The following is a 57,671-nucleotide window of genomic DNA, read 5'->3' on the forward strand; positions in this document are numbered from 1 at the left end:
ATTTCTGTGATTTCCAAGAAGCAGTCACTCGTTTATCCAATTGAAATTGGGCCGCGAACGTACCGTTTAGCGCTCATCGACAATTTGTATCAAGCCTTTTTAGATAAACAAAATCGTAAAAAGCATTTGGGGCATGCGGCATATATTTATCAAATGTGGAAGTGGGAATTTCCAGAGGACATGGAACATGTAAGACGGTCTGATGTGATGGAAGGAACAGCACGATATGTAGACACGATGGCAGATGCTTATGGGAAGCTTGGGATGAAGGCGAGTCAATCACAAGTGCATGCATATTTGGCAAGACGGTTTAACGAGACGAAGAGAGAAGATGTTGGAACGATTACGCAGGAAAGCTATGAAATTAGCAAGCTTGCCGGACTGCTTGCAGATGAAGCGGGATTACGTTGGAAAAAACAAGCCGAGCAAGGTGTGACACCTCTCGAGGTACTGCTAAGCCAAGTTACTCCACTTAAACTGGAGAAATGGGCAGATATCATGGATAACTATCATAAGCAAGCTGACGAACATGAGACGAAGCTTAACCAATCAGTAAATGGTTTTCTTCATAATTATGATAATAAGACGATGCCGTTGTTAATTATTCCAGGAAACGCGGGAAACATGAAATTGCGAACGGACGGTCAGTACCATAATGATGCAGTTCCAATTGAAATTTTGCCCAATTCAAATGGTATTCTGAATGAGGTTCATTTGCAGGTGATCCAAAAGACGATTGGTGTTCAATATTTGGAAGGAAAGAAGATTAATTATGTCATCCCGATCAAAGATACGGAGATTCAAATCAGCAACAATCATGCAATACTTAATACGACAGAGTTAAAGGGAGAATTTGATGTACAGATGAGTGAGGATCAAGGGGGACGCAAGATTTATCAGGTGTCTGATTTTCATAGATAGTTCAAACTTGGAAGAGGATTAGGATATTCGCTTGTGATATAATGTACTATGGCATACAATCCGGGCGAAGAAGGAAGTGAGACACATGCATATAGTTGTTGTCGGCTTAAACCATCGTACTGCTCCTGTAGAGGTGCGAGAGAAGTTCACCTTTGCAAATGACGATTTGCCTCAAGCACTTCAGGAACTGAAAAATACAAAGAGTGTGCTTGAATGTGTCGTTGTAGCCACATGCAATCGTACAGAAATTTACGCGGTCGTAGATAAGCTTCCTCGATATGCGCATTATATCAGAGGTTTTATTGAAAAATGGTTTGGTGTTCCCCGTGAACAATTTCGGGAATTTTTATATAGCTATGAAGAAGAACAAGCGACTCGTCATCTATTTAGAGTGACTGCGGGTCTTAATTCGATGATCATTGGTGAGACGCAGATTTTGGGACAAGTGAAAGATGCATTCCTTCTTGCACAGCAAAATCAGGCAACAGGCACGATGTTTAATGCCCTGTTCAAGCAAGCGATCACATTGGCGAAACGTGCTCATTATGAAACATCAATTGGTGAAAATCCTGTGTCCGTTTCTTATGCGGCAGTAGAGCTTGGGAAGCGAATTTTCGGTTCTTATGCGAATAAAAAGGTACTCATTGTGGGTGCTGGTAAAATGGGCGAGCTCACACTTAAGCATTTGCATGCTAGCGGGCTCAAACAGCTCTATGTGATTAATAGGACATACAGTAAGGCCGTTGAGCTTGCTGAATCGTCAGGAGGCACAGCGTGTAAATTTGAGCGTCTAGCTGAGCTGTTGGTCGAAGTGGATATTGTAATCACATCAACTGGGGCGACGGAATTTGTATTAACACATCATATGCTGCAAGGCGTAGTTACGAAGCGCAAGTCACGTCCGCTTTTCATGATGGATATCGCAGTGCCACGTGATGCAGATCCGAAGATCGGTGAGCTACCGAATATATTTTTGTATGACATTGATGATCTGGAGGCTTTAGTAGAAAGCAACCTGGAAGAACGTCAAAAAGAAGCAGCAAAGATTGAAATGATGATCGATAAGGAAATTGCTGCATTTGAAATATGGACGCGCACACTTGGCGTATCTCCACTTATTCAAGCCCTACAGCAAAAAGCTGGAAACGTGCATGAGGAGACGATGGACAGCTTGCTGAAAAAGCTGCCTGAGCTCGATGAACGTCAGATTAAAGTCATTCGGAAGTTGACGAAAAGCATTGTCAATCAAATGCTTCGTGATCCAATTCTACGAATTAAGGAAATGTCTGCTCAGCGTAATAGTGACGAGGCTTTAGATTATTTTACACAAATATTCGCTTTAGAAGAGATTCTCGTACAAAATGAGTTGGAATCGCAAGACCGGCAGCTAGATCAAAGTGAAGAAGAGAAGCCAGCAACTACGATGCAAGGATGGCAGCGTGAGCTTTCGACGCTCGCTCTCTCGTAAAGGGAATTATGGTTACTCAAAGTGTGTTTTATGATGCAATTCTTTATATTTATGCCCTAAGCCTTCTGTTTTATTTCTCCGATTTTGCCCGGGCAAACCGGAGTGCAAAGCGGATGGGTGCGGGGCTACTTTTGTTTGTGTGGGTGTTGCAGACGATTTATTTAGGACTTTCGGCGCTTAAACACTTGAACAATGCGTCGATGTTCGAAACCTTATTGTTGTTCTCATGGCTCATTATTACAATTTCATTTATCGTTAGCCGATTTGTACGGATTGATTTATTTGTTTTTCTTGTGAATGTTATTGGATTTGGTATATTAGCGGTTAACTTTTTTAGTAATCCTGCAGTAAAACCGTCGCTTCCGCAATGGAAAATCAGTGATGAATTGTTGTTTATTCATATCACACTATCAATTGCTAGTTACGCGGCATTTACAGTCGGAGCTGTCTTCTCTGGCATGTATATATTTGTCCATCGGAAGTTGAAGACCAAAGAATGGTCATCGACGATGAAAAGGATGCCAGCTTTGTATAATGCAGAAAAGTTCATGCATGGCAGTGTTATCATTGGTTTCCCGTTATTATTACTAGCACTTTCGCTTGGGATTGCATGGATTACGATTGAAGGAAATGGTACGCTGTTCTATGATGTAAAAGTAATTCATTCCTTCTCGGTACTGCTTGCTTATGGGGGTTACTTATTCTTGAATTACGGCATTAAGCTGCCAGGTAACCGTCTTGCAAAATGGAACTTAGCAGCGTTTGTTATTGTTCTATTGAATTTTGTTGTAACAAACGATATTTCAACCTTTCATGGCTGGAAGTGATGGGACATGGGTTATCAATATCCGGTAATGATGAATCTAGCAAATAAGATTTGTTTAGTTATTGGCGGAGGCCGCATCGCAGAGCGGAAAGTTCGAGGTCTACTCGAAGCGGGAGCTGTCATTCATCTTATGACTCCCGCTGTGACAGATGGATTAAAGCAGCTTATAGACGCGGGTGCTTTACTTTGGATAAATGGCAGGTATACACAGAAAATTTTCCAGGGGAATCGGTATCTACTTGTATTCACAGCAACTTCGGATCAAGCAGTGAATGAGCAAGCTGCAATGGATGCAGGTGATCATGGCGCACTTGTTTGCCGTGTGGATCATTATGAGCAGGGGGATTTTATAGTACCGGCCGCAGTAAAACGGGGCGACCTTCACATCACGGTATCCACAGGCGGTGGCAGTCCAGCTTTGGCAGCGATGTTAAAGCGTCAATTGGAGCAATCATATGGGCAAGAGTATGAGGCATATCTGGATTTTTTGCAGGAGCTTCGAGTGAAGCTAAAGGAATGGGTTGAAGATAGGGCGCTGCGGCAGGAAATGCTCAGGCTTGTACTAGATTTTGATTTATTACCGTTGATTCGCCGAGGGGAACAATATTGGCTGCCACTGCGAGAACGTATATGGATAGAAATCGAGCAGCAGCCAAGCGTAGTAACCATGACGAGATTGAATAACTGGATACAGATATGGGAGGAGAGATTCGATGCGCAAGATAGTTGTGGGAACTAGGCAGAGTGCTCTAGCGCTAACACAAACGGGGCAAGTTGTGGATCAACTGAAACGGTTATGCGCGGAGCATGACATCGCTTGTGAGTTTGAAATCAAGAAGATTGTAACCAAAGGTGACCGCATTCTGGATGTGACATTATCAAAAGTTGGCGGTAAAGGATTGTTTGTAAAGGAAATCGAGCAAGCCCTACTTGATGGAGAGATTGATATGGCTGTTCATTCCATGAAAGACATGCCATTTGAACTGCCGGATGGTTTAGTGATCGGGGCTATTCCGCTGCGTGAAGATGCAAGGGATTGCCTCATCTCTGGAAAAGGCTTTTCGCTAGACGAGCTGCCTGAAGGGGCGCTCGTTGGAACAAGCTCACTGCGCCGCGCAAGCCAGCTGCAGCATAGACGACCGGATCTGCGCATCGCATCGATCCGGGGCAACATTGATTCGAGGCTGCGTAAGCTCGAATCGGAAGGCTTTGATGCGATCGTGCTGGCATCCGCCGGCTTGCGGCGGATGGGCTGGGGAGATCGCATCGAGCATTTACTGCCGCCGGAGCACTGCGTCCCTGCCGTGGGGCAGGGCGCGCTGTGCATCGAATGCCGCGGCGGCGATGGCTTTGTGCTGGAACTGCTGAGCAAGTTCCAGCATGAGCCTACCGCGCTCGCTGTACGAGCCGAGCGCGCGTTCCTTGGCAGCCTCAATGGCGGCTGCCAAGTGCCTTTGGGCGCCCACGCTGTGGTGGCGCCTGAGGTTGACGGCAGCGGTGTGGAGCCGCTGCTGCATATCGTAGCCATCGTTGGGACACCCGATGGCCAGACGCTCTTGCGCGAGGAGCTCTCCGGGACTAATCCGGAAGAGCTGGGACTTGCAGTCGCGCAGAAGCTGAAAGCTCGTGGCGCAGATTGTATTCTTGCTGAGGTGAGGGAGGAAGTTCAGTGAATCATGGGAAAGTGTATCTCGTAGGGGCTGGCCCCGGAGATCCCAAACTCATCACGATTCGTGGACTTGAAGCGATTCAAAAGGCGGATGTCATCGTCTATGATCGATTAGCTTCTCCGCGCTTACTTAAGCATCGCAAAGCGGGATCCAACCTTATATTTGTCGGTAAATTACCCAACAAACATATGATGAAACAAAATGAAATTAATCAGCTATTAGTTGATTTAGCGATAGAAGGTCATGTGGTTACACGTCTTAAAGGCGGTGATCCTACTGTATTTGGTCGAGTTGGAGAAGAAGCGGAAACACTTGCTGATAATGGGATTGAATTTGAAATTATTCCTGGCGTCACATCTGCCATAGCAGTGCCTGCTTATGCAGGCATTCCGGTCACTTATCGAGATATGACCTCTTCCTTTGCTGTCGTAACGGGGCATGAATATCCTAATAAGACATATTCTAGGCTGGAATGGGAACATTTAGCTAAAGCGGTTGGAACGATGGTTTTTTTAATGGGTGTTGCCAACTTGGAGCAGATCTGTACCAGACTGATCGAAGCTGGGAAACCAACTGATATGCCAGTAGCGATTATTCGTTGGGGTACATGGATGGAGCAAAGAACGTTAGTAGGCACACTGGCGAACATCGTAGAAAAAGTTCGCGAGGCGGATTTCCAGTCACCGGCAGTCATCATTATTGGGGATGTGGTTAGTCTTCGGGAGAAGCTTGCATGGTTTGAGAAAAAGCCGTTATTCGGGCAGCGGGTACTTGTTACACGTGCTAGAAGTCAAGCAAGTGAGCTAGCAGAAGCGATTGATGAGCTTGGCGGAGAAGCGATCGAGTTTCCCGTCATTTCCATTCAGGCACCGACGAATTCTGAAGCGGTGACGAAATTGGATTCAGCACTTCGTGACCTACCGGCGTATGACTGGGTATTTTTCACAAGTGCAAATGGAGTAGAGTTCTTTTTCCGTCGTTTACGTGAAATAGGAATCGATATTCGCGTGCTCTCTGGGGCAAAAATTGCAGCTGTAGGTCCAAAGACAGCAGAAGCACTTCGTGAACGAGGCATCGTAGCTGACGTTCAGCCTGCGAAGTACCAAGCGGAGGATTTACTAGATTCTGTTCTTACTCAGCTTGAGTCAGGGCAGAAGGTTTTGCTTCCTACGAATCGGCTTGCACGTGACTTTTTACCTGAACAATTGCTTCAATTAGGTATTGAAGCGACAAAAGTCGAAGTCTATGAGAATGTACCTTGCACAGAAGATAGTGAGGAAGTCGTACGGCTTCTCCAAGAACGAGCAATTGGTGTTGTCACCTTTACAAGCTCTTCGACTGTGCGGAATTTGTTTGCAGCGCTTGCTGCTCAGGGATTCGAGCAACCGTTTCAGCTGTTGGAAGGCGTAACAGTGGCATGTATCGGTCCCAAAACAGCGGAAACGGCAAAGGAATATGGCCTTAATGTGACCGTACTTGCCGAAGAGGCTACGATTCAAGGGCTCTTAAATGCTCTTATCGCATCACGAAGGAACTAGATTAAGAGGGGAGATAAATACAATGGCATTTCCTATTGTACGTCATCGTCGCTTGCGCAGCTCAGCTGCTATGCGTAACTTGGTAAGAGAGACGACTCTTACGATCCATGACTTGATTCAACCTTTATTTGTAACTTTTGGGTTAAATAAGAAAGAAGAAATTCCATCGATGCCGGGTGTGTATCATTTTTCATTGGATCGAATGGATGAAGAAGTTCATCAAATTGCAGAACTCGGTATTCAAGGTATTTTGTTATTCGGTGTACCGGATCATAAGGATGAAATAGGTACTTCTGCTTATGACGATCAAGGGATTGTCCAACAGGCAACTAAACGCATCAAAGCGTTATATCCAGACATGCTAGTCATAGCGGACACTTGCTTGTGCCAGTTCACGAATACAGGGCATTGCGGTGTCATTCACCACGATCCAACTACAGGACGTGCAGATGTGACGAATGATGAATCCCTAGCATTGCTTACACGCACAGCGGTTTCTCAGGCTCGTGCAGGTGCTGACATTATTGCACCTTCTAACATGATGGATGGATTCGTAGCCGCGATTCGTGAAGGTTTAGACGAAGCAGGTTTCTCCCATATTCCAATTATGTCCTACTCCGTAAAATACGCTTCTGCTTTCTACGGACCGTTTCGTGATGCCGCACATTCGGCACCACAATTCGGAGATCGCAAAACGTATCAAATGGACCCTGCGAATGCAAACGAAGCGCTTCGTGAGGCAGAGAGTGATGTAATTGAAGGTGCTGATTTCCTCATGGTGAAACCTGCCCTTGCTTACATGGATGTTATTCGCAGACTAAAGGAGAACTTTGATCTGCCGGTTGTAGCTTATAATGTATCGGCTGAGTATTCGATGGTTAAAGCAGCAGCAGCAAATGGCTGGATCGATGAGCGTGCGATTGTACTGGAGACTTTGACCGGTTTCAAACGTGCAGGTGCAGATATTATCCTGACTTATTTTGCAAAAGATGCTGCAGCTTGGCTGCGTGAAAACTAACATTTTATTAATCATAAATCATTATCCATATGTTGTGCCTGGAACCATGTTTCTCTAAAAGGAGCATGGTTCTTTGTCATATATTTGTCGGAATATCTGGCAGCATCTTGGTTGTGACACAGTAGGGTTTAGGGCATAATGAAGAAAGAAGTGAAAAAAGTTTCAAAGAGTAAAGAGTCTGTCTAGAAGAAGGTGCCTGATGACTTACAACGATAATTTTATACGTGCTTGCAGGAAACAAGAGATTGATACACTACCTGTGTGGTATATGAGACAAGCTGGAAGGTATGACCCTGATTATCGAAAAATCAAAGAGAAATATTCTTTGCTTGAAATATGTGCCCAACCTGAATTAGCTGCTGAGGTATCTTTGATGCCTGTTCAAAAGCTTGGGGTTGATGCTGCTATTTTATATTCGGATATTATGAATCCGGTTGCTTCACTAGGTGTGAAATTTGATATTGTTGCGAATGTCGGCCCTGTTATAGACAATCCAATTCGCAGTAAAGAGGATGTAGAACGTCTTCGACCGATTGATGTGGAGGGTGATTTAGGTCATGTCCTTGAAACAATTCGCATCTTAGATCGGGAACTTTCAGTGCCTTTGATTACCTTCGCTGGTGCACCGTTTACGATTGCATCTTATTTAATCGAAGGTCGTCCGTCTAAGAGTTATATTCGTACGAAAGAAATGATGTATGGAAATCCAACTGTATGGTTTGCTCTAATGGATAAACTTGGCGAAATGGTGATCACATACTTACGCGCACAAATTGCAAACGGCGCAAAAGCAATACAATTATTTGACTCTTGGGTGGGTGCATTAAGACCTGCTGATTTTGAAAAATATGTGTTACCAACGATTACGAAAATTTTTGAGGGCATTGCAGATTTGCCGCAGCCAAAAATTTATTTCCCAGGCGTGGCATCTGGTGAATTGCTCCCTTGTTTACATCATATAAAAGCAGACGTTATTGGACTTGATTGGCGTGTTTCGATCCATGAAGGACGTCAAAGATTAGATAACCGATTTGCTGTTCAAGGCAACTTGGATCCTTATGTGTTAACTGCTCCAATGTCGGTCATTGAAGAGCATGCTAAACAAATTATCGATGAGGGTCTGAAGAAGCCAGGGTTTATTTTTAATCTAGGGCATGGTCTATTCCCTGAAGCATCGCTGGAAAAACTTCGTGAATTAACAAGCTATATTCATACGTATTCACGTTCTTGTATAGCTAAATCATGATCCAGATGGGCAATCTTCAAACTAGAAGGAAGTGAGAATAAATGGAAAAAGAACATATTGGCGTACTTGTGATGTCCTATGGTACACCTGAAAGCATGGATCATATTGAGCAGTATTACACGCATATTCGCAGGGGTCATGCACCAACTGCAGAGCAGCTTGCGGAGCTCACTGAGCGATATGAAGCTATTGTTGGCGGTGTATTCCCACTGCGTGAACATACGAACCAACAAGTTGCGGCGCTAGAGGAAATGTTGAATCTCGAACATCCAGACAAGCGTTTTACATGCTACCAAGGGCTTAAACATGCGTCACCTTTTATTGAAGATGGTATCGAGCAGATGGTGAAAGATGGGGTATCACGTGGAATTGGTGTTATCTTAGCTCCTCATTATTCGACAATGAGTGTTGGTGCTTATATCAAGCGTGCGCAGGAGAAGGCTGATGAACAGGGGCTATCGATGTCTTTTGTTGAAAGTTATCATTTGCATCCCAAGCTTCTACAAGCGTTAACGGAACGTGTACGTACGAATCTAGCGTCTTTTGCAGATGAGCATGTACGTGTGTTATTCACCGCGCATAGCCTACCAGAGAAAATCGTGGAGATGGGCGATCCGTACCCGAATCAGCTGCTTGAGACAGCTCGTGCTGTTGCGGATGCTGCGGGAGTTGCAGATTGGCAGTTTGCTTGGCAAAGTGCTGGACGTACTTCAGTCCCTTGGCTTGGCCCGGATATTCAAGATGTTCTGCATACGATTTCCCAAGAAGAACAAATTCGTAATGTACTTGTTTGTCCAATCGGATTTGTATCGGATCATCTGGAAGTGTTATATGACCTTGATATTGAAAGCAAGCAAACAGCTGCTAGTCTAGGTATGAAACTTGAGCGTACGGCTTCTTTGAACTCGGACCCGCTCTATATGCAAACTTTAAGTGATGTTGTATACGCGAAGCTTAGCGAATAAGATTGCTCAGAAAGGTAAGATCCCTATGGAACTTCAAACAAAGAAAATTGCAGTAATAGGTGGTGGCATTACCGGTTTAAGTGCAGCCTTTTATTTGCATAAACAGCTAGAAGAACAGGGGTTGGAAGCAGCAATCCAAGTGTATGAGGCATCGCCTCATTTTGGCGGTAAAATTCATACGCGCGAGCGTGAAGGTATTATTTTTGAAAAGGGACCTGATTCATTTTTATCTCGTAAGCTGCCAATCATAGAATTAACGAAGGATCTTGGCTTAGAGGGTGAATTGACGGGAACAAATCCAGATGCCAAGAAGACGTATATCTTACATCGCGGACGGTTACATCCGATGCCTGCTGGACTCGTACTCGGTATTCCGTCGAAAATATCTCCTTTTATAAGAACATCATTAATTTCACCACTTGGTAAGCTTCGTGCATTGATGGATCTTATGCTTCCACGAAAAGAAGATTTAGCGGATGAATCACTAGGTGATTTTCTAGAACGGCGTCTTGGCAAGGAAGTGTTGGATCGGATTGCAGAACCGCTGCTTGCAGGCATATATGCAGGAGACACACATGAGCTTTCTTTACAAGCGACATTCCCGCAATTTGCAAGTATGGAGCTTAAATATCGGAGTTTAATTCTAGGTACCATGCGAGCTGGCTCATCACCTCAGCCTAATTTGCCAGGTTTGCCTCCTGCAGCAGGTAAATCGATCTTTATGACCTACCGTAAAGGTTTAAAGACGTTAGTAGATGGTCTGTTGTCTGCTTTAAAAGATCGTGCTGAATTAATGAATAACATCGCGGTGGATCGTATAGTAAAGCAAGTTGGACACGATAGTTATGAGCTGATGCTATCTGATGGCACAAAGGAACTCGTGCACTATGTCATTATCGCACTTCCTGCTTATCAAACTGCAAAGCTGCTTGCTGATATTGCGAGTGCAGATGTGCTTGAGAAATTAGAATATGTGTCTGTTGCGAATGTTGTTCTTGCTTTCAAACGGGAAGAGCTCAATTATCATTTTGACGGCTCTGGATTTGTAATTCCGCGCAGTGAACGACGATTTATTACTGCATGTACGTTTACATCGGAAAAGTGGCTGCATACAGCACCGAAGGATAAAGTGTTGATTCGTTGTTATGTAGGGCGTTCCGGTGAGCAGGAATGGACGCAAATGACGGAGGAACAAATTGTAGCCCGTGTACGTCAAGATTTACAGGAAATTATGGGAATTGAAACGGAGCCATTATTTCATGAGGTCACGCCACTTCATCGTTCCATGCCGCAATATGGCGTTGGGCATTTAGACCGTATTGAAACGCTTCGAAATGACCTAAAACAAGTGATGCCTCATGTCTGGGCGACAGGCGCTTGCTTCCACGGTGTGGGCTTACCCGATTGTGTAAGACAGGGTAGGGAAGCTGCTGCCTATATCGTTGGACATATGAAAGAGACAATGAAATAGGATGGGGGTTCGTTAAGTGACGAATACAACTAGAAAAGATACACGTTCTGCTGCAGCCTTTGCGGAAGCTAAACAATATATACCCGGAGGTGTTAACTCTCCTGTTCGGGCGTTTCGTTCTGTAGGCCTAACACCGGTGTATATGGATCGCGGTCAAGGCTCCCGTGTGTACGACATTGACGGCAATACTTTCATTGATTATGTGTGCTCATGGGGTCCATTAATTATGGGTCATGCACATCCTGAGGTTATTGCTGCAGTTACAGAAACTGCTGCAAAAGGGACGAGCTTTGGAGCGCCGACACTTATTGAAACTGAAATGGCGAAGCGGGTTACAGAGCGTATTCCATCCATGGATATTGTGCGTATGGTCAATTCGGGAACAGAAGCTACGATGAGTGCAATTCGACTTGCTCGTGGTTATACGAAACGCAGCAAAATCTTGAAGTTCGAAGGTAGTTATCATGGTCATGCAGATGCCCTTCTCATTAAAGCTGGCTCTGGTGTTGCTACACTTGGATTACCGGATTCACCAGGTGTTCCTGAAAGTGTCGCTAGCAATACGATTACCGTACCTTATAATGATATTGCGTCAGTGGAGCTTGTATTTGAGCGCTTTGGCGAGGATATTGCTGCTGTCATTGTTGAACCAATCGCGGGTAACATGGGAGTGGTTCCTCCATTACTAGGTTTCTTGGAAGGATTACGTAATGTAACGAAAAAATTCGGCGCATTACTTATTTTCGATGAAGTCATGACTGGATTCCGTGTTGGTTTACATTCCGCACAAGGACTATTCGGAATTGAACCTGACATCACTTGTTTAGGTAAAGTTATTGGTGGTGGCTTGCCTGTAGGGGCATATGGTGGTAAGCGTGAAATTATCGAGCAGATTGCACCAAGCGGCCCTATATATCAAGCCGGTACTTTATCAGGAAATCCATTGGCAATGGCTGCTGGTTACACAACACTTAAGTTGCTTGGTGAGCCAGGTGTTTATGAAGAATTGGAACGTAAGGGAGCTCGTCTTGAAGAAGGCTTTATACGCAATGCACAAGACCTTGGAATCCCATGTACGGTTAACCGTGTTGGTTCGATGGTATGTCCATTCTTTACGGATCAGCAAGTGATTAACTATGACACAGCAAAACAATCCAATTTGGAAATGTTCAAAGCTTACTTTTCGAACATGCTAAACCTCGGTATTTCAATCGCTCCTTCGCAGTTCGAGGGAATGTTCGTATCTGCTGCTCATACAGATGAAGATATTGAAATTACGATTACTGCCCAGCGACGTGCTTTGGAACAGCTTGCACGCTGATAAATGCTATAAAAGTAAAGTAATAAATAAGAGCACGAATGGAGTTGGGATTGCCCTCACTCATTCGCGCTCTTATTTAGATATGTATGATTATTGCGACTATTGTGATGACTTGGAATTTCCTATTTCGGAATTTCAGCCAGTTGGTGCTTGTGTCTCCGTAGAAGTTGGTGTTTCAGGATTCTTTGTAGGAGTCACATTTTTCGATGGTGGACTTGAAGCAGGTGTTTCATTGGATGAATCGGTATTATTACCAGAGGGATCAGATCCCTCTGGCTTTTTAGTTGGGCTATTTGCTTTATTTGGACTTGGGTTAGTTGGATTTGGGTTAGTTGGGTTTTTCTTTGCTTTTTCTTGTTGTTCTTTAATGTAATCGGGGTGATCATAGCTACCGCCTGGATCGATGTGTGTTAATCCATCCCAGACGCTATCTACTTTAATAGAGTCAGGATTATCGAACACCAAGAATCCAGATGGTAATCTGCGCTCACCATAACGGGAAGAAGGTTTCGTAATCAGCTCCCCTTTATATACAAGCTCAGAGGAAGCACCGCCATCTAAGAAACCAGCGTTAATGCAACCATCTTCTAGCAATAAATCTTGTACCTCACGAAGAGTTGCGCCTACGCTATGTGATTGACGTCCATCAATGACAATAAAGATGACTGTTCCATCTGCTCGTTGCCCGATAGCAGTACGAGGAGCACGTCCCCAGCCGCCATCCCCTTTAGTAATCAACGGATTACCGTTAGCAATGACACGCGGATAGAAGGATACGGCTTCTGTCACTCCTAATTTGCGTAATTCATTTGCGGAATATTTACCGATAATAAGTGTACCTTCTTTGGTAAATCCTACGATATGTTGACCGACATCATCACCCGTATCAGTAAACAATAATTTACCACCAGACATGATCGCTCCAATTGCAGCAAATCCATTACCTAGACCTTCGGGATCATCGAATCCGCCGCCGTTGACACCGGCAATGGCCCCAGTACGTTGTACCATCGAAGTAATACGTTCACCTTCTCCTTGCTTATGTGGGACAACCACGCGAATGGCGTGTGGGTCATAGACGTACATTTTTTTACCAACCCAATTATCGCCTTTAATGTCCACTACCTCTGCAAGTTTACCTTGGTGATTCTTACGTGTAATTGCGGTTAAATCTTGTTTCTCTTCAGCGTTGTCATCGCTCATTCGTTGCATAGCAGCAACCATTGCATCACGTTTCTCACTGCCTACAAAGATCCATGCCCAATCACGGTGCTGGGTTGTAATTACGGTTTCGGCAAGAAACATACGAATTTTGCTACCTGGTGCAGTAAAATATAAGAATGATGACGAGAAAAATATAGCTAATGTAAACAGCAGCAATGATCTTTTGAACATGCTCCAGTTCCCAATGCCTCTTAATAAAGTACTTCTATTCAAATGTGCTCACACTCCCAAGATCCTCGCAGGATCTTTTTTATTTATTTAATTAAACATATAATATAATAATCGATGATGAGACATGTCGTATTTTGTAAAAAAACCAGACAAAAGCCCTTCCTATTCTATCACAGAAAAGGATGATAATATAATGGTAATTGTTAAAGTTTATAATCATGTTTTGGAAATTAGGTGACAATATGTTCAGTAAACGATATTTTTTCTTCGGCTTTCCGTTTGAGTTGATTGTGTTATGTTTTGGTTTTGCATTGTTGTTCTTAGGCATTTTACTTTATATGTACATGGGGCGCAAGCGATGAGGGGCTTAATACGTAAAGGTGAATGGTTATCCATACAACATCCAGCGGAGGATACCCCTACCTATGAGGGAGTCGTACGCTTACTCCCAATGACTCTTAAATATTGGAATCGACTGCAAAGTCGTGGGGATATTAAGGTTCAAGGTCAGCGACTTTTGTTAAGAGTTTTTCCAGAAGAAACGGGGCCATTTGTCTCACAATGGGGTGAAGTGGATATCATTTATGAAGATGATTGGTGCTTAGTTGTGAATAAACCAGCTGGTATCCCGGTTCATCCTGCTTCTCATGAGCAAATAGACACCTTGGGTAATCAACTTGCATCCTATTATGAGATGACTGGACAAGCATGTCGTGTCCGTCATATTCATAGGCTGGATGCAGACACGACTGGTCTGGTTTTATATGCTAAAAATGAACTAGCGCAGATTCTTCTCGATGAAGCAATGCGCAACAAGGCGATTCGACGAACTTATTTAGCGATTGCAGAGGGGTATTTTAAAGAAACCAAAGGCTCTATTCATGCTCCTATTGGAAAAGATCGTCATCATTCAGGAAAACGTCGGATATCCCCGAATGGTGATCCGGCTCTGACACACTATCAAGTGGTGAAACAGATGAAGGAAGCTGCACTTGTTGAGGTGGAACTGGAGACAGGTCGTACCCATCAGATTCGAGTTCATCTTCAGTCTCTAGGTCATCCTCTAGTTGGTGATCATTTATACGGGGGCAGTAATCGCTTTTTAACAAGACAAGCTTTACATGGATTTAAGCTAATCTTTGACCACCCGATAACGGCAGAGAAGATCGAATTGGAATGTCCTTTACCAGAAGATATGAAGCAGCTAAATGAAAGGTTAAGTACATCTGGAAAAATATAGGCATGCTCGGCTCCCTCCCACAATATAATCTAGAGACGATGGATATCGGTTGATTGGGAAGGGAGGACGATTATTATGGCTGAAAAAGGAAAAGGCCTTCGATTCGATATTTATGAGCGTGTTCATCTAGCAGATGAATCGATAGGCATTCACGAATTAAACGAAGTGGAGCTTATTCCGCATATTCAAGTCGTTGTTCAGCAGGAGCAAGCGATTCTAAAAGGGAATTTATTGTTAACTGGGCAATATGTTGGCGAAGATCAAAATGACAAGCGATCACTAGAGCATCTCATTCCAGTAGAAATTACACTACCGATGAGTCGTATTCAGAAGATCGAGGACATCATGGTGGAAATTGAGAACTTTGATGTTGAGCTGCTTTCTACACGTAATTTAAATGTGACAGGTGTACTATCCCTACACGGTGTTGAAGTAACATCTAATCAACCCGTGGAGCCAGCTTGGCTGAAAGAAGAAATGTCGTTCAAACATGAGGTGAGTGCTCCACGGTGGGATCAAGAGGCAGAGGAAGTGTTACATACGGCCTCGACTTCACTTGACGAACCTTGGACTCCATCTGATCCTATTCCATCTTATCAGCCTTGGCAATCGCCATCCGATTATCGGGATTCTGGAGTAAGGGATGCATGGACTGCACCGACAGTAATGGATCAAGCTGACCAAGTGGAATCTAGTGTGGATGCCGATACTGCATTGAATGATCTAGCGCTGCAAGCTTCTTACATACCGACATCCGAACAGTTGGATTTGCGTTCAGATACGCAGCAGCAGGAGTATGAGCCGCAGATCGAAGCATATCCCAACATCCACGAGGCATTCGATCAAGAAGCGCAGTTCCATCATGCTGCTCATGATGCAGTTGTAAGCTATGATGCTGTTGCAAGCTATGATGCACCTAATTCGAGTTCTTTTGCGGATGATGAGCCAAAGGAGCTTAAAGTGGCTTTTGCGAGTAAAAAAGTTGAGGAGAACACGGATAATGAGTTTCAAGCCCAGCCACAATCACAAAGTAAAACTTTTGGGATTCAAAATCTAATTAAGCCATCATCACAAATAGAGGCAAGAGCGGACAATGCTGCTCCAGCTGCTGTTGAAACTGATCATTCACGTTTAAATGGGCTCGAATGGCGCCGTTTGTTCCTTCGGGAAGATTCGGAAAATCCGCAGTTCTCACGCGTAAGAATGTACATTGTTCAAAAGGATGATAGTATTGAAGACATCGCCCGTAAATACAGTGTGAATCAGCGGGAGCTGCTTCAATACAATTCGAAAGGCTTGGAAGACGTGCAGGCAGGTCAAATCTTGTATATTCCTCGTTAATAAAATGAATGTGAGTAAAACCTTCTATTCCTCGGAATGGAAGGTTTTTTTGCATCTTTTATAGGAAAGGCGGAGAAACGCTTATCGCCGTACAAAGGACGACAATCGTCGGTTCCTCCTAATTGTGTAACTAATTTGTAACTCCATCATTGTTTACTGATATAAAAGGATACAAGGTGGGTGGAGACCAACATGAAAGAGATCGTTATTGCTAGTGCTGTGCGTACTCCAATTGGTTCATTTTTGGGTGGACTGCAGGATGTATCAGCTGTCGATATGGGTGGAGCTGTGATTCAAGAAGCATTGAGGCGGGGGAATGTAGCCGCAGAATTTGTTGAAGAAGTCGTCATGGGGAATGTGCTTCAAGCTGGACTTGGACAAAACACAGCTAGACAGGCTCAGATGAAGGCAGGTATTCCTTATCATTCGACTGCTACAACGATTAACATGGTGTGTGGTTCTGGACTTAAAGCGGTTATGCAAGCAGCTCTTGCTATTCGTAGTGGAGAGAGGGAGCTTATGGTAGCAGGTGGTATGGAGAACATGAGCCAAGCCCCCTATTTACTCAAGAAAGCTCGTTCAGGTTACCGAATGGGCGAAGGACAGTTAGTCGATTCGCTCATGAATGATGGTCTGACTTGCGCTATTCTGGATGCCGGTATGGGCATAACAGCCGAAGCGATAGCAGCTAAATATGGCATTACGCGCGTGGAACAGGATGCTTTTGCATTACAAAGTCAACAAAAAGCAGAGCAGGCAGGATTGGATTTGCTATTTCAAGATGAACTAACGCCTGTATCTTATCTAGATAAAAAGGGAAAGTCAGTCTCATTCGAGAAGGATGAGCACCCGCGTGCAGGTATGACAATGGAACTACTTGCAAAATTAAAACCTTCTTTTCAAAAAGAGGGAACTGTAACCGCAGGCAATAGCTCAGGAATTAATGACGGAGCCGCGGCAGTCGTTGTTTGCTCGAAGGAGCGGGCATTGGAACTTGGTTTACAGCCAATGGCTCGGATCCGTTCTTTTGCATCAGCAGGAGTAGATCCGGCTTATATGGGACTTGGACCTATTCCGGCAACTCGAATGGCTCTTGAGTCCGCTGGGCTCACAATAAAAGATATCGGCTTAGTTGAATTAAATGAAGCTTTTGCTGTTCAATCTCTAGCCGTAATGCGTGATTTAGAATTGGACCCTGCTATTGTAAATGTTTATGGGGGTGCAATTGCACTCGGACATCCGATTGGCGCGAGCGGTGCAAGAGTATTAACAACATTGCTGCATGCGATGAAGAGAAGGTCAGTGGAACTTGGACTTGTTTCATTATGTGTGGGTGGTGGGCAAGGCGTTGCTATGATCGTAGAACAGATGTAAGTGAAGCGAATTAAAGGAGTGTCGAATGTGCTTCTGGAGGTTGAAACAGCAATGAATCCTGTGATCAATTGGATGGAGAATAGATGTCTACTCTCACCTGAGCATCGGGCTGTGATAGACAGTGAAACGGGCGAGTCTTGGACGTACAGTCAATTGTGGCAGAGCGTTAACAACATGGCTCAGTATTTGCAAAAATCGGGCATTCAAAAAGGAGATCGAGTTGTACTGTTAGCCCCGAATCATCGCGTGTATTTTGATTTATTATTTGCTTGCGGAAGGATTGGAGCGATTCTCGTACCTCTCAATTGGAAGCTAGCCGCGCAAGAAATGACATACATTTTAAACGATTGTACGCCTAAGCTTATTGTCGTTCACCCTGATTTAGTATGCGCAGTATCTGAATTAAGCTCGATCATAATGGAATGCAAAATCTTATATATGAATAGTGAAAAGTACCAATCAATTTTAAAGAAACAACTGCCGGGTGAACAATGCATCGCTCAAATACCTGTTGATCTAACCGATCCACTCGCTATTATTTATACCGGTGGAACTACAGGCGATCCTAAAGGGGTTGTACTGAGTCATCAGTCGATTTTCTGGAATGCGGCGAATACGATTGCAAGCTGGAATCTTACCGAGCTTGACGTCACGCCAACGTATTTACCGATGTTTCATACAGGCGGGCTAAATGCATTATCTGTTCCAGTATTGATGGCAGGGGGAACGGTTATTATTGCTCGTCAATTTGAACCTGTTCAGTCCATGGAGCTGCTCATTCAATCCAAATGTACGATTGTATTGATGGTTCCGACGATGTATCACATGCTTATACAGACTTCAGAATTCCATAGACTTCAGTTTCCAAAGGAATTAACTTTTTTATCGGGTGGGGCGCCTTGCCCACTGACGATTTATGAAGCTTTTGCATTAAAAGATCTAGCGTTTAAAGAAGGTTATGGCGGTACAGAAACAGGACCTAATAATTTCAGTGTTCAGCCTGAGTATGCAAGACGCAAACCGGGAACGGTAGGGAAATCGATGCTGTTTGGAGATGTAAAAATCGTCGATGAACACGGTGCAGAGGTGCAAATGGGTGAAGTTGGAGAGCTTGTGCTCAAAGGCGGACATTTATTTGAAGCTTATTGGAATCAGCCCGAACTAACCAAAAAGGTGAAGCGCGATGGATGGTTTTATACAGGGGATTTAAGTAGGCAAGATAATGACGGTGATTATTTCATAGTCGGACGTAAAAAGGACATGATTATCACAGGCGGTGAAAATGTGTACCCGCTTGAGGTTGAGCAGCTTTTGTATAAGAATCCTGCTGTTGAGGATGCTGCGGTCGTTGGGGTCCCGGATGAGAAATGGGGAGAAATTGTTGCGGCTGTTGTCGTGTTAAAACAAGGATTCGATATGTCAGAGGAAGAATTACGCAATTATTGTTCCCTAGCGATTGCCAAATATAAAGTACCGAAGAAAATTCGTATTCTCGAAGAATTGCCGAAGACGACCGTCGGTAAGTTGGATAAAAAACGGATTGCACAGAGCTTTCGATAATACTTGGTACCCACCAAGTATTTTTCTGTTGTAGAATAGATATAAATATCTGAAAATTTTACCATTTTCCAGCTAGGGGGTTGGAAGTGAAGACAGAGAACATGATCTTAATGACGAAGCTAGCTGCTCCTCAATTGAAAAAACATATGCTCAGACGTTCAATCCTTACGAAGAAATTAAAGCGAATTGTAGATTACCCACTAACTCTTGTTCATTCAGGGCCGGGTTATGGTAAAAGCACAGCATTGTCCGCTTTTGTTCATTCGGAATCGATTCCATTTTGTTGGTATAGCACATCTGCACAAGATGATGATTTGGTACCTTTTCTTCATTATGTCATTTATTCGATTCGAATGAACGTTCCGGAATTTGGAACAAGTTTACTTACGCGAATGAAGGTAGGCGAACACTTCACACAGGAAAAGGAAATTAATGCACTGTGCGAATCATTCATTAATCATCTCTTGGATTTGAAGCAGGAGATGGTGCTTATCATTGATGACTTTCATTTGGTCATGCATTCTGTTGCGATTGATCGATTCATGCAGATGTGGATTAATCACATGCCAAGTGGGTTTCACCTTGTGCTGTTAAGTCGTAGGCTTCCGAAATGGGATCTGCTCACAACAATGGCAGTCCGTGGTGATATGTTGGAAATTGGCGAGAAAGATCTTGCGTTTTCGGAAGAAGAAATTGAAGTTCTTTTTACGGATAACTATGAATGTACGTTGCAATCTGAGGACGTTCGTCGTATTTACCACAAGACCGAAGGTTGGGTTATTGCTATTCAGCTTATATGGCAGCGCTTGCTTCTTACCGGCGGCAATGTGTCGACTGTACTCGGAGCAAATACAGAGACAATGGAAGGTTTGTTTCGTTTTCTGGCCTTAGAAGTAACCCAGAAATTATCCCCTGAGATGAGCCAGTTCATGCTCGAGACGAGTATTTTGGAGGAATTAACAGGGGAGCTGTGCGACCGTATTTTTGATCGTAATGAATCGCATGCTTTGCTTGCTCAAATTAGTAGACAAAATTTATTTTTACTGCCGCTTGTTGATGGGCAATTTCGGTATCATGCTTTGTTTAGAGATTTTCTGCAAGAGGAGCTTCGCAAACGTAAAGATGATTATATGGAATTGCATCGTGCCGCAGCTAAATATTTTGAACGAAATGGTAAACATGATCAGGCGATTTATCATTTAGATGCAATTGGGGATGATTATGCGCTGGCACAAGTGCTTCAAACCTATGGAAGACAGATGATTGATCATGGTCAATTGGAAAGCTTGCTTCAACGCATTAAAAGCATTCCTGAGCGATTAAAAAGCCAGTTTTATATGCTATGGATATATGAAGGAGAAATTCACCGTTTTCGTTGTTCGTTCGAGCAATCGCTGGCTTGTTACATAAAAGGAGAAGAAGTTGCGGGTAAGAACAGGGATGTGTTCATTCGAAGTCTTGCATTAGAAGGTCAAGCACGTATTTATTTAGACACGATTCAGCCAGGGAAAGCGGAGGCTCTGCTAGAGAAATCAATTGAACTCTTAGAGCTAGAAGAACATCCGGATCATGAACATTTGCTTCGATTGTACGGATTAATGGCGGAGAACCTTGTGAATTCTGGACGTGCTATGCAGGCTGAAATGTGGTATGCACGCTGTCGCGAGTTAAATTCAAATTTTCAAGATGAGCAGTTGGAGGCTCGGTTGCACTTGCGGACAGGCCGATTGCAGCAGGTGAAGAAAGATTTAGAACGGATTAGCCGTCTTGAATTGCAAAAAGGCAAAAACCATTTATCACGCTCACATCGAGAGATCAATTTATTGCTTGCTCTTGTGGAAGTGATGGTCGGTCATGCCGAGCAGGCTAAACTTTTGGCTGAATCTGGAATGATGCAGGGTATTGAACTGAAAGCTCCATTTGTTGAAGCATGCGGTTGGATGCGAATGGGACATGCGGCACAGCTTATGCCCAAGTATACGTTCTCGATTGCCCATAATTGCTACAAAACAGCGTTGGATATGATGGAGCAGCTTGATATTTCTAGAGGGAAGGCTGAGCCTTTGATGGGTCTTTGCTTACTATATGGTCGCGAAGGTCTCATTGAGCAAGCGCTGCAATATGGCAAAGATGCTTTAGCGGAAACCGTTAAGGTGAAGGATGATTGGTTATCCGCATTGATACAAACATCGATAGGCGTATCGCTGTATCATGCGCGCAGATTAACGGAAGCGTTTGCAGTCTTTCAAGAATGTCAGGAGCAGTATGTGCATGTTGGAGATAGTTACGGGGTTACAGTTTCATTACTTTGGCAAGCGATGATTACGTATCAACAGGAATTGTCTGAGCAGTTTGGTAAGGTGATGGAGTCATTCTTGCGAATGATGCAAGCGGGTGGATATGACTTTTTAATTGAAAAACGCACTTTGCTAGGGCCTAGCGATATCCGTCAGATTGTTCCGTTATTAATTGAAGCACAGCGACTCGATATTCAAAGCCATTATGTTTCGTATTTGCTTAATCGGTTAGGCTTGGAACACATGACTTACCATCCAGGTTATACACTTCGGATTGATACCCTTGGCAGTTTCAGGGTGTGGCTGGGTGATCGGGAACTGCTGGAGAAAGACTGGCAGCGTGGGAAAGCGAAGGAACTATTCCAATTGCTCCTGATTAAAAGACAGAGGCTGGTGACAAAAGACGAGATTGTGGCTCGTCTATTCCCTCATATGGATGAGAAGTCAGCCATGCGTGATTTTAAAGTGGCGCTTAATGCGCTTAACACGGCACTAGAGCCGAATCGACAGGCGCGCGTGAATCCTTTTTTCATCCATCGACAGGCTTCTTCTTATGGGTTAAATATTGCTGCGGGGTTGGAACTAGATTTAGTTGACTTTGAAAACTTAATGAAGGCGGGTTTAGAAGAGCAAATTGATGAGCGTGCTGTGCGTTATTTGGAAAAAGGCCTTGAACTGTATAAAGGGGATTTCCTACCTGATCGTCGATTTGAGGATTGGTGTATCGAGGAACGGGAGCGGTTGCTTGTATTTTTCCTAAGAGGGGCAGAGCGATTGGCAAAGCTTTTTGTAAAAATAGGTCAATATGATGGCGCTATTCACTGGTGTGAGCAGATGCTTCTAAAGGACAACTGTTGGGAAGAAGCTTATCGGCTTCTCATGCAATGTCATTACCAATTAAACAATCGGCATCAGGCGATCAAATGGTATCACAAATGCTGCAATGTACTTGAAGGGGAACTAGGGATAGAGCCAATGCCTGTGACGAAACAGTTGTATCAGCTCATCATGCAGACAGATGTAACTCATTTGTAACTGATCTCTTTTATGATGTGAGCAATACAAGGTAAGGGGGATTTGTACATGTTTGTCCATACATTAGCACGTAAAGGAAGCCTACTTTTGGTTGGTGCAGCGTTATTGTTATCTGCTTGCGGAAGTAATCAGGCAAGTGGGGGGAATTCAAGCACGCCAAGCAGCAGTCCGAGTTCAGCAGTGAGCACAGGTGCTCCAGCAGCTACAGGTAAACCAATTAAGATTGGTGTTCTTGCATCGCTTACAGGTGCATTAGAAAGCTATGGTAAGCAAACTACTAAAGGGTTTGAACTTGGAATTGACTATGCGACTAAAGGCACAAAAACCATTGCAGGTCACCCGATTCAATTCATAATTGAAGACACAGAAACCAAGTCAGATGTAGCTGTGAAAAAAGCAACTAAATTGCTCGATCAAGATAAAGTTGATTTTCTTGTAGGTTCTTCCAGTTCAGGCGATACATTAGCGGTATTACCACTTGCGCAGGAATATAAAAAAGTAATGGTCGTTGAACCGGCTGTTGCAGACAGCATCACAGGTGAGTTCTGGAATAAGTATGTATTCCGTACTGCACGCAACTCTTCGCAGGATGCGGCTGCTGGAGCAGCTGCAATTGCCAAGCCGGGCATTAAGATTGCCACTTTCGCTCCAGAAAGTGCTTTTGGACGCGATGGTATTAAAGCCTTCAAAGAATCTGCACAAAAATTAGGTGCACAAATCGTATCCGAGCAGTATGCAGATGCGGCAGCAACCGATTTTACAGCAAATATTCAGAAGATCGTTAGCTCGAAGCCAGATTATCTATTCATTGTATGGGCTGGTGCGAATACACCTTGGAAACAATTGCAGGATATGAAAGTGCAGCAGCAAGGCATTAAGATTTCGACAGGTGCCCCAGATATTGCAGCTCTTAAAACGATGAACGATCTGATTGGGATGGAAGGCTTCTCTGTCTATTACAATGAACTTTCGAAGACTGATACGAATAAATGGCTTGTTGAAGAACATAAAAAACGCTTTAACGGCGAAGTGCCGGATTTATTCACGGCTGGTGGGATGAGTGCTGCGATTGCCGTCGTGGAAGCAATTAAGAAAACCAATGGCGATGTAGATGCAGAGAAACTGATTAAAGCGATGGAAGGCATGTCATTCGAGACTCCGAAAGGCACGATGACATTCCGCCCTGAAGATCACCAAGCTTTACAACCCCTATATGCGATTAAACTTGAGAAAAAAGATGGAGTTGCTTACCCAGTGCCTGTCTTGATGCGTGAACTGACGAAAGAAGAAACGACACCACCGATTCGTAATAAAAAGTAACGAGGTGCTTTCATTTGGATTCGATACTGGAAACGCGCGATTTAACCATCGCTTTTGGAGGACATACAGCAGTTAATGAAGTCAGTTTACACATTCCAAATAACCATTTTAAATCCATCATCGGACCCAATGGTGCAGGCAAAACGACATTTTTCAATCTACTTAGTGGGCAGTTAAAACCTACGAAAGGTCAAGTCATTTTCAAGGGAGCAGATGTTACACATCTGCCCCCTCCTTTACGCACGAGACTTGGTATGGGACGCTCGTTCCAGATTACAAATGTATTTCCTAATTTATCGGTATTTGAGAATGTGCGTTTAGCGGTTCAATCTACTGCGGGTGTTCGATTTAATCTATTTTCTCATTTTTCAAAATTCAAGCAATTCGAAGAAGAATCGCTCCAACTGCTTGATGCTGTATTTCTTGGTGCCAAAGCGGATGCGCTTGCGAAAAACTTAGCGCATGGCGAGAAACGTAAGCTCGAGATTGCAATGCTGCTTGCGCTAAAATCCGATTTATTACTATTAGATGAACCAACGGCTGGAATTTCACTTGAAGAAGTGCCTGCGATCTTGGACGTCATTCGCAGCATTAAAGAACGTCGTGATCGGGCGATTGTGCTGATCGAGCATAAGATGGAGATGGTCTTAGACTTATCAGACAGTGTTACCGTACTGTTTAATGGGCGTCTGCTCGCGGATGGCACACCGGAGGATATTATGCAAAATGAACTTGTGCAATCGGCTTATTTGGGAGGGTTGTACGATGACGCTTCTTAAATTGGATGCAATTGAGACGTATATCGAACAATATCATATTTTACAAGGCGTCTCTCTAGAGGTGACTCCTGGCGATATTACGGTGTTATTTGGACGTAATGGTGCGGGCAAGACAACGACCCTCAGAACGATTATGGGACTCAATCCAGCTGCCAAGGGATCGATTACCTTTAAAGGAGAAACGATTCAAGCAATGCCCACCCATATGATTTCAAGAAAAGGCATCGGTTATGTGCCCGAGGATCAAGGGATGTTCTACGATTTAACGGTTGAAGAGAATATGCAGCTTGCGATTCGAAAGTACGATGACAAGACGCTAGAGAAGCAAGAATGGGTTCTGGAGTTGTTCCCGGATCTTCGAACATTTTGGAAACGGAAAAGCGGGCTCTTAAGCGGTGGACAAAAGCAAATGCTTGCGATTGCACGCGCCTATGTGAATGATAATGAACTTCTTCTCATCGATGAACCGAGCAAAGGTCTTGCTCCAATTGTCGTAGAGAAGGTGATGCAAGCCATAGAACAAATGAAAGAGAAAACGACGGTACTGCTTGTCGAGCAGAATTTTTTTATGGCAAGTCGGATTGGCAATCGGTTTTACATTATGGATGAGGGCAGAATCGTTCATCATGGCCAGATGCAAGAACTGAGGGATGATCAAGATTCTCGCAAAAAGTACTTAGGAATTGCGTGATACAGTGAAAAGGGGAATCACCTATGGATACACTTTTAAGCCTGCTAGTCAATGGTCTAGCAACAGGTATGCTGTTGTTTTTGTTGGCATCGGGTTTAACGCTAATCTTTGGCTTAATGAGTGTACTTAATTTTAGCCATGGCGGGTTATTCGCTTGGGGTGCTTACTCTGGTGTGTGGCTCTATCAAATGACAGACAGCTTCCTGATTGCTGTGATCGGTGCGGTACTGATCGGCATGTTGCTCGGGTTCATTATAGAACGAATCGTGATACGGCCTGTATATAACAATCATGTTTCACAAATTTTAGTGACACTGGGTTTAATGCTTGTTTTGAGTGAATTGTTAAAAGTATTTTGGTCACCCAATCCGCTGAATGCGGTTGCCCCGACTTTTTTACAGGGGAGCTTTGAGCTGGGTGGCGTTATTTTTATCAAATATCGCTTATTCATTATTGCTGTTGGAATTATCGCATTGGTCGGCCTGCATTGGATGCTCAGTCGGACAAAGCTCGGGCTCATTGTTCGTGCGGGTGTGATGAACAAAGAGATGGTTCAGGCGCTGGGTATTCCGATTCAACGTGTGTTTACCTTTGTCTTCATGCTAGGTGCAGGTCTTGCTGCACTAGGAGGTGCGCTGCTTGCACCGTATTCAGGGGTTATTTTCGCTGAAATGGGCATGCAGTTTGCGATTCAATCGTTTATTGTTGTTGTCATTGGTGGGATGGGAAGCATTAAAGGCTCGGCGCTCGCATCTGTACTCGTCGGCTTGTCAGGTGCGTTCATGGCCTATTATGTACCTGATTTGTCACTAGCGGTAAATATGCTGCTGATGGTAATTGTACTGTTGGTTAAACCATCGGGATTATTCGGAGCAAAGGGGTGAGAGATGCATGTTGATGAATAAAACGTGGACGAAATCAAATCTTGTACTATTGATCATCGCAATCATGCTCGCTTGTTTTCCGTTTGTGAATGATTCTCGGATGATGATGATATTGATGACACAAATTTTTATCTTTGGCATTTATGCGATGAGCTACGATATTTTACTTGGTTATGTGGGTATTGTGTCGTTTGGGCATTGTATGTTTTTCGGAATAGGGGCATATGCCGTCGGTATTTTTATGAAAATGTTCGGTCATTCGCTCGGTATGCTGCTCCTCGCATTCGTAGCCGGTATCATTCTCGCAGCAATTCTGAGTTACGTTGTGGGCATCTTATCCCTGCGGCTCAAGAGTCATTTCTATGCGATGTTAACTTTGGCTTTATCGGGATTATTGCTCGTTGTTGCTGATAAATGGCGTTCGCTTACGAATGGTAGTGAGGGATTCGCTTTTCAAATACCGGAAGCGATTATGGACCGCAGAACCTTTTATCTGATTAGCTTAGGTGCTATGGTTGTCATTTTCTTATTGTTACGACGTTTTACAGTCTCTCCACTTGGCAAAGTGCTGCAAGCGATTCGTGAAAATGAGCAGCGAACGGAGTCGCTTGGCTATGAGACGGTTCATTATAAAGTGATCGCAAGTGTTGTTGCAGGCGTCGCTGCAGCTTGTAGTGGAGGATTGTATGTCCTGATGCTGCGTTTTGTAAGTAGTTCCGTGTTAGCTGTAGACGTTACGCTTAACGCTCTACTTATGACGATTATCGGCGGTGTAGGTACATTAATTGGTGCTGTGCTTGGCTCCGCCATTATCGAGCTTGCGCATCACTGGTTAACAGAGCTAGCTAAGATTCATCCCATATTCGAACGCTGGGTCATATTCTTCGGGTTGTTATATATATTGGTTGTTCTCGTATTTCCACGTGGAATTGTTGGCACAACGAAATTGTGGTTATCCAATCGTAGGACGAAGGCACATGGAAAGAAGGTCGATTCAACATGGCAGAGTTCCAATCCCAAGTAGTTTCGTCTTTCGTGCTGCGTTTCAGTCCGAATGAAGCAAGTAGAGAGCAGGATCGGCCGTGGCGTATTCGTGTGACACATGTGCAAAGTCAAGAAGAAGTGACAGTAGGTACACTTGATGATGCAATGAAATATATCGATGACGCGCTGAAGAAAGGAACATTTCCGATATGAAACAGTCACAATCCATTTCGATACGAGGCTTAGCCACTTATATTCCAGAGCAATACATTACTAGTCAGGAGATTGCTGATAAGTCAGGAATTCCACAGGACATTATTGAACGTAAAATGGGCATTTCGCGCAAGCCGATCCCTAATAGTGAGGAGCACAGCTGTGAGATGGGCGTTCGTGCCGCACGTAAAGCGATTTCTCAAGCGGGTATTGATCCCTTGTCCATTGATCTCGTTCTCTATATTGGGGAAGAACATAAGGAATATCCCGTCTGGACAGCAGCACTGAAGCTGCAGCAAGAGGTCGGTGCATTTAATGCATGGGGATTCGACGTTGCGCTGCGCTGCTGCACGACGATTATGGCACTTAAGGTTGCCAAAAATATGATGCTAGCCGACGAGTCGATTCGTACAGTACTTCTGGCTGGTGGCTATCGCAATTCAGATTTAGTCGATTATACGAATCCACGTACACGCTTCCTATTTAATTTATCTGCCGGTGGGGGCGCCATTATTTTGCGAAAAAATGGATCTGATGACGGAGTTGCCAGCATTGCTGAGTTACTGGAAACGCATGTGATTACAGATGGCTCTTTTTCCGAGGATGTGATTATCCCTTGTGGTGGAACGAAGCAGTTGATTACGCAGGGTGCTGTGGAGGCTGGGATTAATCCATTTATGTTCGATGTTCCAGATCCGGAGGCAATGAAAGTACGTCTGGAAGAGAGGTCAATGCATCATTTTGTAGAGGCGGTTAAGAAGTCAGTTGCAAGCAGTGGCTACTCGATCTCCGACATTGATTATCTTGCGATTCTTCACATGAAAAAGTCTGCGCACGATTATGTGTTAAAGGAACTTGGGCTTACTGTGGATCAAGCTGTCTATTTGCATGAATATGGTCATATGGGTCAGTTTGACCAAATTTTGAGTCTAGAGCTTGGACTTGAGCAAGGGAAGATAAAAAGCGGCGATTTAGTTGTGCTTGTATCGGCTGGTATTGGCTATGCTTGGGGTGCCACAACAATCAAATGGAGATGATGAAGAATGGTTCAAATCACGCTTAAATCCATTCATTTACCGAATGGAGAAACACTTGGGTATCGGGAACGTGAGGGCGGTGAGCAGGTTGTATTGCTCGTGCATGGAAACATGAATTCTTCGCAGCATTGGGATTTAGTCATGGAGCATCTGGATGATCGATTCAAAGTGTATGCCGTAGATTTACGAGGGTTTGGCATTTCAACGTATCATGAGAAAATCTCAAGTTTAGGGGATTTTACAATCGATCTAAAGATGTTCACAGATGAGCTCGGGTTGCAACGGTTTACATTAGTCGGCTGGTCAACAGGCGGAGGAGTCGTGATGCAGTTTGCAGCAGATTATCCGGATCGGGTGGAGAAGCTTATTTTGCTCGAATCGATGTCAACACGTGGATATCCTTTTTATGAAACGGATGCCAATTTTGTCTCTGATTTGAGCCAGCGTATTCAATCGCAGGAGCAGATGAACAATACGATTCGTACTCAAGTGGTGCAAGGGGCTAATGTGCGACGAGATCGTGAATTCATGCGGTTTTTGTTCAATGCCTCTCTCTATAACCATAACCAGCCAGTTCCTGAGCGATATGAAATCTATCTAGATGATATTTTGACACAACGTAATTTACCTGAGGTCTATCATGGTTTGAATATTTTTAATATTAGCGAGATAGATGGAGCTGTATCAGCGGGTTCTGGTGCGTCCAAACGCATTACTGCTCCTACACTTGTGTTGTGGGGCGAGAACGATCTCGTCATTACGGAAGCAATGACACAAGAAATTATGGAAGATCTTGCGCATGTCGCTGAGCTTGTTGTTTTAACGAATTGCGGCCATTCACCGCTTGTTGATGACATTGAACAGTTGATTCGGGAAATGACTGATTTTTTCACGAACGAGAAGAATGGAGCGTGATGGTGTGAATAAGTTAAACGGTAAAGTTGCGCTTGTAACTGGTGGGGCTAATGGAATTGGCCTAGAGACAGTCAGATTATTTTTGGAAAATGGCGCTTCTGTTGTCATGGCAGATTTTAATGCGGAAGCTGGAAATGCAGCTTGTGAGAAGCTGTGTGCTGCGGGTTATCAAGATGCGGTTACATTTATACAAGTGGACGTATCAAGTGCAGAAAGCGTCGCGTCGATGGTGGTAAGCGTTATCGAGCAATTCGGTCAGATTGATATTCTGATCAACAATGCTGGAATTACACAAGACAGTATGCTGAGCAAAATGTCCATTGAACAATGGCAGCGTGTTGTTGATGTGAACTTGAATGGGGTATTTTACTGTACGAAATTCGTCGCTCCGCATATGGTTCAGAAAGGCCAAGGCAAAATTATTAATACTTCTTCCATCGTTGGTGTGCATGGCAATATTGGCCAGACTAACTATGCAGCAACTAAGGCTGGCGTGATCGGCATGACGAAAACTTGGGCCAAGGAATTGGGCTTTAAAGGGATTAATGTGAACGCAGTCGCTCCTGGATATGTGGAAACCGGGATGGTTGCCAGCGTACCTGAGAAAGTACTTGCGCTGATGGTTGAGAAAGTCCCCTTACGCCGGCTTGGTAAGCCTTCTGATATAGCTCAAGCATACTTGTACCTTGCTTCGGATGATGCGAATTATGTGAACGGTACTGTTCTTGAAGTTAACGGAGGCCTCGTTATTTAATGTATGGGAAGATGGTCCAGTTTCTATCCACAGACGAAGCTGTACAGATCATAGAAGCGGGGCATACCGTTGCGGTTAGCGGCTTTGTCGGCTGTGCACATCCTGAAGGATTGACTGCTGCGCTCGAGAGAAGATTTTTGCAGGAAAAGATGCCACTTGATCTGACACTCATCTACGCAGCAGGCCAAGGTGACGGTAAGGATCGAGGGTTAAATCATTTAGCTCATGAAGGCTTAGTGAGGCGAGTGATTGGAGGGCACTTTGGACTTGCGCCACAATTGGGTAAGCTCATTTTGGATAATCGAATTGAAGCGTATAATTTGCCCCAAGGCGTCATTACACACTTATTTCGAGATATTGCAGCTGGTAAGCCAGGGACCATTACTTCGGTTGGCTTGCATACATTCGTAGATCCTAGATACGAAGGCGGTAAGCTGAATGCACGATCCACAGAAGATTTGGTGCAACTGATTCAAATCAATGGGGAAGAGATACTGTTCTATCCCATTTTCCCTGTGCACGTTGCATTATTACGTGGTACAACTGCTGATGAATACGGAAACATCACGATGGAAAAGGAAGCTGCAACACTTGAAATGCTGGCAATGGCGCAAGCCGTACGCAATTGTGGGGGCAAAGTTATCGTTCAAGTGGAGCGGGTTGCTAAAGGTGGATCGCTGGATCCGAAGCTGGTCGTGATCCCAAGTATACTAGTGGATGTAATCGTAGTCAGTGAACCTATGGACCATTGGCAGACGTTTGCTGAGGTGTATAACTCGGCTTATTCTGGAGAAACAATCGAAGCAGTTGATCGCATGAAACCAATGAAGTTGGATGAACGTAAAATTATTGCGCGTCGAGCAGCCCAAGAGATTGAATCGGGTCATGTTATCAATTTAGGAATCGGCTTACCGGAGGGCATTGGTTGCATTGCTGCTGAGGATGGTGTGCATGATTTTACACTATTGGTTGAATCAGGTCCGATTGGCGGGGTGCCTGCGCAAGGATTAAGCTTCGGTGCAGCGACAAATCCTTATGCCATATTGAATCAGCCTTCGCAGTTCGATTTTATTGATGGTGGCGGGATTGATGTTGCTTTTCTGGGGATGGCGGAAGCAGATCAATTCGGAGATGTGAACGTGAGTAAATATGGATCGAAATTAACGGGGTGTGGCGGATTTATTAACATTAGTCAAAATGCGAAAAAAATCGTGTTCTGCTCAACGTTTACTGCTGGCGGACTACAAATTGATGTTTCCGAGGGGAAATTGCACATTGTACAAGAAGGCAGGCATCATAAGTTTACTCAACAGGTTGAACAGATTACATTCAATGCTAAATATGCGCTTCAGCGGAGTATCCCTGTGCTATATGTGACAGAACGTGCTGTTTTTCAATTAAAGGATCATCATCTCGAATTAATTGAAATTGCCCCAGGAATGGAACTTGAGCGAGATCTCTTTCCATATATGTCGTTTCGTCCACGCCTATCTGCCCATTTAAAAATAATGGATGAACATCTATTCCGTTAGGATGTTTACATATTGACTCTCTAACCAATAATGTTTATCATATGATGTAATATATGAACATACTCTAGCGAGGATGGGGAGTAGTAGGCGTTATGCCCTTCAGAGAACGGAATTGTAATTGCTGAGAAATTCCGTAGTTAAGCAGACCGCACGAAGTCGCCCCGGAGTTGTTAACGTGAACAAGCTTGCCGCAAGAATAACATGCTATGCATGGATATAGCGGTTTCCTTTTAGCGTTGACCGGCCGCAGCCGTTATCTGCTTTGAAGTGTCATATTCCTATTAGTGCCGCTGGCTGCGTCATTTTTGAAGCTGCGGAAAGGGGTATGAAATAAAGGTGGTACCACGGAAGCTGAGCCCTTTCGTCCTTTGTGACGGAAGGGTTTTTTAGTTGTCTAGAATTTATATGGATTAGCACTTTTTCTGAATTCGCACGTGCCCGACATGTGGTCTGTGATGCAATTCGTCTTGTGTGCTGAGAAGCATACTTCAAAAAATAGGAGGTAATCTCATGTCTGAACAAAAAGAAACACAACCAACCCTTTCGATGCCAACAACCTATGATCCAAAAGGCGCAGAGAAAAAATGGTATGACTTTTGGATGAAAAATGAGTTTTTCAAAGCAGGTCAGCGTAAAGACGCAGAAACGTATACCATAGTAATCCCACCTCCAAATGTGACTGGAATGCTGCATATTGGTCATGCGCTCGATAACACTTTGCAAGATATCCTAATTCGTACCAAAAGAATGCAAGGCTATGATGCACTATGGCTGCCAGGATCCGATCATGCAGGGATTGCTACACAGACACGAGTAGAGCAAAAGCTTCGTGAAGAAGGTTTAACACGTTATGACCTTGGACGGGAAAAGTTTTTGGAGAAAGTATGGGAATGGAAAGAACATTACGCTGAAACGATCCGTGAACAATGGGCGAAAATGGGCTTCTCGCTCGACTATTCGCGCGAACGCTTTACGTTGGATGAAGGTTTGTCCAAGGCGGTTCGTGAAGTATTCGTATCTCTTTATGAAAAAGGTTTGATCTACCGCGGGAACTACATCATTAACTGGGATCCGGCAGCTCGTACAGCGCTATCGGATATCGAAGTTGAATATAAAGAAGTGCAGGGTGCGCTTTACCACCTTGAGTACAAAACCAAAGATGGTCAGCACTCCATCGTTGTGGCGACAACTCGTCCAGAGACAATGCTTGGTGATACAGCAGTTGCCGTTCATCCAGAAGATGAGCGTTACAAGCACTTGATCGGTCAAATGCTTGTTCTGCCAGTAGTTGGTCGAGAAATCCCGATTATTGCCGATGAATATGTAGAAAAAGAATTTGGTTCGGGTGCAGTTAAAATTACACCTGCTCATGATCCGAATGACTTTGAAGTAGGAAATCGTCATGATTTACCGCGCATTCTCGTGATGGATGAATCCGGTACAATGAACAACAATGCAGGTCCTTACGAGGGAATGGATCGCTTCGATTGCCGTAAGAAAATCGTAGCTGATCTAAAAGAACAAGGCGTTCTAATCAAGATCGAAGAGCACATGCATCAAGTGGGACACTCCGAGCGCAGCGGTGCAGTTGTTGAGCCGTATCTTTCCACTCAATGGTTTGTGAGCATGAAGCCACTAGCTGAACGCGCAATTGCAGCTCAAAAATCTGGTGATGGCGTAAACTTCGTACCCGATCGTTTTGAAAGAACGTATTTGAACTGGATCGAAAATGTTCGTGACTGGTGTATATCCCGTCAGCTTTGGTGGGGTCATCGTATTCCAGCGTGGCATTGCGGCGACTGTGGCGAGACGACAGTTGCGCGTGAAGATGCAACGTGCTGCTCGAAGTGCGGATCTGCTAACTTAAATCAAGACAATGATGTCCTAGATACATGGTTCTCTTCCGCATTGTGGCCGTTCTCCACACTCGGTTGGCCGGAAAAAACGGCTGATCTGGAGCGTTACTACCCAACCAATGTACTTGTAACTGGTTATGACATCATTTATTTCTGGGTTGCTCGTATGATCTTTACAGGCTTGGAATTTACAGAGCAAGTGCCGTTTAAAGATGTCCTTATTCACGGACTTGTTCGTGATGCCGATGGTCGTAAGATGTCCAAGTCATTGGGTAATGGCGTTGATCCACTTGAAGTGATTGAAAAATATGGTGTAGATGCGATGCGTTACATGCTTTCCACTTCTTCTACTCCAGGTCAAGATTTACGTTTCCGTTGGGAACGTGTAGAGCAAGCGCGTAACTTTGCGAATAAGATTTGGAACGCGTCTCGTTTTGCGCTTATGAATTTAGAAGGATTCAAGGCTTCGGATATCGACTTGAGCGGTAACTTGAGCACAGCTGATCGCTGGATTTTACATCGTTTGAATGAAACAGTTCGTGATGTAACCCGCTTGATTGAACAATATGAATTTGGTGAAACAGGTCGCTTGCTGTATAACTTCATCTGGGATGATCTTTGCGATTGGTACATTGAATTTAGTAAACTAAGCTTGTATGGTGAAGATGCGGCAGCGAAAAAGACGACTCAGTCTGTTCTTGCTTACGTGCTCGATCACACGCAGCGCTTAATTCACCCATTCATGCCGTTTATTTCCGAGGAAATATGGCAGCATCTGCCGCATGAAGGGGAAACCATTACACTTGCTGCTTGGCCGACATATGAAGCAGGATTTGAAGCTCCAGAAGCTGTTCGAGAGATGGAAATGTTGATGGACATCATCCGTTCTGTGCGTAACATTCGTGCAGAAGTAAACGTGCCAATGAGCAAGAAAATCGAATTGAACATTAAACCTGCAACTGCTCAAGTAGAAGCGATTCTACAAGGTAATGTAAACTATGTTCAACGTTTCTGTAACACGTCATCACTTGAAATTAATAGTTCGATGACTGCACCAGAGAAAGCAATGACAGCTGTTGTGACAGGCGTTGAGCTCTTCTTACCACTTGCTGGATTAATTGACATTGCCCAAGAACTCGTTCGTCTTGAAAAAGAAGTAGCGACGCTTGATGGTGAAGTGGAGCGAATTGAGAAGAAGCTTGCCAACCAAGGGTTCGTTGCAAAAGCGCCTGCTAAAGTAATTGAAGAAGAAAAAGCGAAGCTAGCAGACTATGCCGATAAGCGTGAAAAAGTAATTGCCCGTCTAGCAGAACTGAAAGCGTAAAAACGCATTCTAACAAGCAAAGGGATGAGAAACAGTGGCACAATCTAATGGGGAAGCAGTAAAGCTAGCATTTGATCGATATGAAGATGCAGTAAATTGGATTGTAGGTTTAGTACCGCATGGGATTAAACCCGGACTTAAACGCATGGAAATGTTCATGGAAAAGCTCGGTCATCCAGAGCGCAGACTTAAATTTATTCATGTTGCGGGGACGAATGGAAAAGGATCGACCTGTGCGTATTTGAGTGAAGTGCTGCACAGAGGCGGCTATGATGTGGGGACGTTTACGTCCCCTTACATCGAGAAATTCACGAACCGCATGAAATATAACGGTGCAGACATTGAAGAGCAGCAATTGCTTGATTTAGCGAATCGGTTGAAGCCGGCATTTGATGAAATTGCTGAATCTGAACTTGGATCACCTACCATGTTTGAAGTTTGCACGGCGATTTCCCTGCTTTATTTTGGAACAGTGACATTCCCGGATTATGTGGTCTGGGAGACAGGACTTGGCGGTCGTTTGGACTCAACCAATATTGTAACACCTGTTGTGTCGATCATTACGAACATTGGGCATGACCATATGGATGTGCTTGGTGATACGATTGAGGCGGTTGCAGCAGAGAAGGCTGGAATTATTAAGTCTGGCGTACCTGTTGTATGTACAGTCGAAGATCCGGCAGCACTTGAAGTAATTAAGCGTGTAGCCAAAGAACGTAAAGCAACACTATACACACTCCATGAGGAATTCCATTATGAAACGTTATCGAATGAAGAGAACAGTCAGAAGTTCCGCTTTGATGGGCCATTTAGAAAGCTGCCTGAACTTGAGATTTCGCTGAATGGACAGCATCAATTGAAGAATGCTTCAGCCGCGCTTATGACGCTCGAAGTACTTCGTCAGTATTATGCGCTAATGATTGAAGATGAGCAGCTGCAAGAAGCGCTGAAGCATACGCAATGGGCGGGGCGATTAGAGCTAGTGTCCAAAGAGCCGAAGCTTTTACTGGATGGTGCACACAATCCGGAAGGTGCTGCTGCGCTTGCTCAAGCGTTACAAAGTACTTATTCGTACAAAAAGCTTCATTTTATGATCGGAATGCTCTCGACGAAGTATCATACGGGCTATTTGAGTCATATACTACCAATAGTGGATACTTTGATCGTTACGGAAGCGAATTTTCATAAAAAAGAAGATGCGTCTAAACTCGCCGATAAGGTGTATCAGCAGTTAGCTGAGATGGGACGCACGGATGTTGAAGTAATCGTAGAAACAGATTGGAAGTCGGCATTAGAATTATTACAAAGCAAAACCAAACCAGAGGATTTAGGAGTCGTGTCAGGCACGCTATACCTGATCTCTGATGTACGCGCCTGGATTTTGCGTAAAGCCGATTCGGAAAAGGGATGGTGAGGAAGGCTTGAATATATCAGAACATGTACATTTTATCGGCATTGGTGGATATGGTATGAGTGCCATCGCCAAGGTGATGCTGGAAATGGGATACCAGGTATCTGGATCTGATTTGGCACAGCAGGAATTGACAGAGAAATTAAAAGCCAAAGGTGCGCATGTTTATATTGGACATGAGGCAGACAACGTTAAAGGTGCTGACCTTGTCGTGTATTCGACAGCTCTTTCGAAGGATAATGTGGAAATTAAGGAAGCAGAGAAATTAAGTATTCCAGTTATCCATCGTTCACAAATGCTTGCTAGATTGATGAACGCTCGAAAAGGAATTGCAGTTGCAGGTGCACACGGGAAGACGACGACTTCTTCCATGATTGCCCTTGTGATGGAAAACTGCGGTGAGGATCCAACCTATATTATTGGCGGAGAGATCATGAATGTTGGATCTAATGCTAAGGCGGGTAAAGGGGATTATGTAGTAGCAGAAGCGGATGAGAGTGATGGTACGTTCCTTCAATATCACCCGACTCTTGCACTTGTGAACAATATTGAAGCCGATCATTTGGAGAACTACAATGGCGACTTTGAAAACTTGAAAAAGGCATATGCACAGTTTTTGAGCCAAGTGCGTGAAGGCGGAAAAGCGATCATCTGTCTGGATGACCCCTATTTAAAACAAATGCAGCAAGACATTCGCAGCGAAGTGATTACGTATGGTATTCACGCGCAAGCGAATTATATCGCACAGAATATTCATTTAGGCGATCGTCAAGTATCTTTTGATGTTGTGCGAGAAGGTGAGCTGTTAGGTCAAATCGAGCTCTCTGTTCCAGGTAAGCACAATGTGTACAATGCACTTGCAACAGTTATTACTTGCTTAGAAGCAGGTATTTCCTTTGAAAAAATAGCGATTGCGATAAAAGAGTTCCGTGGTGCGAAGCGTAGATTCCAAGTGCTTGGTGAAGTAGATGATATTCTAGTTATTGATGACTATGCACATCATCCGACTGAAATTGAAGCGACAATTGCAGCGACCAAAGCTACTGGGAAGAATATTATAGTTGTGTTCCAACCACAGCGTTACACACGTACTTATTATTTGTTCGAACAGTTCTCACGTGCATTTACTGAGGCAAATGAGGTTATTATTTCTGATATATACTCCCCTGCCGGTGAGAAGCAGATTGAGGGTATCTCATCAGCTAAGCTCGTAGAATTGATTCGTCAGAATAGCAATCCGAATGTACAGCATATTCCAGATCGTGAGGATGTGCTGAACTACTTGGCTGGTCACGTGAAAAGCGGAGATTTGGTTATTACAATGGGTGCAGGAGACATCTGGAAAGTATCTCATGGTTTAGCTAAATTGCTGCAAGAACGTTCTAGTTTGTAATAAGAACCTCATATTTATAGTTGTAAAAAAGGGTCACAACCTGATCGGAAGTAAATCTTCCTGAAGGCTGTGGCCCTTTTGTTAGTCAACCATAATCAAAAAGTCGAGTCACTTGGAAAAGCGGCATAAATCTCTCCTCTTAATCATAGTCTAGTAACAAACACTCACAAACTATTAAATTGATTGTGTTAGGAGAGAGGATTATGGATAACGGTAAATTTACAATTCGGTTTGATCGTAATGGCAATCGGGTTGATAAATTAAATAAGGAACAAGCTGAACCTGTCATTATTCCACTTAAGGAAGATGAATACCGAGTTGAAACCCGGGTGGACATTCCAGTAGAGTCTCAAGTGAATGAGCGGTACAGAGACGATGTTGAATATTTAGATCCAACACTACTCAATCAATATACAACTGATTTTGGGCCATGGCAGAGTGCGTTTGAGACGGAGACTGAACGCGTTGAACGGATCATCAGAGAGTCACAGGAGCAGCGTAACGGCGTTAATGATTATTATGATGCAGAAAGAGCCCAGGATCCTTACACACAGCCTAGACGAATTCATTTCAGCAACCCACATCAGAATAACGAGCAAAGGCAAGAGTCAGAAATGTACGAAGACTGGGGTGTTGATCAATTTTGGAGCGAAGGTGATCCCGAGCTAAGTACAATCTACCGAAAACGCCCTCCTATGCAATGGTGGAAAGTGGCAGGTGCTGTTGCAGGTGCTGTTGTGACAGGAGCTGCATTTGGTTTTTTTATACTCACGATGCTTATGGGAGATGGCTCTAAACAAGAATCAAAGAGTGTGGAATCTATTTCTACACTCGGACAAGTAAGTACGATTACACCGAATCCGGGAACCCTATTGAAGCCAACCGAAGGGACAGCAGGTGAGAAAAGTACGGTAAAATCAGAAGATACCGGAGCGACGAAATCGGCAGCTTCATCAACAAATGAAAAAGTTACAGCTGTACCTGTTAAGATAGAAGCACGTTCATATGTTTTATTGCAGCATGGTATATTCTCAAGTGCAGCATCACTGAAATCGGATGTGGATAGCTTAAAGAGTAAAGGTATCTTACCGGCAACAGAAGAAGGCGACAAGTCAACTGTATTCGCAGGTATAGCAGCGTCCAAAGCGGAATCCCAGCGATTAACGAAAGTGTTTAAAGATAAGAAGATCGATGTATACGCTAAAATGATTGACCTCCCTGCGCTTACTCAAATGAAATGGACAGGGGCAAAGCCAGACCAAGTTGGAAACATGCTAAATACGGGAAGTAAGTTAATGGTTACGCTCTCCGGTATCATCATGCCGCATATTGAAGAGACACGTCTTACTACAATAGATGCTGCAACCATAAATGCGCTTAAAGCAGCGGAGCAGGCCTGGCTTACGTCAGCAGCGTCTCTTAAGGATGGCGACACCTCCTCCATGACTTATGTGCAAAATATGACCAAGTCGTTGACAGCAGCAATTGGTGCTTTAGAAGCCTATGTGACCAAGCCAGCAACAGCACAATTATGGCAAGCGCAATCCGCAATGATGCAATATGTGCTTGCGGAAAAAGCATTCCAACAAGTTATTAAACTCGTATAAACGAACAGGAAAACACCGACTAAAAGTAAAGGATGTGATCGGATGATTAATCCATACTTTCAAGTCGGTGTTTTTATTGTGTTTTATTTGATTTGGGATACGTAGCGATCTAACAATACAGCAATCTCTGCCCGATTCATGCTTCGATCGGGTTGAAATGTCGTCGGTGTGAATCCGTTAATAATGCCTGCGGTATGAAGCGCATAGATTGCAGGTGCACTCCATAGATCTCTCGGTACATCGGTGAATACGAACGCATCTGCTTGTTTTTGTTCCGTTTTTCCTTTGGATGTTTGCATTAATTTGTAAAATAAGTGGGCGACTTCACCACGCGTAATCGGAGCTTCTGGTCGCAAAGTGTTATCTGGATAACCACTAATTACGCCAAGTTGCACCCCTTTAATAATGGATGAATAAGCCCAGTGCTGATTAGATAAATCTGTAAATGTAGTTGACTGACTATCGCCACTTGATGGGAGCTTGTCAAACTCAAAGACACGGTCCATTAGCGATACAAACTCAGCTCGAGTTAAAGCACGATCCGGTTCAAACTTGTTCTGATACCCTTTAAGCAAGCCTTTATCGATCATTCGGAGTATCGGATCACGAGCCCAATGACCCATGATATCTGGATATTTTGTCTCTGGTGGCTTCGTTCCTTGGAAAGCTTCAATACCATTCACAATCCCAATCGCCATTTTGGTTTTCATAGCATCACTTTTAAGCATAGCTTCGTCTTCAGCGTTGCTTAAAAAGGCGGTCTCCACTAAAATGCTGGGAATTGTCCCCTTCCTTACGACATATACAGCACTTGGCACCAAACCTTGATTATTTAAACCGGTATTTTGTATGTATGCCTGCAGCATGTTTTCCGCAAATTTCTTTGATAAAGGCGAAAGAGCCTCCATCTCGGAAGAAGCTGGGTAATCTGCCTGTGGATAACGATTGTCGTAATATAAAACGAGTCCACCACGTGCATTTTCGTTGGAATGCGAATTTGCATGTACCGATACGAAGAGGTCAGCAGATTGACGATTTGTAAAATCGACTCGTTCTTGCAAGCTTAAATACTTGTCACTTTCTCGAGTCATGATAACCTCAATGCCACGTTTACGAAGTTCATCTCGAACTTTCAGAGCAATACTGAGGTTAACTGTTTTTTCTTGTAAACCCGTTACACCGATCGCTCCAGGGTCATTTCCACCATGTCCAGGATCGACCACAACTCGCAGAGCAGAAGCTGCACCTGGAAATGCGAGAGTGAAAATAGTAAAAAGAAGTAGAATTCGTGTTGCTTTTTTCATATTATGTATCTCCTCCCAGGCCTTATTCTACATTGAAAGCGCTCGAAGATGCACGTATAATTAGGCATGTAGATTTTGGGAGAGGACGGAAACTAGTAAATATATGAAAAAAAACTATTTTGTACTGATTCTATTTATTATGATTGGACTGGTAGTAGGAATCATTATTGGCGAGTTACTAGCCCCTGTTAAAGCACTTTCATTTTTGACGAAATCAGTAGGGTTCTCTTGGAAGCCTGAGGCTGATTTAAATGTCATCAAGTATAATGTGTCTCTTCAGGTTCAACTGAATCTATGTGCGGTTATAGGGCTCATCGGAGCGATATGGTTGTATCGAAAGCTTTAAGATTGCACATCCTGAAAGGCGAATTATTGGAAAATGAAAAGGAGGGATTTAGCGTGCATACGACTGATTCTGATCAAGTCATGCTTGTTCTTGCGTCGTCTTCACCACGCAGGCAAGAGCTTGTTCGGTCACTAGGGTTTCCTTATCGGATTGAAGTTAGCGATGCGGATGAACAAGTAGAGGCATCCTTATCACCTGCACAAATTGTGGAATCGCTTAGTTTACGTAAGGTAAAAGTTGTCTATGAACGATTGAAACAAGAAGGCCAAGCCGGGACCGTATTGTTCCAAGGTAAAACCATCCTAATTGGATCAGATACCATTGTTGTCAAAGATGGTGTTGTACTTGGTAAACCTGCAGATGAACAAGATGCTGCGCATATGCTGACTATGCTGCAGGATACAACCCATCAAGTGTATACAGGGATTGCTTGTGTTGATCTAGCCACTGGCGCAGAAATTGTTCGGCATCGTACTACTGATGTGCATATGAAGCCGCTTAGTCCAGCACAAATCGAACGTTATATTGCAACAGGAGAGCCGATGGATAAGGCAGGTTCATATGCGATTCAAGGCATTGGTGCGACTTTCGTAGATTCGATTAATGGTGACTATTTTAATGTCGTGGGGTTATCCGTTTCCTTACTGAGTGATATGCTGAGTGAATTCGGCGTTGATGTCTTGTAAATCCGTAATAATTCCAAAATATTACCATATGACTTCCCTGTGAAAATGTTATAATAGATGGGAATTAATGAAAATTCATACACCCATATTATGACGAAAGAAGGGAAATCATATTTTGCCTCATCTTGCACTACGAGATGTTCCTAGTGAAGAAAGACCACGTGAACGTATGCTGCGCTTTGGTGCAGAAGCACTTAGCAATACGGAACTTCTTGCTATTCTGCTGCGGACGGGTACAATGGCAGAATCCGCAATCGGACTTGCACAACGAGTGTTGGTAGAAGCGGGCAGCTTACGTTCATTGGTAGAAATGCGCAGGGAACAATTAACTCAGATTCGAGGCATCGGTGATGCCAAAGCCCTGCAAATACAGGCTGGCATCGAGCTTGGTCGCAGAATTGCCCGATCGACGATGAGTGATGCAATTACAATACGCTCACCCCATGACGCGGCTAATTTGCTTACCGAGGAACTTAGATATTTAACGAAAGAGCATTTCGTCTGTTTATTTCTAAACACGAAAAACCATGTGATTGGTCAGGAAACATTATCCATCGGATCCCTTAATGCCGCTATCGTACATCCGCGCGAAATTTTTCGGGCGGCAATTACACGAAGTGCAGCGTCAATTGTATGCGTACATAATCATCCGAGCGGTGACCCAACGCCTAGTAAAGAGGATATTGACATTACGAGACGATTGCTTGAAGCTGGTGGTATTATTGGGATTGAGGTGCTTGATCACATCATAATTGGAGATAAAGAATTCGTAAGTTTGAAGGAACAGGGGTTTATGTAATATAATGAGCATTATGTTTGAACTGAACACAGTGATGACAGTAAGGGAAAGGAGCTTCTACAAATGTTCGGTGGAAAAGATTATGGAATTGATTTAGGTACTGCAAATACCCTTGTTTATGAAAAAGGCAACGGTATTATTGTCCGCGAACCCTCAGTGGTTGCTCTGCGTACAGATACAAAAACAATTGAAGCGGTAGGTAACTCCGCGAGAAATATGATTGGTCGTACACCAGGGAATATCAGAGCGGTTCGTCCGATGAAAGACGGCGTTATTGCTGATTTTGAAACAACAGCTGTTATGATTCGTTACTTCTTGCGTCAAGCGCATAAACCAAGCATGTTCTTCGGGCGTCATCCGAATGTGATGATTTGCGTGCCGTCAGGTATTACTGCTGTTGAGAAACGTGCAGTGACAGACGCAGCCAAACAAGCTGGTGCACGTGAAGCACATACAATTGAGGAGCCGCTAGCAGCTGCAATTGGTGCAGATCTGCCGGTATGGGAGCCAACAGGTTCCATGGTTGTTGATATTGGTGGGGGTACAACTGAAGTTGCTGTTATCTCTCTTGGAAGTATTGTAACAAGCCGCTCGATTCGAGTAGCTGGGGATAACATGGACGATTCAGTTACACAGTTTATTAAGAAAACGTATAGCATGATGATTGGTGAACGTACGGCTGAAGCACTCAAGATTGAGATTGGTTCTGCCATGCAGCTTGACGAGCAAGAAAGCTTTGAAATTCGTGGTCGTGATCTTGTGTCGGGATTGCCGAAAACAATGCAGATCACTTCGGATGAAATTACAGAAGCTTTAGCTGATACTGTTACTGCTATTGTTGATTCAGTTAAAATGACACTTGAAAAATGCCCACCAGAACTTGCGGCAGATATTATGGATCGCGGTATTGTGTTAACAGGCGGTGGGGCGCTCCTACGTAATTTAGATAAATTGTTAACAAGAGAGACAGGCATGCCTGTTATTGTTGCAGATAATCCGCTTGATTGTGTTGCAATCGGAACGGGTCGTTCCCTTGATCACATGCATTTGTTCAAAGGGTCAGACTCCAGTGCAAGATACAAGAAAAAATAGCTCTAGCGCCATGTTGAGAAGGTGTTCATATTGTTTAGATTTATGGGGAATAAACGGCTAATTGTACTGATGTTCGCACTCATTTTCTTCTTTATTATGATGGGTCTGACGCTTGGTGGACGTGTTGGTATGACTTGGCCGGAAAAATTTATAAAAGACTCAATTTCTTGGACGCAAAGTATCGTCTACAAGCCCGCTGCTTATATAGCGGGTTTCTTTAAAGATGTTGGAAGTCTAGGTGTTATTTATGATGAGAACAAAACGCTTAAATTAACATTAACGCAATATGCTAGAGATACGCAGCGTCTGAATGATCTAGAAGCACAGAATGCACGTTTAAAAGAGCAGCTTCATTTTACAGAAAATCAGAAACAAGCAAATAACTATAAGTATCGCATTGCTGAAGTGACAGGTTCGAATTCTATTGATCCATACAACAATTCGATTACCATCAATATAGGTGAAAAAGATGGAATCAAACCGAATATGGCCGTTATGACGGTGGATGGATTAATCGGTCGCGTAAAAGAAACTCGACCTCTTTCTTCTACAGTTCAATTATTAATGGATATCAATGAGGCTGATAACTCGTCCAAGGCGATCTCCACAACTGTACAAGGGAAAGATAAGGATTCTTATGGTGTTATTGAAAGCTATGACAATGAGAAAGGTCTACTTATCATGACACGTGTAGATAAGGATGATCCGATTGCTGTTGGCGATACGGTTATTACATCAGGCCTAGGTCAAGTGTTCCCAAGTGGGATTCCGGTTGGAACCGTTGTTTCACGTGATGTTGGAGACTTTGGAATCACCCATAAAGTCATGGTTAAGCCCTTCGTGTCATTCCGCAAAATTCGCGAAGTGTTCGTCGTTGAAGTGCCAGGGCAGGGGTGAGTGATGAGAGGGTTAAGAAGACATTATCCGTGGTTATTGATGTTGTTGTTATTTATCGTGCAAGGAACGCTGATGCCTTGGCTTTTGCCTGAATCCTGGCAGTCCAATGTACATGTCTCACCTAACTTTGTGCTTGTCGTCATTCTTTATTTTGGACTCTATGTTGGCAGGCACCAAGCTTTACTATATGGCGTTATTTTTGGATTATTCCAAGATTTCATTTATTATGGGCATATGATAGGCGTTTTTTCGTTTGCAATGGGTTTAACAGGCTACATCATTGGGCTTATGCAAGTGTTCAGACCTCATTTTGTATTGTACACCATCGTGTTAATTGGAATAGGGGATGCAATCTGCGAGGCGATGGTAGGTAGTCTTTACCTGCTATTTGATGTGACGAAAATACCTTTTGTACATGCTATGACTCATTTTGTTTTACCAAGTGCATTATTCAATATGCTGTTCGCACTTGCGATTTATATTCCGATGCGCAAGTGGATCGATTCGATGCATTTGGTGAAAAAAGACGGAGAAGCTTTATAACGAGGAAGGAAATACTTGCCCACAAGCCGAATTGTAAGCATTAGGAGGCTGAATGGGATGACTGCAGAGAGAAAACAACATGTAACCTTAAAGGGAACCAAAGAAGGTTTAGTTTTTCGTTTCGAGGATACTTGTGAGTTTGAAGAGTTATTAAGTAGTTTACGCCACATGTTAGAAGAATCGCATGTTCAGATATTATCTGGGCCAATTGTCCATGTGTACATGAAGCTTGGTAAACGTAGTATTACGGAAGATCAAGAAGAGCAAATTCGGGATATCCTTCGAACCAAAGGTAATCTATTGATTCAATCCATTGAATCAGATGGACTTAAAGATAATTATTCGCAGCAAGGAAAGTTAAACCCAATCAAAGGAATTGTCCGTTCTGGACAAATCTTAGAGCATAGTGGGGATTTGCTGTTTCTTGGTGATGTGAATCCAGGAGGTTCGATTATTTGCACGGGATCCATCTATATTTTGGGTGCGCTCAGAGGGATGGCTCACGCTGGTTGTGAGGGAGAGGAAACAGCTATTATCGCTGCATCCTACATGAGACCAACACAATTACGAATTGCAGGTATTGTATCACGTTCACCAGATGAGTGGGGTATAGAAGAGGCTCATATGGAATTTGCATATATTCAAGAAGGCGTGATGCAGATTAATAAACTTAATCATTTGCATCACATCTTACCGTAATGAAAAAGCCGTTGTTTCAATATCAAGGAGAGTGAACGTTCATGGGAGAAGCTATTGTTGTTACTTCAGGTAAAGGCGGAGTCGGCAAAACGACGACTTCGGCTAATCTGGGCTCCGCTCTTGCTTTATTAGGCAAAAAAGTTTGTATGGTTGACACGGACATTGGACTAAGAAATTTGGACGTTGTCATGGGACTAGAGAATCGTATTATTTATGATATTGTCGATGTCGCTGAAGGACGCTGCAGATTACAGCAGGCGCTGGTTCGTGATAAGCGCTTCACCGAATTATACTTATTGCCAGCTGCACAAACCAAAGATAAAGATGATATTACGCCTGAATCTATAAAGAAGATTGTCGATTCTCTTAAAGAAGAATTTGATTATATTATTATTGATTGTCCGGCAGGCATTGAGCATGGATTTCGCAATGCGATTGCAGGTGCGGATCAAGCAGTCGTTGTCACAACACCTGAGCTTACAGCCACGCGTGATGCGGATCGTGTCATTGGATTACTTGATAAATCAGGTATTAAATCACCTAAGCTGGTCATTAATCGCATTCGCCCGAATATGATGAAAAAAGGCGAAATGTTGGATATTGATGAAATTTGCTCTATACTTGCGATTGATTTGCTTGGCATCGTACCGGATGATGAACATGTCATTAAAGCAGCGAATACCGGAGAACCTACGGTGATGAGCGATACGTCACGAGCGTCGATCGCTTATCGGAACATTGCTCGCCGCATTTTGGGTGATTCGGTTCCACTTGCCCCGCTTGAATATAAGCAAGGGGTATTCACAAAAATGAAAAAGATGCTCGGGATAGGATGAGGACTTGAATTGCTGAAGAAACTCAAACAATTTGATTTTATCATCGTCTTTATTCTGGTTTGTTTTATGATTATTTCTACGATGGTCGTATATAGCGCTACATTTAATGACCCGAAAATTTCGGTCTCTTTTGGGAAAAGTTTTGGAATCTATGGTGTCTGTCTTTTGGCATTTATCCTTACAGCGTTGTTTGATTATCGTGTTCTAATGAAATATTGGCCCTATTTATACGGTATTGGTATTGCATTGCTGATTGCCATCTTCTTATTTGGTACTGAGCAGAATGGGGCAAAGGGCTGGTTCAAGATTACAAGTAATCTAAGTTTTCAGCCTGCGGAGTTTATGAAGCTGATCTTGATCTTGGTCATCGGTGCTTGGCTTGCTAAGCGTAGAGGAGAACGATTAGAATTCGTACGAGATGTACTGCCAATTGGGGTACTCGTCTTTGTTCCTTTTCTTATGGTAATGGTTATGCCGGATATGGGAAATGCGATGATCTATGTCATTATCCTGTTTGGTATGTATTGGATTGGCAACATTCGATATTTGCATGCGTTTATCGGTGTGGCTATAATTGTGGGTACTGGTCTACTTTCCTATTACTTGTACAATACGTATCATGAGTCTATTACGACATTTCTAGTTGATAATCATTTTGGTCACTGGGTGAAGCGGATTGATGGTTTCTTATACTCTGAAAATGTAGATAAGGATTGGATCCTTCAGCAGCGCAGAGCTCTGGTCGCGATTGGATCTGGTGGTCTTGCAGGCCAAGGCTTTATGCAAGGGCAGGCTACCCATAGCGGCGGTATCATTTATGGCTACTCGGATACAATCTTCGCGGTTATTGGGGAAGAGTTCGGATTCCGTGGTGGTGCTATACTGCTATTAATGTACTTTGTACTTATTTACCGCATGATTCTAATTTCGATTCGAAGTATCCACCTGAGTGGTTCTTACATCATTATTGGAATTGTCTCCATGTTCGTTCTCCAGATCTTCCAGAATATCGGGATGTTGATCGGAGTTATGCCGTTAACAGGGATTACACTTCCCTTTATTTCTTACGGCGGAACTTCATTGTTTATTAACATGATTTCAATGGGTCTTGTAATGAGTGTGAAACTGCACCAAGACAAGTACTTTGACTTTGAAAATGATTGATACGCTTTTTAAGAGCTCAGCTGCGGCTGGGCTCTTTTTGTTGATGAATCCGATCGAAGAGGGTCTATTTGGCCATGTCTATTCATAAAGTAGAGTAATCAACTTTCATGAAGTACAAGCTTTGTGAAGAAGGAGGCAAGCAGGTGCAAATCAAAAATAATGTTCGCCAACGTCGGTTGGAAAGAATAAAGTTATTGCAAGAAAATGGTAATCAAGTCGAGCGAGTTGATCATGATCAACTCCGATTACCTAAGCCACAGGGACTTCAACAACCGTCTGTATTGCCCTCGTTCCTACCAGATGACTCGGAGAGAAACTATGATCCAAGAATGAATGACCCTGAATTTGTATGGAGACAAAAATATAAATTGGACCATGAAGATCATGGAGAACCTCCATTAACCATATGGCGAGGTTTTCGAACGAAGGCGTGGGTTGCGCTGCTGCTTTTTATTCTGATTTGGGCTCTGTTTCAATTGAAACATCCACTCGCTCAAAAGGGACAATCTTACATCGCAACATTACTTGTACAGCCCATTTCCTATGAAGCAATTTCGACTTGGTATCATCGAACTTTTGGTGATTCTCCTTCCTTTATCCCTGTCTTTAATAGCAAAGGAAAAGACGATGCTATAAAAGCGAGCCTAGGTAATAAACGTAATTATTTCGCTCCGCTGCAAGGTAAAGTCACGGTTCCATATACACAATCAAATGGAGGCATCTTGTTATCTGCTCGTACGGGCACTCCTGTATTCGCGATGGACGATGGTCAAGTAATCCGTGCAGGTGAGAGTGAAACGACAGGATATACAATCGTCATTCAGCACCCTGAAGGGGTACAGTCTGTTTATGGTTGGATGGATGGGGCGAAGCTCCAAGTGAATGATTGGATTAAAGCAGGTGAGACAATTGGTTATGCAGCAAAAGATGAAATCAAGGGAACAGGTACTCTTTACTTTGCTATCAAAAAGGACAAGATGAGCGTGGATCCGGTGGATGTGATTTCGTTTGATTAAATGCTTTGGAATAACCTTTAGTATTCATCCCCTATTTACGATTATGTTGCTGCTATCTATTATAACCGGATATTTTATGGAGGCACTGACGCTGTTTGGTATTGTCCTGATCCATGAGATGGGTCATGTGGCAGCGATCCGCGGGTTCGGTTGGCGGTTAAAAATTGTAAGGCTGCTTCCTTTTGGTGGTGTTGCGGAAGTTGAGGAATTAGGTAATGTGCCAGCTTGGGAAGAGCTTATTGTTGCAATTGCAGGACCGCTACAACATATTTGGATGATCGGTCTAGCTCTGTTGATGAAAGCATGCGGTGTGTTTGATCCTGTATGGTGGGATTATTTTATTCAAGCCAATCTGATGCTTGGCTTATTTAATTTACTCCCAATCTTGCCGCTAGATGGCGGGAAAGTGATGCAATGCGCCGTTAGCTATCTTCTGCCCTATCATCGTACGATTCGTGTAAGCATTATGCTCTCTCTAATCCTTAGTTTGATTGTCGTTGGTGTGGCCATACATGAGATCGCTTTGGGGCGTATTCAGCTTAGTATTGCGGTGGTTGGGGTGTTTCTCCTCGTCTCGAATTGGTATGCATGGCGGCAGGTGCCTTTTCATTTTCTACGGTTTCTGGCGGTTCGAGGGGAGCGCGGGAGCATCCTCATTCATTCGGGGACACTTGCACAGCCGATTGTCGTCACCAAGCATCGTACAATTGAACAAATCCTCAAATTGCTTAAGCGTGAGCGCTATCACTTGGTTTACGTTGTGAATGAATATGGAAAAATTCAAGGCGTCTTACCTGAGCAGCGGCTGTTGTATGCTTTTTTTTATGAAAAAAAACAGGGGAGTGCAGTTTCAGAGCTTTTCATGTAAAATATCACTTGGGGTGAGGGCATGAGGCAAGTTATTGTGCATTGCAAACCTGAGTTAACACAGGCAGCTGTTATTGAAGATGGGCGACTTGTGGAATATGACGTACAGCACCTGCTGGATAAGCAGCGGGCAGGCTCCATTTATTTAGGGCGTGTCGTGAATGTGCTGCCAGGGATGCAGGCTGCTTTTATTGATATTGGTCTTGAAAAGAATGCATTTTTATACATAGATGATTTACTTCCCGTACATTTGGAAAAACAACCGCTTTCTAAGCCATTAATTAACGATTTAATTTCGGTTGGGCAAGAGTTGATGGTACAAGTAGTAAAAGATCCTGAAGGGTCTAAAGGGGCAAGAATAACGACACATTTCTCCATACCAGGTAAATGGATCGTGTACATGCCCTATGCAGACTATGTAGCAGCTTCACGCAAAATTGACTCTGATGCGGAGAAGCTGAGATTAAAGACGATTATGGAAAATTTGAAGCACGGTGAAGAAGGCATCATTGTGCGCACGGTAGCATCCGGACAAAGTGAAGATGCACTGCAGCGGGACTTAACCGAACTACGTGAGCTGTGGAAAAGTGTGGAAAAGAAAAGCGTGGAAAGCCAAGCACCTGCCCAGCTATACCAAGATTTAGATCTTCTGCCGAAATTGGCTCGTGATGTAATTAATCATGAGGTAGGTGAAGTGTGGATTGACCGCAGTGAGGTTTGTGAGGAGATGCAGCAGCTTCTGAATCGCCAACTGACACATGCAGGAACAGGCATAATGCCAACTGTTAAGCTTTATGAGGACCCTATGTCGATTTTCGATAAATTTGGTGTTACAGATGAGTTAGGCCGTGCCTTTCGTCGGAAAGTATGGCTACCAAGCGGTGGATATTTAGTTATTGATCCAACAGAAGCCTTGACTGTAATTGACGTGAATACAGGCAAATATGTTGGTTCTACGCATTTAGAGGAAACCGTGTTCCAGACAAACTTAGAGGCGGCTAGTGAAATCGCAAGGCTGCTGCGGCTTCGTAATATCCGTGGAATGATCGTTATCGATTTTATTGATATGACGCAGGAAGCGAATCGTGCCAAAATCATGGAAACACTTGTACAAGCGGCTCGTAAAGATCGTTCCAAGACGATTGTTGTCGGCTGGACAAAACTTGGTTTGTTAGAAATGACACGAAAACGTAAATAGGCGTTGCTTTCGCCTTGTAATTATGATAAAGTATTTCAAGTGTGTTGCTAACACATGCTGTAACCGCACGAATCGGGTATTCAAGTATGACGTTACGTCATTTATGACTGTAAGGGTCATCACCTAGACGTAGGCGAGTCTGAGACATGAGGGAGGTGCAACAAAATGTACGCAATTATTGAAACTGGTGGTAAACAATACAAAGTTCAAGAGGGCGATGTATTATTTATCGAAAAAATGACTGCAGGCGAGGGCGAAGTAGTAACTTTTGACCGCGTATTGGCAGTATCCAAAGAAGACGGTTTAGTAGTAGGTTCTCCGGTTGTTTCCGGTGCTTCCGTTTCTGCGAAAGTAGAAAAGCACGGTAAAGACAAGAAAATCATCGTTTTTAAATTCAAAGCGAAGAAAAACTACCGTCGTAAGCAAGGTCACCGTCAACCATACACGAAAGTTGTGATTGAAAAAATCCAAGCGTAAGAGGCCACTATGATACGAGTTACCATAAGGCGTAAAGACGTGAAAGATTCAGCTATTACTTCTTTTAAGGTTGAAGGACATGCTAATTATGACGAACACGGCAAAGACATTGTCTGCGCAGCTGTTTCTGCAATTACTGTCGGAACAGTTAATTCTATCGAAGCACTTACTCGTGTGACGCCGAAGACGAAAGTTAAAAGCGGACTGCTGCAAGTGGAAATTCCGCAAGGAATCGATTCACAAGTTGCTGAACGAGTATCGTTGTTGCTAGATAGTATGGTCGTCATGCTTAATTCGATCGAAGAAACGTACAGTGAGCATATAAATGTACAAACATCTTATTCAAAAGGAGGTTGACATCTATGTTGAGATTAGATCTTCAGTTATTCGCATCCAAAAAAGGTGTGGGTTCCACAAAGAACGGACGTGATTCCCACTCCAAACGTCTTGGTGTAAAACGTGCTGATGGTCAAGGTGTTACAGCTGGAAGCATTATCGTTCGCCAACGCGGTACGAAAATTCACCCAGGTAACAACGTTGGCATCGGTAAAGACGACACGTTGTTCGCACTAATTCCTGGCGTTGTGAAATTCGAACGTATGGGACGCGACCGTAAGAAAGCGAGCGTTTATGCATTCGAGACAGCTGCTGTCGAAGCATAAGGTTAGCATAAAAGCCCTGGCGACACGTTCGTCAGGGCTTTTTTTCTCTAGAATTTGAAGCTTGAACTGTCCTTTAAAGATAGTGGTGAACTTTTCCAAGTTAAATGATATACTGACTTAGCAAAGTTCCAAAGGATCGGGGAGAAGTGGATGAAACGCTGGAGAAGCGCAACGATCGGGTATATACTAGCCATATTAGTTGGTCTTGCGGGCATTGTGATACCTTGGCATATTGGTGTCAGGTTGGGGCTTGCAGGCGTGGCAATTATGCTCGTGATATTGGCACTTAGAGCAGATCGCAACGAGGTTCGAAGACGGTGTCAGCTGGAAACGGCAGAATCAACTCTTCATCATGATGTGGAGTTGCTGCGTGTCATTAATCGATTCAGACATGATTGGATGAATCATTTTCAAATTTTATTCGGGTATATTCAACTAAAAAAAGTTGATAATTTACAGGATACAATGGAGAAAATAAAAGGTAAGATGCTGCAGGACAGTTTCTTGTCCAAGCTAGGTATTCCATCGCTTATCGTTTATTTACTCAAGGCAAGGATGGATAGCAGCAAGATGGAGCTTGAAATCGATATCGTGCAGGAAGTCGATTTATCCCAGTTGCCGATTAAAGCTGAGACGATCACTGCGTTGACACGTACAGTCGTGACTTTGTTTCAAGTGTATGCACAGCTTGCTGAGGAAAACCCGAATGTATTGTCGGTACAATACTGCCAAGAAGGCGATGCGCTGTTGTGTGATTTTGTATACCAAGGAGCGTATGAACGGGATCAACTGGAGCGGGGCTTGGAGAAGGAATTGGTTTGCAGAACAGAGGAGCTAGCCGCAGACGAGATGACGTTTGGCGAGCAAGAAGCGGTAGTTACAATACGTATCCCGTTTCAGACCGGATGAGGTGAAAGGTAATGTTTGTAGATAAAGCGAAGATTTATGTAAAAGGTGGCGACGGTGGCGACGGTTTAGTTGCGTTTCGTCGTGAAAAATATGTACCAGAGGGTGGTCCTGCTGGTGGTGATGGTGGCCGTGGCGGAAGTGTTATTTTCCGAGTAGAAGAAGGTTTAAGAACACTCGTCGATTTCCGCTACCAAAAGCACTTTAAAGCGGACCGTGGTGAAAAAGGGCGCAATAAAAGTCAGCATGGTGCAAATTCGGAGCATATGATTGTGAAAGTACCACCGGGTACGATTGTAATCGATGATGACACGAATGAAGTGCTTGCCGATTTAACGCGTCATGGTCAAGAGGTTGTGATTGCCAAGGGTGGTCGCGGCGGCCGTGGGAATACACGATTTGCAACACCGAATAATCCAGCACCTGAAATTGCTGAAAAAGGTGAAGAAGGCGTTGAGCGTTGGGTTGTGCTCGAGCTTAAAGTGATGGCGGACATCGGTCTTGTTGGGTTCCCGAGTGTAGGGAAATCCACACTCTTATCTGTCGTTTCTGCGGCTAGACCGAAGATTGGTGCCTACCATTTTACAACGATTACTCCGAACTTAGGTGTTGTAGATGTGGGGGATGGTCGCTCATTCGTTATGGCAGATTTGCCTGGACTTATTGAAGGGGCCAGCGAAGGTGTAGGTCTGGGTCATGACTTCCTACGTCACGTAGAGCGTACGCGCGCGATTATTCACGTTATTGATATGTCAGCTTCTGAGGGTCGTGATCCTTATCAGGATTGGCTTACAATCAACGAAGAGATGAAGCAATACAATGCGAAGTTAGAGGAACGTCCACAGCTCATTGTAGCGAATAAGATGGATATTCCAGAGTCAGAAGAGCAGCTTGCAATTTTCAAACAAAAGTTAGCAGAGTCTGGTAAAGAATATTCGATATTCCCGGTTTCTGCGGTAACCAAAGATGGCGTGCAAGAGCTTCTGTATAAGGCTGCAGATCTGCTTGCAAACATTCCAGATATGCCGCTTCTGGAAGATATCGCTGAGGTAGAAGAGCGTAAAGTATACCGCCTTGCTCCGAAAGAAGATCAATCGTTCACGATTAGTCGAGATAATGATGTATTCGTTGTTGAAGGGGCTGCAATTGAGCGTTTATTCAAACGGACAAATTTCTCCACACAAGAATCGGTTCTGCGCTTTGCGCGTATTCTTCGTAAAATGGGTATCGACCAAGCATTGCGTGATCGTGGTGTAGAAGAAGGTGCAGTTATCCGCATTTGTGACGTAGAGTTTGAGTTTGTGGAACATCAATAACATGCAAATATAAATAAGGGCAGTCCAAGGAGTTGATTTTCAACTTCGAGGGCGGCCCTTTTTTTGATTTCACATTCTAGTTATTTTAAGATTTTCTTAATCCATTGCAAGCCATTTTTCATAGTAGGATAACGAAATGGCAGATCAAAGCGGGTTGTCTGGTGCAGCACGCTTTTGTGATGAGAGAACAGGTCGAAGGTGTGATGCCCGTGATATCTACCCATACCGCTGTTGCCAACGCCGCCAATAGGCAGGTGGTGGGAGGCGAATTGAATCACCGTATCGTTGATCGCACCACAGCCGAATGAAATTCGCTGTAACAAGTCTTTTTGCAGTCTCTTAGATTCAGAGAAAAGATAGAGTGCAAGCGGCTTCGGTCTTGTGGTGATGGGTACTATGACTTCGCGCTCCAATTCGTTATAGGTGAAGATCGGTAGGATCGGTCCGAATATTTCCTCTTCCATGATGGGGTCCTCCCACGTCATGTTACCGAGGATCGTCGGTTCGATATACCGACGATCCTCCTCCCCGCCGCCTCCGACAAGGAGCGTGCCGCTGCTGCGATCCAGCAGCGCACGCAGGCGGCGATAGTGCCGGCCACTGATGATGGCCGGCAACTCCTTGCGGCGGGGATCGCTGGGCGACTCGCCGTAAAGCTCCGCGATGGAGGCTTGCATCGCGGCAACAAGGGCTCCGTGCACGGATTCGTGCACGAGGACATAATCCGGCGCAACGCAGGTTTGGCCGGAGTTCAAGAACTTGCCCCAAACAATTCGTTTGGCAGCAAGTTTGATATTGGCATCATGGTGGACGATGCAAGGGCTTTTTCCACCAAGCTCTAGCGTGACCGGTGTTAAATGCTTACTTGCAGCTTCCATGACGATTTTACCCACTGCAGGTCCACCTGTGAAAAAAATGTAATCCCAGTGCTGATGCAATAGTGCAGTACTGACCTCTGCATCACCTTCGACCACACTCAATATCCCTTCTGCCAAGCCATTCGAATGAGCGTCTTTAATCAGCTTTACAAGGGCTGCGGATGTATGGGGCGCCTGCTCGGACGGTTTAAGTACAATACAATTACCTGCAGCGATAGCGCCAATGACAGGGGCAAGAGAGAGTTGAAAGGGATAATTCCATGGTGCAATAACAAGGACTGCGCCGAAAGGTTCTGGGTAGATGATACCACGCGCACCGAAGTGGATAACGGCCGTTTTCACACGTTTCGGTTTCGCCCAGCGACGCAAGTGCTTAAGTGTGTGCGTGATCTCAGATAAGATGATACCAATTTCTGTTGTATAAGCTTCAAAGTTGGTTTTATTTAGATCTAGTCTTAATGCTTCAAGCAGCTGAGGTTCATGACGCTTTATTGCTTCCTGGAGCTTGCGAAGGGCTTGAATACGTACTTCTACATCTAGAGTTGCCCCGGTTGCGAAGAAACGTCTTATTCGTTCGACAATCTGTTGTGCAACCTTATTCATACAATCACCCTCTTTTCCACACATGACCGTAATGGAGCTTTAGCTATATGTATAGCAAAAGCGATGTACGCATGCTGATTTTTTAATAGATGCATGACATTTATCGAATTAATGGGTCTACAAATGGGATCCAATGAATCGTGGGTGTTCCATGATCATGGCTTAAGCCAGCAGTTCCTACCCAAGGGTGGGAACTTGTCTCATTGACCAAATAATGTTCCAACATCGACCTGAAAATAAACGGTAAATCTCGATCTAGAATCTGATCCCGTGGTATCCAGTGAAGTTCACCTTCGTCGGTTGAAATACGGGGATTCATAGATGTCATCGCGGTATAAAAAAATTGCTGCCTAAGCTCGCCGCCAAACAGTCGGAGAAGCACATACTGGAGCTGCATATCACAGATCTCATGCGCTTGAATACCTGTCTCTTCCTCAATCTCACGCAAGCATGTGGCCCTTGGTGTACCAATCTCTTCAGGCTCAATGTGACCACCTACTGCGGCCCATTTTCCAGGAGATAGCGTTCGATTTATAGATCGTTTCATCATAAGTAACTCATCTCTTTCGTTAAATAAGAGAACGGCAGACATGAGTCGCAAGGTCATCATTGGGGTATCCACTCCTACGAATTTTTTGACTATAATGAAAGGATACCATTTCTGTAATTCAGTGGTCGAGTCTATTTTATTAGCAAAAAAACACCCATTGCCCTTTTGCGGTACTTGCAGTATAATGTCCACTGTAAGGATACAGTTGTATTTTTAGAGAGGACGTTAATGATGGTGCAGGAAAAAAACAACTATTATGTCGTCCGTGAAGATATTCTTCCAGAAGGCATTTTGAAAACGGTGCAGGCGAAGGAGCTGCTCGCCCGTGGTGAAGTCAATACGATTCACGAAGCGGTTGAGAAAGTTGGTCTTAGTCGAAGCGCATTTTATAAATATAAAGATCGTATTCATCCAATTACAAAATTGGAACGCGAGCGAATCATTACAATTGGTATGGATTTGACACATCGGTCAGGCATTCTGTCCCAAGTATTGTCTATGGTTGCAGGTCACGATGGAAATGTACTGACGATTAATCAGACGATTCCACTGCAGGGGATGGCGAACGTAACCATTTCTATGGATGCAACGCAAATGGGACCCAAGGTAGATGAGCTGATGCATGCACTTCGTGCGCAAGATGGTGTGAAGCGTGCTTCGATTTTAGGTGAAGGCGGAACATTATCATTCAATTCATAAATAGATCATAGTTTATAGGAGGAAGATGAGATGAAACCTATTAAAGTGGGACTGCTAGGATTAGGAACTGTGGGAACTGGTGTTGTGCGTATTGTGGAAGGGCATCAAGAGGATTTACAGCGAAAGACAGCAGGTGCTCAGATTTGTATTGAGAAAATTTTAGTGCAGAATTTGGAAAAAGAGCGCAATGTCCATGTGGATCGTGACTTACTAACAGATCAAGCTGAGGATGTTATCGCAAATAGCGAAATTGATATTGTGATCGAAGTAATGGGCGGTGTTGAACTGGCTCGCACTTATATTTTGGAAGCATTGGAACGCGGAAAACATGTCGTAACAGCGAACAAAGATTTAATGGCACTACATGGTCCAGAGATTTTGGCAAAAGCAGCGGAAAAGGGCTGCGACGTATTTTATGAGGCAAGTGTTGCTGGTGGAATTCCAATTATCAGAACGTTGATTGATGGATTCTCCTCGGACAGAATTACCAAAATAATGGGAATCGTGAATGGGACAACGAACTATATTTTAACGAAAATGAGTCAAGAAGGCGTTGCATACCTCGATGTATTAAAAGAAGCACAAGAACTTGGTTATGCAGAAGCAGATCCAACTTCCGACGTTGAAGGGCTGGATGCTGCTCGTAAAATGACAATCCTATCCACGCTCGGATTTCACGCGAACGTTGATTTAAATGATGTTGAAGTAAAAGGGATTTCTCAAGTAACGAAGGAAGACATCGCATAT

Annotated in this window: 53 protein-coding genes and 1 other annotated feature (2 of these 54 running past the window's edge); of the genes, 49 read left to right on the forward strand and 4 right to left on the reverse strand. The window is 43.8% G+C overall.

The window, feature by feature from the left end:
• The 11 genes from ACSBOP_RS05550 to hemL form a co-directional block, all read left to right on the forward strand.
• Positions 1-921, forward strand: partial view of a hypothetical protein gene (locus tag ACSBOP_RS05550; RefSeq protein ID WP_442603441.1) — the 3' portion only. 558 nt of this gene lie to the left of the window's left edge; 921 of the gene's 1,479 nt are visible here — the last part of the coding sequence; its start codon lies beyond the left edge, outside the window; it ends in the stop codon at positions 919-921.
• 85 nt (positions 922-1,006) lie between these two features.
• Complete coding sequence (hemA, locus tag ACSBOP_RS05555) at positions 1,007-2,389, forward strand: glutamyl-tRNA reductase (RefSeq protein WP_442603442.1); 1,383 nt, start codon at positions 1,007-1,009, stop codon at positions 2,387-2,389.
• A 113-nt stretch (positions 2,390-2,502) separates the two neighbouring features.
• The gene (gene ccsA / locus ACSBOP_RS05560; protein WP_442603443.1) at positions 2,503-3,216 is read left to right on the forward strand and encodes a cytochrome c biogenesis protein CcsA; all 714 of its coding nucleotides are present in this window, start codon (positions 2,503-2,505) and stop codon (positions 3,214-3,216) included.
• 6 nt (positions 3,217-3,222) lie between these two features.
• Positions 3,223-3,954: a precorrin-2 dehydrogenase/sirohydrochlorin ferrochelatase family protein gene (locus ACSBOP_RS05565; RefSeq protein WP_442603444.1), complete on the forward strand. Its 732-nt coding sequence runs from the start codon at positions 3,223-3,225 to the stop codon at positions 3,952-3,954.
• The gene (gene hemC, locus ACSBOP_RS05570) at positions 3,929-4,888 is read left to right on the forward strand and encodes a hydroxymethylbilane synthase (RefSeq protein WP_442603445.1); all 960 of its coding nucleotides are present in this window, start codon (positions 3,929-3,931) and stop codon (positions 4,886-4,888) included. Before ACSBOP_RS05565 ends, hemC begins: the two co-directional genes overlap by 26 nt.
• Positions 4,885-6,423, forward strand: a complete 1,539-nt coding sequence (gene cobA, locus ACSBOP_RS05575) for a uroporphyrinogen-III C-methyltransferase (protein ID WP_442603446.1) — start codon at positions 4,885-4,887, stop codon at positions 6,421-6,423. Before hemC ends, cobA begins: the two co-directional genes overlap by 4 nt.
• 22 nt (positions 6,424-6,445) lie before the next feature.
• Complete coding sequence (gene hemB, locus ACSBOP_RS05580; protein ID WP_442603447.1) at positions 6,446-7,441, forward strand: porphobilinogen synthase; 996 nt, start codon at positions 6,446-6,448, stop codon at positions 7,439-7,441.
• 199 nt (positions 7,442-7,640) lie between these two features.
• Complete coding sequence (gene hemE, locus ACSBOP_RS05585) at positions 7,641-8,687, forward strand: uroporphyrinogen decarboxylase (RefSeq protein ID WP_442603448.1); 1,047 nt, start codon at positions 7,641-7,643, stop codon at positions 8,685-8,687.
• A 41-nt stretch (positions 8,688-8,728) separates the two neighbouring features.
• Positions 8,729-9,652, forward strand: coding sequence for a ferrochelatase (gene hemH / locus ACSBOP_RS05590; RefSeq protein ID WP_442603449.1), 924 nt, complete (start codon positions 8,729-8,731; stop codon positions 9,650-9,652).
• Between the two features lie 25 nt (positions 9,653-9,677).
• Entirely contained in the window at positions 9,678-11,123 is a 1,446-nt protein-coding gene (gene hemG, locus ACSBOP_RS05595) for a protoporphyrinogen oxidase (protein ID WP_442603450.1), read from the forward strand.
• 16 nt (positions 11,124-11,139) lie between these two features.
• Complete coding sequence (gene hemL / locus ACSBOP_RS05600) at positions 11,140-12,444, forward strand: glutamate-1-semialdehyde 2,1-aminomutase (protein ID WP_442603451.1); 1,305 nt, start codon at positions 11,140-11,142, stop codon at positions 12,442-12,444.
• Positions 12,445-12,579: 135 nt separating this feature from the next.
• Here the strand turns inward: hemL and ACSBOP_RS05605 are convergent, their stop codons facing one another.
• Positions 12,580-13,881 (reverse strand): phosphodiester glycosidase family protein, encoded by a 1,302-nt coding sequence (locus ACSBOP_RS05605; RefSeq protein ID WP_442603452.1) that lies wholly within the window; start codon positions 13,879-13,881, stop codon positions 12,580-12,582.
• Between the two features lie 316 nt (positions 13,882-14,197).
• Here ACSBOP_RS05605 and ACSBOP_RS05610 point away from each other — a divergent pair, with 316 nt between their 5' ends.
• From ACSBOP_RS05610 to ACSBOP_RS05700, 19 genes are all read left to right on the forward strand, one after another.
• On the forward strand, positions 14,198-15,079 hold the full coding sequence (locus ACSBOP_RS05610; RefSeq protein ID WP_442603453.1) for an RluA family pseudouridine synthase: 882 nt from the start codon (positions 14,198-14,200) through the stop codon (positions 15,077-15,079).
• A 75-nt stretch (positions 15,080-15,154) separates the two neighbouring features.
• A complete protein-coding gene (locus tag ACSBOP_RS05615; protein ID WP_442603454.1) occupies positions 15,155-16,420 on the forward strand; it encodes a LysM peptidoglycan-binding domain-containing protein in 1,266 nt (421 codons plus the stop codon).
• Positions 16,421-16,612: 192 nt separating this feature from the next.
• Positions 16,613-17,794, forward strand: a complete 1,182-nt coding sequence (locus tag ACSBOP_RS05620) for an acetyl-CoA C-acetyltransferase (protein WP_442603455.1) — start codon at positions 16,613-16,615, stop codon at positions 17,792-17,794.
• A gap of 51 nt (positions 17,795-17,845) precedes the next feature.
• A complete protein-coding gene (locus tag ACSBOP_RS05625; protein WP_442603456.1) occupies positions 17,846-19,354 on the forward strand; it encodes a class I adenylate-forming enzyme family protein in 1,509 nt (502 codons plus the stop codon).
• An 86-nt stretch (positions 19,355-19,440) separates the two neighbouring features.
• Positions 19,441-22,686 carry a BTAD domain-containing putative transcriptional regulator gene (locus tag ACSBOP_RS05630; protein WP_442603457.1) on the forward strand — a complete coding sequence of 1,082 codons (3,246 nt, stop codon included), beginning with the start codon at positions 19,441-19,443 and terminating at the stop codon, positions 22,684-22,686.
• 48 nt (positions 22,687-22,734) lie between these two features.
• Positions 22,735-24,006 (forward strand): substrate-binding domain-containing protein, encoded by a 1,272-nt coding sequence (locus ACSBOP_RS05635; protein ID WP_442603458.1) that lies wholly within the window; start codon positions 22,735-22,737, stop codon positions 24,004-24,006.
• A gap of 14 nt (positions 24,007-24,020) precedes the next feature.
• On the forward strand, positions 24,021-24,785 hold the full coding sequence (locus ACSBOP_RS05640) for an ABC transporter ATP-binding protein (RefSeq protein WP_442603459.1): 765 nt from the start codon (positions 24,021-24,023) through the stop codon (positions 24,783-24,785).
• On the forward strand, positions 24,772-25,476 hold the full coding sequence (locus tag ACSBOP_RS05645) for an ABC transporter ATP-binding protein (RefSeq protein ID WP_442603460.1): 705 nt from the start codon (positions 24,772-24,774) through the stop codon (positions 25,474-25,476). The genes ACSBOP_RS05640 and ACSBOP_RS05645 overlap by 14 nt, the downstream gene beginning before the upstream one ends.
• Positions 25,477-25,499: 23 nt before the next feature.
• Complete coding sequence (locus tag ACSBOP_RS05650; protein ID WP_442603461.1) at positions 25,500-26,360, forward strand: branched-chain amino acid ABC transporter permease; 861 nt, start codon at positions 25,500-25,502, stop codon at positions 26,358-26,360.
• A 13-nt stretch (positions 26,361-26,373) separates the two neighbouring features.
• Positions 26,374-27,384 carry a branched-chain amino acid ABC transporter permease gene (locus ACSBOP_RS05655; RefSeq protein ID WP_442603462.1) on the forward strand — a complete coding sequence of 337 codons (1,011 nt, stop codon included), beginning with the start codon at positions 26,374-26,376 and terminating at the stop codon, positions 27,382-27,384.
• Entirely contained in the window at positions 27,360-27,557 is a 198-nt protein-coding gene (locus tag ACSBOP_RS05660; RefSeq protein WP_442603463.1) for a hypothetical protein, read from the forward strand. Before ACSBOP_RS05655 ends, ACSBOP_RS05660 begins: the two co-directional genes overlap by 25 nt.
• Positions 27,554-28,594, forward strand: a complete 1,041-nt coding sequence (locus ACSBOP_RS05665; RefSeq protein WP_442603464.1) for a 3-oxoacyl-ACP synthase — start codon at positions 27,554-27,556, stop codon at positions 28,592-28,594. Before ACSBOP_RS05660 ends, ACSBOP_RS05665 begins: the two co-directional genes overlap by 4 nt.
• Before the next feature lie 6 nt (positions 28,595-28,600).
• Positions 28,601-29,509, forward strand: coding sequence for an intracellular short-chain-length polyhydroxyalkanoate depolymerase (phaZ, locus tag ACSBOP_RS05670; RefSeq protein ID WP_442603465.1), 909 nt, complete (start codon positions 28,601-28,603; stop codon positions 29,507-29,509).
• Positions 29,499-30,263 carry a 3-oxoacyl-ACP reductase FabG gene (fabG, locus tag ACSBOP_RS05675; protein ID WP_442603466.1) on the forward strand — a complete coding sequence of 255 codons (765 nt, stop codon included), beginning with the start codon at positions 29,499-29,501 and terminating at the stop codon, positions 30,261-30,263. The genes phaZ and fabG overlap by 11 nt, the downstream gene beginning before the upstream one ends.
• Complete coding sequence (locus tag ACSBOP_RS05680) at positions 30,263-31,795, forward strand: acyl CoA:acetate/3-ketoacid CoA transferase (protein ID WP_442603467.1); 1,533 nt, start codon at positions 30,263-30,265, stop codon at positions 31,793-31,795. Before fabG ends, ACSBOP_RS05680 begins: the two co-directional genes overlap by 1 nt.
• Positions 31,796-32,305: 510 nt before the next feature.
• On the forward strand, positions 32,306-34,975 hold the full coding sequence (locus ACSBOP_RS05685) for a valine--tRNA ligase (RefSeq protein ID WP_442603468.1): 2,670 nt from the start codon (positions 32,306-32,308) through the stop codon (positions 34,973-34,975).
• A 34-nt stretch (positions 34,976-35,009) separates the two neighbouring features.
• Positions 35,010-36,389 (forward strand): bifunctional folylpolyglutamate synthase/dihydrofolate synthase, encoded by a 1,380-nt coding sequence (locus ACSBOP_RS05690; RefSeq protein WP_442603469.1) that lies wholly within the window; start codon positions 35,010-35,012, stop codon positions 36,387-36,389.
• 7 nt (positions 36,390-36,396) lie between these two features.
• Entirely contained in the window at positions 36,397-37,779 is a 1,383-nt protein-coding gene (gene murC / locus ACSBOP_RS05695; protein ID WP_442603470.1) for a UDP-N-acetylmuramate--L-alanine ligase, read from the forward strand.
• A gap of 203 nt (positions 37,780-37,982) precedes the next feature.
• On the forward strand, positions 37,983-39,386 hold the full coding sequence (locus ACSBOP_RS05700) for a hypothetical protein (RefSeq protein ID WP_442603471.1): 1,404 nt from the start codon (positions 37,983-37,985) through the stop codon (positions 39,384-39,386).
• An 83-nt stretch (positions 39,387-39,469) separates the two neighbouring features.
• Here ACSBOP_RS05700 and ACSBOP_RS05705 read toward each other — a convergent pair whose 3' ends face one another.
• Positions 39,470-40,690, reverse strand: a complete 1,221-nt coding sequence (locus tag ACSBOP_RS05705; RefSeq protein WP_442603472.1) for an N-acetylmuramoyl-L-alanine amidase — start codon at positions 40,688-40,690, stop codon at positions 39,470-39,472.
• Positions 40,691-40,793: 103 nt separating this feature from the next.
• Between ACSBOP_RS05705 and ACSBOP_RS05710 the strand changes: the two genes are divergently transcribed.
• The 17 genes from ACSBOP_RS05710 to obgE all read left to right on the forward strand — a co-directional run bounded on the left by ACSBOP_RS05710 (position 40,794) and on the right by obgE (position 54,194).
• Positions 40,794-41,036, forward strand: a complete 243-nt coding sequence (locus ACSBOP_RS05710) for a DUF4321 domain-containing protein (protein WP_442603473.1) — start codon at positions 40,794-40,796, stop codon at positions 41,034-41,036.
• A gap of 80 nt (positions 41,037-41,116) precedes the next feature.
• A complete protein-coding gene (locus tag ACSBOP_RS05715) occupies positions 41,117-41,722 on the forward strand; it encodes a Maf family protein (RefSeq protein WP_442604392.1) in 606 nt (201 codons plus the stop codon).
• 115 nt (positions 41,723-41,837) lie between these two features.
• Entirely contained in the window at positions 41,838-42,521 is a 684-nt protein-coding gene (gene radC, locus ACSBOP_RS05720; protein ID WP_442603474.1) for a RadC family protein, read from the forward strand.
• Positions 42,522-42,584: 63 nt separating this feature from the next.
• Positions 42,585-43,613, forward strand: a complete 1,029-nt coding sequence (locus ACSBOP_RS05725) for a rod shape-determining protein (protein ID WP_442603475.1) — start codon at positions 42,585-42,587, stop codon at positions 43,611-43,613.
• A gap of 30 nt (positions 43,614-43,643) precedes the next feature.
• Positions 43,644-44,510 carry a rod shape-determining protein MreC gene (gene mreC, locus ACSBOP_RS05730; RefSeq protein WP_442603476.1) on the forward strand — a complete coding sequence of 289 codons (867 nt, stop codon included), beginning with the start codon at positions 43,644-43,646 and terminating at the stop codon, positions 44,508-44,510.
• Positions 44,511-44,513: 3 nt separating this feature from the next.
• A complete protein-coding gene (mreD, locus tag ACSBOP_RS05735; protein ID WP_442603477.1) occupies positions 44,514-45,053 on the forward strand; it encodes a rod shape-determining protein MreD in 540 nt (179 codons plus the stop codon).
• A 57-nt stretch (positions 45,054-45,110) separates the two neighbouring features.
• Positions 45,111-45,752, forward strand: a complete 642-nt coding sequence (gene minC / locus ACSBOP_RS05740) for a septum site-determining protein MinC (protein ID WP_442603478.1) — start codon at positions 45,111-45,113, stop codon at positions 45,750-45,752.
• Between the two features lie 41 nt (positions 45,753-45,793).
• Positions 45,794-46,588: a septum site-determining protein MinD gene (gene minD / locus ACSBOP_RS05745; protein ID WP_442603479.1), complete on the forward strand. Its 795-nt coding sequence runs from the start codon at positions 45,794-45,796 to the stop codon at positions 46,586-46,588.
• Positions 46,589-46,597: 9 nt separating this feature from the next.
• On the forward strand, positions 46,598-47,752 hold the full coding sequence (locus tag ACSBOP_RS05750) for an FtsW/RodA/SpoVE family cell cycle protein (protein WP_442603480.1): 1,155 nt from the start codon (positions 46,598-46,600) through the stop codon (positions 47,750-47,752).
• Between the two features lie 143 nt (positions 47,753-47,895).
• Positions 47,896-48,768 carry a peptidoglycan DD-metalloendopeptidase family protein gene (locus ACSBOP_RS05755; RefSeq protein ID WP_442603481.1) on the forward strand — a complete coding sequence of 291 codons (873 nt, stop codon included), beginning with the start codon at positions 47,896-47,898 and terminating at the stop codon, positions 48,766-48,768.
• Positions 48,761-49,636 (forward strand): site-2 protease family protein, encoded by an 876-nt coding sequence (locus ACSBOP_RS05760; RefSeq protein ID WP_442603482.1) that lies wholly within the window; start codon positions 48,761-48,763, stop codon positions 49,634-49,636. The genes ACSBOP_RS05755 and ACSBOP_RS05760 overlap by 8 nt, the downstream gene beginning before the upstream one ends.
• 21 nt (positions 49,637-49,657) lie before the next feature.
• A complete protein-coding gene (locus tag ACSBOP_RS05765; protein ID WP_442603483.1) occupies positions 49,658-50,833 on the forward strand; it encodes an Rne/Rng family ribonuclease in 1,176 nt (391 codons plus the stop codon).
• A 51-nt stretch (positions 50,834-50,884) separates the two neighbouring features.
• Positions 50,885-50,984: a sequence feature (ribosomal protein L21 leader region), on the forward strand.
• A 14-nt stretch (positions 50,985-50,998) separates the two neighbouring features.
• Positions 50,999-51,310, forward strand: a complete 312-nt coding sequence (gene rplU, locus ACSBOP_RS05770) for a 50S ribosomal protein L21 (protein WP_442603484.1) — start codon at positions 50,999-51,001, stop codon at positions 51,308-51,310.
• A 9-nt stretch (positions 51,311-51,319) separates the two neighbouring features.
• Positions 51,320-51,667 (forward strand): ribosomal-processing cysteine protease Prp, encoded by a 348-nt coding sequence (locus ACSBOP_RS05775; protein ID WP_442603485.1) that lies wholly within the window; start codon positions 51,320-51,322, stop codon positions 51,665-51,667.
• A 5-nt stretch (positions 51,668-51,672) separates the two neighbouring features.
• Positions 51,673-51,972, forward strand: coding sequence for a 50S ribosomal protein L27 (gene rpmA / locus ACSBOP_RS05780; protein ID WP_442603486.1), 300 nt, complete (start codon positions 51,673-51,675; stop codon positions 51,970-51,972).
• Positions 51,973-52,122: 150 nt separating this feature from the next.
• The gene (locus ACSBOP_RS05785) at positions 52,123-52,881 is read left to right on the forward strand and encodes a Spo0B domain-containing protein (RefSeq protein WP_442603487.1); all 759 of its coding nucleotides are present in this window, start codon (positions 52,123-52,125) and stop codon (positions 52,879-52,881) included.
• An 11-nt stretch (positions 52,882-52,892) separates the two neighbouring features.
• Positions 52,893-54,194 (forward strand): GTPase ObgE, encoded by a 1,302-nt coding sequence (gene obgE, locus ACSBOP_RS05790; protein WP_442603488.1) that lies wholly within the window; start codon positions 52,893-52,895, stop codon positions 54,192-54,194.
• Positions 54,195-54,274: 80 nt separating this feature from the next.
• Here the strand turns inward: obgE and ACSBOP_RS05795 are convergent, their stop codons facing one another.
• Positions 54,275-55,675 carry an aldehyde dehydrogenase gene (locus tag ACSBOP_RS05795; RefSeq protein WP_442603489.1) on the reverse strand — a complete coding sequence of 467 codons (1,401 nt, stop codon included), beginning with the start codon at positions 55,673-55,675 and terminating at the stop codon, positions 54,275-54,277.
• Between the two features lie 100 nt (positions 55,676-55,775).
• Positions 55,776-56,285, reverse strand: a complete 510-nt coding sequence (locus ACSBOP_RS05800; protein WP_442603490.1) for an NUDIX hydrolase — start codon at positions 56,283-56,285, stop codon at positions 55,776-55,778.
• 168 nt (positions 56,286-56,453) lie between these two features.
• On the opposite strand from ACSBOP_RS05800, the gene ACSBOP_RS05805 reads away from it, so the two are divergent.
• Positions 56,454-56,924 carry an ACT domain-containing protein gene (locus ACSBOP_RS05805; RefSeq protein WP_442603491.1) on the forward strand — a complete coding sequence of 157 codons (471 nt, stop codon included), beginning with the start codon at positions 56,454-56,456 and terminating at the stop codon, positions 56,922-56,924.
• A gap of 30 nt (positions 56,925-56,954) precedes the next feature.
• Positions 56,955-57,671 carry the 5' portion of a homoserine dehydrogenase gene (locus ACSBOP_RS05810; RefSeq protein ID WP_442603492.1) on the forward strand. The gene runs 573 nt beyond the window's last position, so 717 of the gene's 1,290 nt are visible here — the first part of the coding sequence; the start codon lies at positions 56,955-56,957; its stop codon lies off the right edge, out of view.

Origin of the sequence: Paenibacillus sp. KN14-4R (genome assembly GCF_052180255.1) — a bacterium.
In the GTDB taxonomy this organism is placed as follows: domain Bacteria; phylum Bacillota; class Bacilli; order Paenibacillales; family NBRC-103111; genus Paenibacillus_AM.

Bases quoted from the DNA above. Each gene is read 5' to 3' on its own strand.
- ACSBOP_RS05610 (WP_442603453.1), top strand. From the start codon at position 14,198: ATGAGGGGCTTAATACGTAAAGGTGAATGGTTATCCATACAACATCCA.
- ccsA (WP_442603443.1), top strand. From the start codon at position 2,503: ATGGGTGCGGGGCTACTTTTGTTTGTGTGGGTGTTGCAGACGATTTAT.
- ACSBOP_RS05795 (WP_442603489.1), bottom strand. From the start codon at position 55,675: ATGAATAAGGTTGCACAACAGATTGTCGAACGAATAAGACGTTTCTTC.
- ACSBOP_RS05775 (WP_442603485.1), top strand. From the start codon at position 51,320: ATGATACGAGTTACCATAAGGCGTAAAGACGTGAAAGATTCAGCTATT.
- ACSBOP_RS05715 (WP_442604392.1), top strand. From the start codon at position 41,117: ATGCTTGTTCTTGCGTCGTCTTCACCACGCAGGCAAGAGCTTGTTCGG.
- ACSBOP_RS05650 (WP_442603461.1), top strand. From the start codon at position 25,500: ATGGATACACTTTTAAGCCTGCTAGTCAATGGTCTAGCAACAGGTATG.
- minC (WP_442603478.1), top strand. From the start codon at position 45,111: ATGACTGCAGAGAGAAAACAACATGTAACCTTAAAGGGAACCAAAGAA.
- hemH (WP_442603449.1), top strand. From the start codon at position 8,729: ATGGAAAAAGAACATATTGGCGTACTTGTGATGTCCTATGGTACACCT.
- hemB (WP_442603447.1), top strand. From the start codon at position 6,446: ATGGCATTTCCTATTGTACGTCATCGTCGCTTGCGCAGCTCAGCTGCT.
- ACSBOP_RS05680 (WP_442603467.1), top strand. From the start codon at position 30,263: ATGTATGGGAAGATGGTCCAGTTTCTATCCACAGACGAAGCTGTACAG.
- hemE (WP_442603448.1), top strand. From the start codon at position 7,641: ATGACTTACAACGATAATTTTATACGTGCTTGCAGGAAACAAGAGATT.
- ACSBOP_RS05685 (WP_442603468.1), top strand. From the start codon at position 32,306: ATGTCTGAACAAAAAGAAACACAACCAACCCTTTCGATGCCAACAACC.
- mreD (WP_442603477.1), top strand. From the start codon at position 44,514: ATGAGAGGGTTAAGAAGACATTATCCGTGGTTATTGATGTTGTTGTTA.
- ACSBOP_RS05805 (WP_442603491.1), top strand. From the start codon at position 56,454: ATGATGGTGCAGGAAAAAAACAACTATTATGTCGTCCGTGAAGATATT.
- obgE (WP_442603488.1), top strand. From the start codon at position 52,893: ATGTTTGTAGATAAAGCGAAGATTTATGTAAAAGGTGGCGACGGTGGC.
- ACSBOP_RS05625 (WP_442603456.1), top strand. From the start codon at position 17,846: ATGAATCCTGTGATCAATTGGATGGAGAATAGATGTCTACTCTCACCT.
- hemC (WP_442603445.1), top strand. From the start codon at position 3,929: ATGCGCAAGATAGTTGTGGGAACTAGGCAGAGTGCTCTAGCGCTAACA.
- ACSBOP_RS05725 (WP_442603475.1), top strand. From the start codon at position 42,585: ATGTTCGGTGGAAAAGATTATGGAATTGATTTAGGTACTGCAAATACC.
- ACSBOP_RS05765 (WP_442603483.1), top strand. From the start codon at position 49,658: ATGAGGCAAGTTATTGTGCATTGCAAACCTGAGTTAACACAGGCAGCT.
- ACSBOP_RS05705 (WP_442603472.1), bottom strand. From the start codon at position 40,690: ATGAAAAAAGCAACACGAATTCTACTTCTTTTTACTATTTTCACTCTC.
- ACSBOP_RS05655 (WP_442603462.1), top strand. From the start codon at position 26,374: ATGAATAAAACGTGGACGAAATCAAATCTTGTACTATTGATCATCGCA.
- phaZ (WP_442603465.1), top strand. From the start codon at position 28,601: ATGGTTCAAATCACGCTTAAATCCATTCATTTACCGAATGGAGAAACA.
- ACSBOP_RS05620 (WP_442603455.1), top strand. From the start codon at position 16,613: ATGAAAGAGATCGTTATTGCTAGTGCTGTGCGTACTCCAATTGGTTCA.
- hemG (WP_442603450.1), top strand. From the start codon at position 9,678: ATGGAACTTCAAACAAAGAAAATTGCAGTAATAGGTGGTGGCATTACC.
- ACSBOP_RS05800 (WP_442603490.1), bottom strand. From the start codon at position 56,285: ATGATGACCTTGCGACTCATGTCTGCCGTTCTCTTATTTAACGAAAGA.
- ACSBOP_RS05700 (WP_442603471.1), top strand. From the start codon at position 37,983: ATGGATAACGGTAAATTTACAATTCGGTTTGATCGTAATGGCAATCGG.
- ACSBOP_RS05660 (WP_442603463.1), top strand. From the start codon at position 27,360: ATGGCAGAGTTCCAATCCCAAGTAGTTTCGTCTTTCGTGCTGCGTTTC.
- ACSBOP_RS05615 (WP_442603454.1), top strand. From the start codon at position 15,155: ATGGCTGAAAAAGGAAAAGGCCTTCGATTCGATATTTATGAGCGTGTT.
- ACSBOP_RS05665 (WP_442603464.1), top strand. From the start codon at position 27,554: ATGAAACAGTCACAATCCATTTCGATACGAGGCTTAGCCACTTATATT.
- ACSBOP_RS05710 (WP_442603473.1), top strand. From the start codon at position 40,794: ATGAAAAAAAACTATTTTGTACTGATTCTATTTATTATGATTGGACTG.
- minD (WP_442603479.1), top strand. From the start codon at position 45,794: ATGGGAGAAGCTATTGTTGTTACTTCAGGTAAAGGCGGAGTCGGCAAA.
- rplU (WP_442603484.1), top strand. From the start codon at position 50,999: ATGTACGCAATTATTGAAACTGGTGGTAAACAATACAAAGTTCAAGAG.
- fabG (WP_442603466.1), top strand. From the start codon at position 29,499: ATGGAGCGTGATGGTGTGAATAAGTTAAACGGTAAAGTTGCGCTTGTA.
- ACSBOP_RS05785 (WP_442603487.1), top strand. From the start codon at position 52,123: ATGAAACGCTGGAGAAGCGCAACGATCGGGTATATACTAGCCATATTA.
- rpmA (WP_442603486.1), top strand. From the start codon at position 51,673: ATGTTGAGATTAGATCTTCAGTTATTCGCATCCAAAAAAGGTGTGGGT.
- ACSBOP_RS05565 (WP_442603444.1), top strand. From the start codon at position 3,223: ATGGGTTATCAATATCCGGTAATGATGAATCTAGCAAATAAGATTTGT.
- ACSBOP_RS05635 (WP_442603458.1), top strand. From the start codon at position 22,735: ATGTTTGTCCATACATTAGCACGTAAAGGAAGCCTACTTTTGGTTGGT.
- hemA (WP_442603442.1), top strand. From the start codon at position 1,007: ATGCATATAGTTGTTGTCGGCTTAAACCATCGTACTGCTCCTGTAGAG.
- ACSBOP_RS05645 (WP_442603460.1), top strand. From the start codon at position 24,772: ATGACGCTTCTTAAATTGGATGCAATTGAGACGTATATCGAACAATAT.